The 45,770-nt window shown below is 73.8% G+C and carries 42 protein-coding genes and 1 pseudogene; 15 read left to right on the top strand and 28 right to left on the bottom strand.

Annotated features, from left to right (window positions below; genetic code table 11):
• Positions 1 to 345: pseudogene (locus tag MNZ29_RS12045) on the bottom strand (hypothetical protein); the annotation flags it as partial.
• 33 nt (positions 346 to 378) lie between these two features.
• On the opposite strand from MNZ29_RS12045, the gene trmB reads away from it, so the two are divergent.
• Positions 379 to 987 carry a tRNA (guanosine(46)-N7)-methyltransferase TrmB gene (gene trmB, locus MNZ29_RS12040; protein ID WP_242355378.1) on the top strand — a complete coding sequence of 203 codons (609 nt, stop codon included), beginning with the start codon at positions 379 to 381 and terminating at the stop codon, positions 985 to 987.
• Between the two features lie 98 nt (positions 988 to 1,085).
• Here trmB and MNZ29_RS12035 read toward each other — a convergent pair whose 3' ends face one another.
• A complete protein-coding gene (locus tag MNZ29_RS12035; RefSeq protein ID WP_242355375.1) occupies positions 1,086 to 1,787 on the bottom strand; it encodes a hypothetical protein in 702 nt (233 codons plus the stop codon).
• Positions 1,788 to 2,043: 256 nt separating this feature from the next.
• On the opposite strand from MNZ29_RS12035, the gene MNZ29_RS12030 reads away from it, so the two are divergent.
• From MNZ29_RS12030 to MNZ29_RS12000, 7 genes are all read left to right on the top strand, one after another.
• Positions 2,044 to 2,478, top strand: coding sequence for a hypothetical protein (locus MNZ29_RS12030; RefSeq protein ID WP_242341199.1), 435 nt, complete (start codon positions 2,044 to 2,046; stop codon positions 2,476 to 2,478).
• A 38-nt stretch (positions 2,479 to 2,516) separates the two neighbouring features.
• On the top strand, positions 2,517 to 5,234 hold the full coding sequence (gene alaS / locus MNZ29_RS12025) for an alanine--tRNA ligase (RefSeq protein ID WP_242355373.1): 2,718 nt from the start codon (positions 2,517 to 2,519) through the stop codon (positions 5,232 to 5,234).
• Between the two features lie 160 nt (positions 5,235 to 5,394).
• The gene (locus MNZ29_RS12020; protein WP_242341197.1) at positions 5,395 to 5,724 is read left to right on the top strand and encodes a hypothetical protein; all 330 of its coding nucleotides are present in this window, start codon (positions 5,395 to 5,397) and stop codon (positions 5,722 to 5,724) included.
• A 159-nt stretch (positions 5,725 to 5,883) separates the two neighbouring features.
• Positions 5,884 to 6,549 carry an outer membrane beta-barrel protein gene (locus MNZ29_RS12015; protein ID WP_242355372.1) on the top strand — a complete coding sequence of 222 codons (666 nt, stop codon included), beginning with the start codon at positions 5,884 to 5,886 and terminating at the stop codon, positions 6,547 to 6,549.
• Between the two features lie 135 nt (positions 6,550 to 6,684).
• Entirely contained in the window at positions 6,685 to 7,686 is a 1,002-nt protein-coding gene (locus MNZ29_RS12010) for an alpha/beta hydrolase family protein (RefSeq protein WP_242355370.1), read from the top strand.
• A 69-nt stretch (positions 7,687 to 7,755) separates the two neighbouring features.
• Positions 7,756 to 8,394, top strand: a complete 639-nt coding sequence (locus tag MNZ29_RS12005; RefSeq protein WP_242355368.1) for an HDIG domain-containing metalloprotein — start codon at positions 7,756 to 7,758, stop codon at positions 8,392 to 8,394.
• A gap of 104 nt (positions 8,395 to 8,498) precedes the next feature.
• On the top strand, positions 8,499 to 9,026 hold the full coding sequence (locus MNZ29_RS12000; protein ID WP_242355366.1) for a hypothetical protein: 528 nt from the start codon (positions 8,499 to 8,501) through the stop codon (positions 9,024 to 9,026).
• 440 nt (positions 9,027 to 9,466) lie between these two features.
• Here the strand turns inward: MNZ29_RS12000 and ftsZ are convergent, their stop codons facing one another.
• The 3 genes from ftsZ to MNZ29_RS11985 form a co-directional block, all read right to left on the bottom strand.
• A complete protein-coding gene (gene ftsZ, locus MNZ29_RS11995; protein ID WP_242339187.1) occupies positions 9,467 to 10,678 on the bottom strand; it encodes a cell division protein FtsZ in 1,212 nt (403 codons plus the stop codon).
• 17 nt (positions 10,679 to 10,695) lie between these two features.
• Positions 10,696 to 11,925, bottom strand: a complete 1,230-nt coding sequence (gene ftsA / locus MNZ29_RS11990) for a cell division protein FtsA (protein ID WP_242339185.1) — start codon at positions 11,923 to 11,925, stop codon at positions 10,696 to 10,698.
• Positions 11,926 to 12,055: 130 nt separating this feature from the next.
• Complete coding sequence (locus tag MNZ29_RS11985; RefSeq protein ID WP_242355364.1) at positions 12,056 to 12,865, bottom strand: FtsQ-type POTRA domain-containing protein; 810 nt, start codon at positions 12,863 to 12,865, stop codon at positions 12,056 to 12,058.
• 542 nt (positions 12,866 to 13,407) lie between these two features.
• Here MNZ29_RS11985 and MNZ29_RS24470 point away from each other — a divergent pair.
• From MNZ29_RS24470 to MNZ29_RS11965, 3 genes are all read left to right on the top strand, one after another.
• The gene (locus tag MNZ29_RS24470) at positions 13,408 to 15,855 is read left to right on the top strand and encodes a multicopper oxidase family protein (protein ID WP_277957272.1); all 2,448 of its coding nucleotides are present in this window, start codon (positions 13,408 to 13,410) and stop codon (positions 15,853 to 15,855) included.
• A 151-nt stretch (positions 15,856 to 16,006) separates the two neighbouring features.
• Positions 16,007 to 16,255 (top strand): hypothetical protein, encoded by a 249-nt coding sequence (locus tag MNZ29_RS11970; protein ID WP_242339181.1) that lies wholly within the window; start codon positions 16,007 to 16,009, stop codon positions 16,253 to 16,255.
• Between the two features lie 225 nt (positions 16,256 to 16,480).
• Positions 16,481 to 17,011, top strand: a complete 531-nt coding sequence (locus MNZ29_RS11965) for a gamma-glutamylcyclotransferase (RefSeq protein WP_242339178.1) — start codon at positions 16,481 to 16,483, stop codon at positions 17,009 to 17,011.
• 17 nt (positions 17,012 to 17,028) lie between these two features.
• Here MNZ29_RS11965 and MNZ29_RS11960 read toward each other — a convergent pair whose 3' ends face one another.
• Both MNZ29_RS11960 and MNZ29_RS11955 read right to left on the bottom strand, forming a co-directional pair.
• Complete coding sequence (locus MNZ29_RS11960) at positions 17,029 to 17,526, bottom strand: hypothetical protein (RefSeq protein WP_242339175.1); 498 nt, start codon at positions 17,524 to 17,526, stop codon at positions 17,029 to 17,031.
• A 60-nt stretch (positions 17,527 to 17,586) separates the two neighbouring features.
• Positions 17,587 to 17,940, bottom strand: coding sequence for a cupredoxin domain-containing protein (locus MNZ29_RS11955; protein ID WP_242355362.1), 354 nt, complete (start codon positions 17,938 to 17,940; stop codon positions 17,587 to 17,589).
• A gap of 184 nt (positions 17,941 to 18,124) precedes the next feature.
• On the opposite strand from MNZ29_RS11955, the gene MNZ29_RS11950 reads away from it, so the two are divergent.
• Entirely contained in the window at positions 18,125 to 19,003 is an 879-nt protein-coding gene (locus MNZ29_RS11950) for a hypothetical protein (protein ID WP_242339171.1), read from the top strand.
• Here MNZ29_RS11950 and MNZ29_RS11945 read toward each other — a convergent pair.
• The 14 genes from MNZ29_RS11945 to MNZ29_RS11880 all read right to left on the bottom strand — a co-directional run bounded on the left by MNZ29_RS11945 (position 18,993) and on the right by MNZ29_RS11880 (position 34,535).
• Positions 18,993 to 19,919, bottom strand: a complete 927-nt coding sequence (locus MNZ29_RS11945; protein WP_242339168.1) for a D-alanine--D-alanine ligase — start codon at positions 19,917 to 19,919, stop codon at positions 18,993 to 18,995. The two genes, MNZ29_RS11950 and MNZ29_RS11945, sit on opposite strands and share 11 nt — an antisense overlap.
• 67 nt (positions 19,920 to 19,986) lie before the next feature.
• Positions 19,987 to 20,946, bottom strand: coding sequence for a UDP-N-acetylmuramate dehydrogenase (gene murB, locus MNZ29_RS11940; protein ID WP_242339166.1), 960 nt, complete (start codon positions 20,944 to 20,946; stop codon positions 19,987 to 19,989).
• 1 nt (position 20,947) lies between these two features.
• Positions 20,948 to 22,324, bottom strand: coding sequence for a UDP-N-acetylmuramate--L-alanine ligase (murC, locus tag MNZ29_RS11935; RefSeq protein WP_242339163.1), 1,377 nt, complete (start codon positions 22,322 to 22,324; stop codon positions 20,948 to 20,950).
• 19 nt (positions 22,325 to 22,343) lie between these two features.
• A complete protein-coding gene (gene murG, locus MNZ29_RS11930) occupies positions 22,344 to 23,492 on the bottom strand; it encodes an undecaprenyldiphospho-muramoylpentapeptide beta-N-acetylglucosaminyltransferase (RefSeq protein ID WP_242339160.1) in 1,149 nt (382 codons plus the stop codon).
• A complete protein-coding gene (gene ftsW / locus MNZ29_RS11925) occupies positions 23,489 to 24,721 on the bottom strand; it encodes a putative lipid II flippase FtsW (RefSeq protein ID WP_242355360.1) in 1,233 nt (410 codons plus the stop codon). Before ftsW ends, murG begins: the two co-directional genes overlap by 4 nt.
• On the bottom strand, positions 24,718 to 26,109 hold the full coding sequence (gene murD / locus MNZ29_RS11920; RefSeq protein ID WP_242339155.1) for a UDP-N-acetylmuramoyl-L-alanine--D-glutamate ligase: 1,392 nt from the start codon (positions 26,107 to 26,109) through the stop codon (positions 24,718 to 24,720). Before murD ends, ftsW begins: the two co-directional genes overlap by 4 nt.
• Positions 26,110 to 26,114: 5 nt before the next feature.
• Complete coding sequence (mraY, locus tag MNZ29_RS11915) at positions 26,115 to 27,257, bottom strand: phospho-N-acetylmuramoyl-pentapeptide-transferase (protein ID WP_242339153.1); 1,143 nt, start codon at positions 27,255 to 27,257, stop codon at positions 26,115 to 26,117.
• Positions 27,258 to 28,643, bottom strand: a complete 1,386-nt coding sequence (murF, locus tag MNZ29_RS11910) for a UDP-N-acetylmuramoyl-tripeptide--D-alanyl-D-alanine ligase (protein ID WP_242339151.1) — start codon at positions 28,641 to 28,643, stop codon at positions 27,258 to 27,260.
• A 10-nt stretch (positions 28,644 to 28,653) separates the two neighbouring features.
• Positions 28,654 to 30,147 carry a UDP-N-acetylmuramoyl-L-alanyl-D-glutamate--2,6-diaminopimelate ligase gene (locus MNZ29_RS11905; protein ID WP_242339149.1) on the bottom strand — a complete coding sequence of 498 codons (1,494 nt, stop codon included), beginning with the start codon at positions 30,145 to 30,147 and terminating at the stop codon, positions 28,654 to 28,656.
• A gap of 175 nt (positions 30,148 to 30,322) precedes the next feature.
• Positions 30,323 to 32,335, bottom strand: coding sequence for a penicillin-binding protein (locus MNZ29_RS11900; RefSeq protein ID WP_242339146.1), 2,013 nt, complete (start codon positions 32,333 to 32,335; stop codon positions 30,323 to 30,325).
• Positions 32,336 to 32,339: 4 nt separating this feature from the next.
• On the bottom strand, positions 32,340 to 32,849 hold the full coding sequence (locus MNZ29_RS11895; RefSeq protein WP_242339144.1) for a cell division protein FtsL: 510 nt from the start codon (positions 32,847 to 32,849) through the stop codon (positions 32,340 to 32,342).
• Positions 32,846 to 33,778, bottom strand: coding sequence for a 16S rRNA (cytosine(1402)-N(4))-methyltransferase RsmH (rsmH, locus tag MNZ29_RS11890; RefSeq protein WP_242339141.1), 933 nt, complete (start codon positions 33,776 to 33,778; stop codon positions 32,846 to 32,848). The genes MNZ29_RS11895 and rsmH overlap by 4 nt, the downstream gene beginning before the upstream one ends.
• A complete protein-coding gene (locus tag MNZ29_RS11885; RefSeq protein WP_242339138.1) occupies positions 33,775 to 34,077 on the bottom strand; it encodes an anti-anti-sigma factor in 303 nt (100 codons plus the stop codon). Before MNZ29_RS11885 ends, rsmH begins: the two co-directional genes overlap by 4 nt.
• Before the next feature lie 20 nt (positions 34,078 to 34,097).
• Positions 34,098 to 34,535, bottom strand: a complete 438-nt coding sequence (locus MNZ29_RS11880; protein WP_242339135.1) for a division/cell wall cluster transcriptional repressor MraZ — start codon at positions 34,533 to 34,535, stop codon at positions 34,098 to 34,100.
• 490 nt (positions 34,536 to 35,025) lie between these two features.
• Here MNZ29_RS11880 and MNZ29_RS11875 point away from each other — a divergent pair, with 490 nt between their 5' ends.
• Positions 35,026 to 35,847 (top strand): NAD(P)-dependent oxidoreductase, encoded by an 822-nt coding sequence (locus MNZ29_RS11875; protein WP_242339132.1) that lies wholly within the window; start codon positions 35,026 to 35,028, stop codon positions 35,845 to 35,847.
• A gap of 43 nt (positions 35,848 to 35,890) precedes the next feature.
• Here the strand turns inward: MNZ29_RS11875 and MNZ29_RS11870 are convergent, their stop codons facing one another.
• From MNZ29_RS11870 to MNZ29_RS11840, 7 genes are all read right to left on the bottom strand, one after another.
• Positions 35,891 to 36,706: an ABC transporter ATP-binding protein gene (locus MNZ29_RS11870; protein ID WP_242339130.1), complete on the bottom strand. Its 816-nt coding sequence runs from the start codon at positions 36,704 to 36,706 to the stop codon at positions 35,891 to 35,893.
• Positions 36,706 to 37,533, bottom strand: coding sequence for an ABC transporter permease (locus MNZ29_RS24950; protein WP_242339128.1), 828 nt, complete (start codon positions 37,531 to 37,533; stop codon positions 36,706 to 36,708). The genes MNZ29_RS11870 and MNZ29_RS24950 overlap by 1 nt, the downstream gene beginning before the upstream one ends.
• Positions 37,530 to 38,489 (bottom strand): ABC transporter substrate-binding protein, encoded by a 960-nt coding sequence (locus MNZ29_RS11860; protein ID WP_242339126.1) that lies wholly within the window; start codon positions 38,487 to 38,489, stop codon positions 37,530 to 37,532. Before MNZ29_RS11860 ends, MNZ29_RS24950 begins: the two co-directional genes overlap by 4 nt.
• 154 nt (positions 38,490 to 38,643) lie before the next feature.
• A complete protein-coding gene (locus MNZ29_RS11855; RefSeq protein ID WP_242339124.1) occupies positions 38,644 to 39,969 on the bottom strand; it encodes a cation:proton antiporter in 1,326 nt (441 codons plus the stop codon).
• Complete coding sequence (locus MNZ29_RS11850) at positions 39,966 to 41,564, bottom strand: cation:proton antiporter (RefSeq protein WP_242355358.1); 1,599 nt, start codon at positions 41,562 to 41,564, stop codon at positions 39,966 to 39,968. The genes MNZ29_RS11855 and MNZ29_RS11850 overlap by 4 nt, the downstream gene beginning before the upstream one ends.
• 14 nt (positions 41,565 to 41,578) lie before the next feature.
• Entirely contained in the window at positions 41,579 to 42,937 is a 1,359-nt protein-coding gene (locus tag MNZ29_RS11845) for a TrpB-like pyridoxal phosphate-dependent enzyme (protein ID WP_242339120.1), read from the bottom strand.
• Between the two features lie 115 nt (positions 42,938 to 43,052).
• On the bottom strand, positions 43,053 to 43,826 hold the full coding sequence (locus tag MNZ29_RS11840) for an SDR family NAD(P)-dependent oxidoreductase (RefSeq protein ID WP_242339118.1): 774 nt from the start codon (positions 43,824 to 43,826) through the stop codon (positions 43,053 to 43,055).
• Between the two features lie 262 nt (positions 43,827 to 44,088).
• Here MNZ29_RS11840 and MNZ29_RS11835 point away from each other — a divergent pair, with 262 nt between their 5' ends.
• Positions 44,089 to 44,640, top strand: coding sequence for a response regulator (locus MNZ29_RS11835; protein ID WP_242339116.1), 552 nt, complete (start codon positions 44,089 to 44,091; stop codon positions 44,638 to 44,640).
• Positions 44,641 to 44,858: 218 nt separating this feature from the next.
• Positions 44,859 to 45,644, top strand: a complete 786-nt coding sequence (locus tag MNZ29_RS11830; protein ID WP_242339114.1) for an enoyl-CoA hydratase-related protein — start codon at positions 44,859 to 44,861, stop codon at positions 45,642 to 45,644.
• Positions 45,645 to 45,770: the final 126 nt, after the last annotated feature.

The raw sequence follows: 45,770 nt of genomic DNA, 5'->3' as shown, positions 1-45,770 counted from the left end.
CGCGCCGCCGGGGCCCGCGAGCGCGAGCGCTCCGGCGCGGCGCGGGTCGAGGCCGGCGCCGGCGAGGCTCGCGCCGTCGAGCGGATCGAAGCCGAGCTGGGAGGCGAGCGCTCCGCGCACGCCGGCGAGCTCACCCGCGCCGGGGAAGGACGCGGCGGTCGCGTGGAGGGCGGCGAGGTCGGAGGCGGCGCGGCCCAGCTCCGGCGCGAGGACCGCCGCACGCACGCCGGGTGGGAGGAACCGCTCCGCGGGGGCACCGCGGACCGCCTCCCGGCAGCCGCACCCCCGGCACCCGGCGGCGAGCGCGACGGCGACGAGCAGTGCCGGGGCCGCGCGGCGGAGCACGCGGGTTTCTTAGCATGCTAAACAGGCGCGCTCATGATCTTCTCGAACGACGACGACGCCCCCATCGCGCTCGACCTCGCGCCCGACTGGGCGGCCCGGCTCGGGCCCTCCGCGGCCCGCCTGGAGCTCGAGATCGGCTGCGGCCACGGCGGCTTCGCCCTCGGGTTCGCGGCGGCGTACCCCGACCGGGCGCTCGTCGCGATCGAGCAGCGGCGCGCCTTCGCCGAGGAGGTCGCGGAGAAGCGGGAGCGGCGCGGGCACGCGAACCTCGTCGTCATCCAGGGCGACGCCCGCATCCTCGCGCCGCGCCTCTTCCGCGCGGGATCGCTCGCCGCGATCCACGTCCACTTCCCGGACCCCTGGTGGAAGCGCCGGCACGTCCGGCGGCGGCTCGTCGACGACCGCATGTCGACCCTGCTCCTCGGGCTCCTCGCGCCCGGCGGGCTGCTCGACTTCCGCACCGACGTCGAGCGCTACGCGCGGGAGGCGGTGGTGCGGCTCGAGGAGGCGGGGTTCGAGAACGAGGCCGGGCCCGGCGCGTTCGCGGAGCGGCCGCCCGACGAGATCCCCTCCACGCGCGAGAAGCGCTACCTCGAGACCGGTCAGCCGGTGTGGCGCCTGCGGATGCGCAAGCCGGAGTGACGGCGAGCGGAGACGCGAGCGCCCCCGGCCGCGTGGCCGGGGGCGTCGTCTTCCGGGCCGCTCCGCGCGCTTCGCCGCGTCGAGGCCTTCACGCTGTGTTAACGGCGCGTGCCGGTGCCGGACGTGTCGTAGCCGCCGCCCGTGCCCGTCGAGCCGCTGCTCGTGCCGGTGTCTGACGGGGTGCTGGTGCCGGGGGTGCTGCTGCCGGAGGTGTCGCTGCCGGTGGTGCCCGTGCCGCTGCCCGTCCCGCTGCCCGTGCCCGGGGTCGCTGCGCCCGTGTCGCTGGTCGTGCCGCTGCTGGGCGTGCTGGTGTCGCCGCCCATGTGGCCACCCATGTCGCCGCCCATGTGACCGCTGGTCCCGCCGGCCATCGGGGCCGCCTCGATCTTCACCGCGACCTGCTTGCCGTCCTGCTCGTTGAAGCTGGCGCGGACGTCCTGGCCCTGCTGGATGTCGGAGATCTGGCCGGTGCGGCCGTCCACGGTGACGATCGTCTCGGGGACGACCTGGAGCGTCCTGCTGTCGCCCATGTCCGACTGGATCGAGACCGAGCTCGACGACACGCTCGCGACCTTGCCCATCAGCACCTTGTCGCTGTCGTGTCCCTTGATGTCAGGGCTCTGGGCGGTCGCGCTGCCCGAGGTGCCATAGGTGTCGCTCTGCGTTCCGGATCGCGCCGTCGTTTCGCTGGCGGTCGCGGGCGTGGTCCCCTCGGCCCGGGCCGTGCGGTTCGCGTGGGACGTCGAGCAGGCGATGCCGAACGCGAACGGCAACGCCAGCGCCATCTTGCGGATCTGCATTCTTCTCCCCCTCCTGATGCGCAAATGCTGTGCGCGGGTTCATCGGCCGGCGAGCCCCACCCGAAGGTGCGGGCGAGCGCGCGGGCTTCACCGCTGCGCCGCCGCCGGTGCCAAATATGTGGACTCTGGCCGAGCGAGGAGCGGCCGAGCCACACGACGCGCGTTTCTGCTCGCCCGCCGCCCCGCACGCCGGGCCCCCGCCCGGCACGGCGACCCGGGTGCCCGGAGAAGCACGGCCTGCGGCTATGCTGGCGAGATGACCGCTCGATTCACGAGGATGGCCCTCGGCGCCGCCCTGCTCGCGCTCCTCTCCATCGCCTGCCGGCGTCCCGAGGGGCCGGCCGACCGCTACCGCGTCTTCGCCGCCGCCGCGCGGGCGGGCGACGCCGACACCGTGTGGAGCATGCTCTCGGAGCGCTCTCGCGCCGAGCTCGACGAGCGGGCGAGGCAGGTGGCCGCGCGCGCCGCTCCCGGGGTCCTGCCCGCGACCGGCCGCGAGCTCGTGCTCGGGGACCTCTCGCCCACGGCCGGCCGGCTCGCCTCGGTGACGGTCCGGCGCGAGTCGCGCGACGCGGCGCTGCTCGCCGTGCAGGTCGAGGGCGCGGCCGGCCCGGCGGAGGTCGAGATGGTGCGCGAGGACGGGCGCTGGCGCGTCGTCCTCCCGGACGCGCAGCGCTCCTCCGGCCGGTAGCCAGGCGCCGAACCCTCTGTTAGAAAACGCTCTCCGCCATGAAGACTGCCGCCCAGATCCGCGAGCTGTTCCTCCGCTTCTTCGAGGAGAGGGGGCACCGCCGCGTCCCCAGCTCCTCGCTCGTCCCGCAGAACGACCCGACGCTCCTCTTCACGAACGCCGGGATGAACCAGTTCAAGGACGTCTTCACGGGACGTGAGAAGCGCGACTACTCCCGGGCCACCACCGCGCAGAAGTGCGTCCGCGCCGGCGGCAAGCACAACGACCTGGAGAACGTCGGGTTCACCGCCCGTCACCACACGTTCTTCGAGATGCTCGGGAACTTCTCGTTCGGCGACTACTTCAAGAAGGACGCGATCGCCTGGGCGTGGGAGCTCGTCACCTCCGAGCGCTGGCTCGCGATCCCGAAGGAGCGGCTCGCTGCCACCGTCTTCGCGGGCGAGGGGACCCTGCCCTGGGACGAGGAGGCCTACGACCTCTGGAAGGCGCAGGGCGTCCCGCCGGAGCGGATCCACAAGCTCGGCGCGAAGGACAACTTCTGGGCGATGGGCGACACCGGGCCCTGCGGCCCGTGCTCCGAGCTCCACTTCTTCCAGGGGAACGACATCCCCTGCGCGGAGGAGAAGGCCGGTCGCGCCTGCCAGGGCGTCGCCTGCGACTGCGACCGCTGGCTCGAGATCTGGAACCTCGTCTTCATGCAGTTCGAGCGCGGCGCCGACGGGGGCCTCACCCCGCTGCCCAAGCCCTCGATCGACACGGGCGCCGGCCTCGAGCGCATGGCGGCGGTCGCGCAGGGCAAGCGCTCGAACTACGACACCGACGTCTTCCAGAACATCATCCGCGCCATCGAGAAGCTCGCCGGGAAGCGCTACGGGGCGACCGACGCGGACGACGACGTGTCGATGCGGGTCATCGCCGACCACGCCCGCGCCACGACCTTCCTCGTGGGCGACGGCGTGCTCCCCGCCAACGAGGGGCGCGGCTACGTGCTCCGCCGCATCATGCGGCGCGCCATCCGCCACGGGAAGCGGCTCGGCCTCGAGAAGCCGTTCCTCGCGGACGTGTGCGAGGCGGTGATGCTGGAGATGGGCGACGCGTATCCGGAGACGCGCGAGAACCGCGCCTTCATCACCAAGGTGGCCGCGCAGGAGGAGGAGTCGTTCCGGCGCACGCTCGACAAGGGCCTCGCGATCCTCGAGGCCGAGATGCGCAAGCTCACGGCGCCCGAGACGCACCTCGGCAAGCCCGCCACGCCGCCGCCCGAGCGCCAGCGGCCGGTCATCGAGGGCAAGGTGGCGTTCCAGCTCTACGACACCTTCGGCTTCCCCCTCGACCTGACCCGCGTCATCGCGGCGGAGCGCGGCTTCGACGTGGACGAGCAGGGCTTCGACCGGCACATGGCCGAGCAGCGCGCCCGCTCCGAGTGGAAGGGCTCGGGGGAGCAGGCCACCGGCGATCTGCACAAGCAGATCGCGGGCGAGCTCGGCGAGATCCGCTTCCTCGGCTACGAGGCGCCCAGCGCGCGCGCCGAGGTGAAGGCGCTCGTCGCGAACGGCGCGCGCGTCGCGAGGGCGGCGAAGGGGGACCGGGTCGAGGTCGTGACCGCCGCGACACCGTTCTACGGCGAGTCGGGCGGCCAGGTCGGCGACCAGGGCACCATCACCGCGGCCGGCGTGCGCGTCCGGGTGGAGGACACGCACCGGCCCGTCCCCGGGCTCGTCGTCCACGCCGGCGTGGTCGAGGAGGGCGCGCTCGCGGTGGGCGACGTCGTGGAGCTCGCCGTCGACGATCGGCGCCGCGACCTCATCCGCGCGAACCACTCGGCGACGCACCTCCTCCAGCTCGCGCTGCGCGAGACGCTCGGGGAGCACGTGAAGCAGGCCGGCTCGATCGTGGCGCCGGACTACCTGCGCTTCGACTTCTCGCACTTCCAGCCGCTCTCCGACGAGGAGCTCTTCGCCGTCGAGCGGCGGGTGAACGAGCTCGTGCGCGAGAACGCCGAGACGGACACCTCGGTGCTGAGGCTCGAGGAGGCGCGCCAGTCCGGCGCGATGATGATCTTCGGCGAGAAGTACGGCGACGTCGTCCGCGTCGTCCGCATCGGGCCCTCCAAGGAGCTCTGCGGCGGGACTCACGTGCGCCGCGCCGGCGACATCGCGTTCTTCAAGATCGCGAGCGAGGAGTCGATCGCCGCCGGCGTGCGGCGCATCGTGGCGTACACGGGCCCGAAGGCGGTCGAGCTCTCCCAGCGCGAGGCCGACGAGCTCCGGCGCGCGGCGGCGCTCCTCAAGGCGGGCGCCTTCGAGGTCGCGCAGAAGATCGAGCAGAGCCAGCGGCGCGTGAAGGAGCTCGAGCGCGCCCTCGACGACGCGAAGGGCAAGATCGCCGCGGCGCAGTCGGGTGATCTCGTGGCCCAGGCGCGCGAGGTGAACGGCGGCGCGAAGGTCCTCGCCGTGCGCGTGCAGGGCGACGGCAAGAGCCTGCGCGAGCTCGCGGACAAGCTGCGCGATCGGATCGGCAAGGGCGTCGTCGCGCTCGGCGCGGAGCAGGACGGCAAGGCGATCCTGCTGGTCGCGGTCACGAAGGATCTCACCGCGAAGCTCAAGGCGGGCGACCTCGTGAAGGAGGCGGCGAAGCTCGTCGGGGGCTCCGGCGGCGGCAAGCCGGACCTGGCGCAGGCGGGCGGCTCGGACCCCGCCGGGCTCGAGCGGGCGCTCGCGAAGGTGCAGGAGCTCGTCGCCGCCGCGCTCGGGTGATTGGCGAGTCACCCGGGAAACGCCGGACCGCGTTCGGGTGGCGGGGCGGGTGTCAAGCGAGGCGCGGCGTTGACCGCGCCCGCGCCCCCCGCCTACGATCCTCCCCCGCACGATGGCTCCGGTCCCCCGCCCGCGTCCGCAGCGCCGACGTTCACGAATCGTGGACTTCGCGCGAGCGCGCGAGGCGCGGCGGCTCAGGGACTTCCAGGCCCGCTGCCGCACGGTCACCGACGTGAACCGCGGCGCGCTCGGGCGGCTCTTCCAGACCGGCCTCATCTTCACGCGCCAGGGCGCGCGGCTCGGCCGCGATCTCCTCCTCGCCCACCAGCACCTCCTGCGCGTCTCGGACCTGCTCGACAAGATCGGCGAGCTGCCGGATCCCGGCGCGGATGGGGACGCCGCCGCCCTCTACGAGGAGGCGCAGGCGCTCCTCGCGCGCACCACCGAGCTCGCCGCGCGCTGCAGCGTGGTGCTCGCGCGCGGCAGCTGACCGCGCGTCCCGCGCCCGAGGGACGCGCGGCCGCGCGGCCGTCGCCGCCCGTCGCCGTCGCCCCCCGCTCCACGTTCACTGTACGACAACCCCTTCCTTGCGGTCCGCCGCGGGGCAGGGCAGGCTCGCCCGGGTCTCCAACCGGGAGTCAATACCTCCATGCGCAAGCACGCCCTCCTCGCCGCGATCGCGGCCCTCCTCCTCCCCGCCGCCGCGTCCGCGCAGGTCTCCCTCGGCGCCCGGCTCGGCTTCGCCCCGGCGATGGGCAACGTCGGCGGCGACGCCGGGGGCTCCAGCGTCGACCTGAGCGACTTCACGAAGAGCCAGATCCCGCTGCAGCTCGACCTGATGGTCCGCGTGACCCCCCAGCTCGCCCTCGGCGGCTACGCGTCCTACGGCTGGTCGAAGGGGACGCTGGATCTCGACGGGACGAACCAGAACGTGTGCGACCTCGACGGCGTGGACTGCTCCGGCGGCGTGCTGCGGCTCGGCGTGCAGGCGACCTACGCGTTCTCGACCACCGGCCAGTTCCAGCCCTGGGCGGGCGTGGGCACCGGCTGGGAGCGGAACCGGGTGAAGGCGGAGGGCGGCGGCGAGGAGCTCGAGTTCACGTTCTCCGGCTGGGAGGTCCTGAACCTGCAGCTCGGCGGCGACTACTTCGCCTCTCCTCGGTTCGCCGTCGGTCCCTACCTGATGCTCAGCGTCGGCCGCTACGGCGAGATGAAGTACTCCGACAGCCTGGGGAACTCCGCGAGCGCCGACATCACCGACAAGGACGCCCACGAGTGGGTTCAGTTCGGCGTCCGCGGCCGCTTCGACCTGTAGCCGCCCGATCATCGAAGCGTCGAAGCCGCTGCGTCAACGGACGGCCGCCTCTCGGGGCGGCCGTCCTCGTTCGCGGGTTGCGGGACGGGCGGGCGCGGAGTACCCCTTCGGCCGCGATCGCGAGGGAGGGAAGGCATGCACGGGAAGCTCGTCGAGCTCGAGGTGGAGTCGCGCGCGCTGGCCGGGAACGCGCTCGGGGATCCGGACCGGCGGCTCGTGCTCGCCTACCTGCCGCCCGGCCACGGTGCGGCGCCGCTGCCCGCGGTCTACTTCCTCCACGGCTTCACCGGGAGCGCGCGCGGGTGGTCGAACACCTCGGTGTTCGCGCCGACGGTGCCCGAGCGGCTCGACGCGCTCGTCGCCTCGGGCGCCATCCCGCCGGTCGTGGGGGTGTTCCCGGACGGCATGACCGCGCTCGGCGGGACGCAGTGGACGAACGCGCCCGCCGTGGGCCGCTACCAGGACTACGTCGCGGAGGACGTGGTCGCCCACGTCGACGCCGCGCTCGGCACCCTCCCGCGCCGGGAGGGGCGCGCGATCGTCGGGAAGAGCTCGGGAGGCTACGGCGCGCTCGTCATGGGCCGCGACCGGCCCGACGTGTTCGCCCACCTCGCCTGCCACGCGGGGGACGCCTACTTCGAGTACTGCTACCTCCCCGACCTCCCGAAGGCGGCGGCGGCGCTCTCCGCCTCGGGCGACGCGGCGGCGTGGCTCGCGGAGGCGAAGCGGCGCGCGGCGGAGACCAAGCTCGGCGGGGCCGACCACCCCGTCCTGAACGTCCTCGCGATGGCGGCGCACTACGGCCCCGACCCGCGCGCGCCGCTCGGCCTCGCGCTACCCTTCGAGCTGCCCTCCGGTCGCGTCCGCGAGGACGTGTGGGCGCGCTGGCTCGAGCACGATCCCGTCCGCTTCGCGCCGCGGGCGCTCGAGGCCTACCGCCGGCTGGCGAGCGTGTTCGTCGACTGCGGGACGCGCGACGAGTACCACCTGCGCTGGGGCGCCCGCATGGTGGTCGAGACCCTGCGGGCGGGCGGCGTCGAGGTCGTGCACGAGGAGTTCGAGGACGGACACATGGGCATCAACTACCGGTTCGACGCCTCGCTGCGCTTCCTCGTCCCGCGCCTCGCGCGCGGGTAGGGCGTCGCGCGTCGGCGCGCGGCGCGCGGCGCGCGGGTGCGCGGCCCGGGGCTCCGCTATCATGCCGGGATGATCGTCCCCTCCCGCGCGGCCGCCTGGTCGCTCCTCTGCGAGTACACGAAGACGCAGCCCCTGCGCCGGCACGCGCTGGCCGTCGAGGCCTCGATGCGGGCGCTCGCGCGGCGCGCCGGCGTGACCGAGCCGGGCGAGCTCGAGACCTGGGGCGTCGTCGGCCTCCTGCACGACTTCGACTACGAGCGCTGGCCGACCGAGGCGGACCACGTCTTCCGCGGCATGGAGATCCTGCGCGCGCAGGGCTGGCCCGAGGCCATCGTGAAGGCGGTGGGGGCGCACGCGTTCTACACGGGCGTGCCGCGCGAGACGCCCATGGAGCGGGCCATCGTGGCCGCGGACGAGCTCACCGGGTTCGTCGGCGCCTGCGCGCTCGTGCGGCCGTCGCGGAGCGTCGTCGACCTGCCGCCCGAGTCGGTGGTGAAGAAGATGAAGGACAAGGCGTTCGCACGCTCGGTGGACCGCGAGTACATCCGGCGGGGCGCCGAGGAGATCGGGGCGCCGCTGCCCGAGGTCGTCGCGCTCGTCATCCGCGCTCAGATCCCCATCGCGGAGCGGCTGGGGCTCGCGGGGGCCCCCGCGCCGGACCTGCCGGACGCGCCCGTCCCGCCCGAGCCGGCCGAGCCCGCGGGGTAGCCCGCCGCCCTTGCCTCCCGGGTGGGGGCGAAGGTGCCCCGCGCGGAGATGGCGGGCCCCGCAGGACCGGGCCGCCCTTCATCTGCGCTCCCTAGCTTGGAGACATGGCCAGGACCACGCTCGCGCTCCTGCTCGCCGTGACCGCCTGTGGGCGCCTCGACGACGTGGACTTCACGCGCTCCGCGACGCTCACCATCCCGGGCACCCCCGGCGGCGGACCCTCGGGGGCGATCGGTGGATTCGCCCCGATCGACCTCGGCGGGCAGGAGGCGCTCCGCGCGCAGGGCATCGACCCGAACGACATCGACTCCGCGCACCTGCGCCGGCTGCACCTCGAGGTGCGGGAGGGCGCGAGCCTCGAGACGTGGCTCGACGACCTCGTCCTGCGCGCGCGGGCGGACGGCCTCCCCGCCGTCGTGGTCGCCGAGAAGCACGGCGTCCGCGCGCTGCCGGCCGGGACGCGCGCGCTCGACCTCGACGTCCACGGCGACGTCGACCTGAAGCCGTACCTCACCGGCCAGTCCCCGACGCTCGGCATCGAGGCGACCGGCGCGCCGCCCGCCTCGAACACCACCGTCGAGATCACCGCGACGATCCGCGTCGACGTGAACGTGACGGGGCTCCTTCGCTGAACGACAGCTCGTGGTCGCGCTCACCTTCGGTGACGCGAATCATGCTGTCGTTCAGCCATGTTCGAACGGGGGCTGCGCCCCGGCGGGCTCGCGTCGCTCGCCCGTCGCGAACCGTGATCGGACGTTCAGACCGGGGCGCCCGCGGATCGAAAGAGAACGGCCGCCCCGAGGGGCGGCCGCTCTCTTCCTGGCGTCACCGGGAGCCGGCGCCGCTCTACACGACAGTTCGTGATTCGCGATCACCTTCGGTGACGCGAATCACACTGTCGTTCAGCCATGTTCGAACTGGGGCTGCGCCCCCGCCCCGCCGAGCGACGCTCGTCGGGGCCCCACCCCGGCTCGCCGGGTCCCGTGCGCCGCCGCGAGCGGCTTCGCCGCATCCGCGGCGTCGCCCCGGCGGGCTCGCTTCGCTCGCCTGTTCGCGAATCATGATCGGCCGATTAGTCCCGCCCGCCGCGGCGCAGGAACGCCGGGATGTCGTACTGGTCCTCGTCGAGCGGCTTGTAGATGGCGGGCTCGCGACGGATCGAGACCGGCGTGCGCACGACGGCGGGCGCGGTCGCGGGGACGGTCTGGCTGGCGAGGCGGATCGGATCCTTCTTCGCCTCGGGAGGCAGCGGCGGCGGCATCGCCTTCGCGACCGGCGCGGTGATGGGCACCTGCACCTGCGTGGCGGGCCGGGCGGTGGGCTTCACCTCCCGCTGGTGGAACCCGGTGGCGATGACGGTGATCTTCACCTCGTCGCCGAGGTGGTCGTTGATCACCGAGCCGAAGATGATGTTCGCGTCCGGGTCCGCCGCGGCCTGCGCCATCGACACCGCCTCGTTCACCTCGAACAGGGTGAGGTCGGGGCCGCCGCTGATGTTCACGAGCAGGCCCGTGGCGCCGTCGAGCGTCACGTCCTCGAGGAGCGGCGAGTTGATGGCGGCCTGCATCGCCTCCACCGCGCGGCGGTCGCCGCCGGCGCGGCCGGTGCCCATGAGCGCGAGGCCCTGCTCGCTCATGATGGTGCGCACGTCGGCGAAGTCGACGTTCACGAGGCCGTGCACGGTGATGAGGTCGGAGATGCCCTGCACCGCGTTGAGCAGCACCTCGTCGGCGCGCTTGAACGCGTCGGCGAGCGACATGTTCTCACCCGCCACCGAGAGCAGCCGCTGGTTGGGGATGACGATGAGCGTGTCGACGGCCGCCTTGAGCTCGGCGAGCCCCTGCTCGGCCTGCTTGCGGCGCTTGTTCCCCTCGAAGAGGAACGGCTTCGTCACGACGCCGACGGTGAGGGCGCCCGTGGACTTGGCGATGTCGGCCACGACCGGGGCGCCGCCCGTCCCGGTGCCGCCGCCCATGCCGGCGGTGACGAACACCATGTCGGCGCCCTCGAGGGCCGACGCGATCTGATCGCGCTCCTCGAGCGCCGCGGTGCGTCCCACCTCCGGGTTGGCGCCCGCGCCGAGGCCGCGCGACGCGCTCCGCCCCAGCTGGATCTTCACGCTCGCCTTGTTGGCCGCGAGCGCCTGCACGTCCGTGTTCGCGGCGATGAACTCGACGCCGTCGAGGCGCCCCGCGACCATCGTGTTGATCGCGTTGCCGCCGCCGCCCCCGACGCCGATCACCTTGATTCGCGCGCCGTCCTGCTTGTCCGTGTACTCGATCATGGCAGGCTCCCCGCGGGCTAGAAGATCTCCCCGAGCCACTCCTTCATCCGGTTCTTCACCTTCCGGTACACGTTCTCCTCGCGGATCTTGAAGTACGGCGAGAGATCCTGCTGCTGGGCCCCGTAGATCACGAGGCCCACCGCGGTCGCGTACATCGGGCTCTTCACCACGTCGACCAGGCCGCCGATGCCGCGCGGCATCCCCTTGCGCACCGGCAGGCCCAGCACCTCCTCGGCCATCTCCGTCATGCCGGCGAGGAGCGTCGAGCCGCCGGTGATGACGATGCCCGAGGCGAGGATCTCCTCCATCCCGCACTTCTGCAGCTCGTGCTGGACGAGCATGAAGATCTCCTCGACCCGCGGCTCCACGATCTCGGCGAGGATGTGGCGGGAGAGGACGCGGGGCTGGCCGCCGCCCACGCTCGGCACCTCGATGGTCTCGGACTTGTCGACCATCGAGCCCATCGCGCAGCCGTACTGCTTCTTGATCCGCTCGGCCTCGTGCGTCGGGGTGCGGAGCCCGACCGCCACGTCGTTCGTGAGGTGGTTGCCGCCGAGGGAGATGACGGCGGTGTGCTGGATCGCGCCGTTGTGGAAGACCGCGATGTCGGTCGTGCCCCCGCCGATGTCCACGAGGCAGACGCCGAGCTCCTTCTCGTCGTCGGAGAGGGTCGCGAGCGAGGACGCGAGCGGCTGCAGGACGATGTCGGCGACGTTGAGGCCGGTGCGCTGCGCGCACTTCACGATGTTCTGCGCGGACGAGACCGCGCCCGTGACGATGAGCGCCTTCGCCTCCAGGCGCACGCCGCTCATCCCGACCGGCTCCTTCACGCCGTCCTGGTCGTCGACCACGTACTCCTGCGGCAGGACGTGGATCACCTCGCGGTCGAGCGGGATCGCGACCGCCTTCGCCTGGTCGATGACGCGGTCGACGTCCTGCTGGCGGACCTCCTTGTCCTTCACCGCCACCACGCCGTGCGAGGGGAAGGCCTTGATGTGGCCGCCGGCGATCCCGGTGTAGACGGTGCTGATCTCGCAGCCCGCCATGTGCTCCGCCTCCTCGATCGCGCGCTTGATCGAGGCGACCGTGGCGTCGATGTTGACGACCACGCCCTTGCGCAGCCCCTTCGACGGGTGCGAGCCGATGCCGATGATGTCGATGCCGTCGTCGGTCACCTCGCCGACGATGGCGCAGATCTTCGTCGTGCCGATGTCCAGGCCGACGAGGATGTCCCCGGTTTTCGCCATTGACCACCTCCGGGCGAGTTGGCGCCGTCGCGCTTCGCCCAACCTGCGGCCCTCTCGGACCGCCACCACCGCCACCACCTTCGCGCCGCGCCGACCACCGGCCGCGCCGCGAGCCGAAGCTCGACCCGCGCTAGGGGCTCGCCTGCTCAGGCGAGCCCTTCGCGCGCGACAGCCGCACGGCCACCCAGTCCGGGCGCCGCCGGTTGTCGAGATGCAGCACTTCCGCGCGCTGCCCCTCGGCGTCGACCGCCGCGAGCACGCGCTCCAGTCGCCAGAGCTTCTCGGGAAGCTCCCCCTGTCCCAGCCGGATCTCGACGCCCTCTTCGCCGGCCCAGAGCGTCGTCCCGTAATCCGCGTCGAGGTGGATCTCGGAGATGGGCGCGCGCCTGTCGAGGCCGCGCTCCGTCCAGCGGTCGACGAGCGCGAGCGCACCCGCGAGGCGCGGCTCGACGTCGTCCCGGTGCTCGACCCACTCCTCGCGCCCGATGCCCGTCACCACCGGCAGGTCCAGCCCGTCTCCGGGCGTCGCCCGCTTGAAGACCTCGCCCCGCTCGTCGACGAGGTAGAGCGCGCCCAGATCGACGAGGGCGCGCGCGCGCCGCTCCACCACCGCCACCTCGAGCGCCGCGGGAAACCGCCGGCGGACCTCCACCGAGGCGATCCACGGGTGCCGCCGCAGCGCCGCCGCCACCGCGTCGGGATCGACCGCGAGCAGGTGGTCCCCCACCGCCACCGGAGAGAGCTCGAGCAGCTCCTGCGCGGTCGCGCGCGAGAGGCCCTCGAAGCGGATCTCGTCGATGCGCAGCAGGCTGCCCACCACCGCCACGCGCCAGACGCCGAACCCGGCGCCGGCCAGGCAGAGGGCGAGCACGGCGAACGGGAACGCGAAGCGGAGGGCCGCCGCGGCCTTGCGCCGCCGCTCCCCCGGAACCCTGTCCACGCGCCGCCGGTTCGGACCCCGCGCCACCGCCGCTCCCCAGCGCCCGGTCACGGGGCCGCCGCACACGGCCGCCGCGCTTCCGGGCGGTATCGCCCGATGTTGGAGGATGGCAGAGGGCCGGGGGGCCGCAAGTTTTCGACCTACACGCGACCCAGGGGCGAGTCCGATCAGCGGGTTGGCCGGCCTCGATGCGGGGGAGGGCCGAGCCGGTGTGGGGCATGACGGTCGAGGTCGAGGTCGAGGTCACCCACAGTGAACTGACCGATCTTCGGGCACACGCCCGCCGCCACCTCCACCTGCCGCCGTCCCCTTCTTTCGCCCCTGCCGGCGCTCGTGCTCTCGTGGGTCGCTCTACCGCTCGGCGGTGCCCCTCTTCGAGCGGACCTCGATCGACCGATTCTCCAAACGCCCGCGAAAGCCCTGGTGCATCGCCCGGCCGGTACCTCGACTCCTGGGCTAGGGGTCTCCTCGTAGCGTCCTCGGGCGGCATACGTCGTGCCACACGAGCACCTAGCGTCGTGGGAGTCGGCAGGGGGGGAAACATGAAGACGACGAGGCGGACGGGCAGGTGGCTGCGCGGTGTGGCGGCGTTGCTGGCGGCGGGGTGGGCGAGCGCTGGAGCGGGTCAAGTGCCGCCGACGGTGCTGGCCGGTAGCGCCATCCCGAAGTGGATGGAGGAGCTACCGCGGATCAACCTCCAGGGCGGGCAGGCCGCGGACACGCCGCCCTGGACCATCGACACGCACTACGGGTACGACTCCGCTACGAGGACGCCCGGGAAGCTCTCGCTGCACATGTGCGAGGTGAAGGCGCAGATGCTGCCGGGGAAGCTCTACGGCCCCACGACGACGTGGGCGTACCGGGCCGGAGGCTGTCCGACGTCGGGCGAGACTCTCGACACGTACCTCGGTCCCGTCGTCGTCGCGCAGCGCGGCATCCCGACCGAGATCACGTACGTGAACGAGCTCGGCACGGTCGCCACCACGAAGCTCGACGCGTACCGGACGAGCACAGACCAGACGCTGCACTGGGCGGATCCCCTCAGCCTCGGCTGCATGATGAAGGCCGCGATGAACGAGTGGACGGACGCGAACGGCGCCTTCGTCATGTACCCGCCCCCCGGGGATCCGTGCGCCTTCGACTACGACGGACCGATCCCGGCGGTGGCGCACCTCCACGGCGGCGAGGTGCCGGCCGAGGTCGACGGCTCCCCGGACTCGTGGTTCACCCCGGACCTGGGCGAGGACTCGCGGTTCGGCCCGAAGTACTACACCAAGGGTTACGAAGGGCCCGAGGACGCCGCGCCGGGCAAGGCCGTCTACACGTACCCCAACGTCCAGGAGGCCGCGCCGCTCTGGTTCCACGATCACACGCTCGGCGCGACGCGTCTCAACGTCTACGCGGGGCTCGCCGGCGCGTACCCGCTGAAGGACGATCCGGCGAAGCTCGCGGACTTCCTGCCGGCCGTCGAGGAGACGATCCCCATCATCATCCAGGACCGGAGGTTCTACACGAACGGTGAGCTCTGGTTCACCGCAGGCCTGAACGGCGGCTTCACCGCGCCGAGCCCGGGCTGGGCGCTCAACCCCGAGCACCCGTACTGGAACCCGGAGTTCCTCGGCGACGCGATCGCGGTGAACGGGAAGGTGTGGCCGCGCCTCACGATCCCGGCGAAGCGGCACCGCTTCCTCTTCGTGAACGGCTCGAACGCGCGCACCTACGAGCTCTTCCTCACGAACCCGAAGACGAAGGTGAACGGCCCGGCGCTGTGGGTGATCGGGACCGACGGCGGCTACCTCGACGCGCCCGCGAAGATCGATCCCAGCGGGACGAAGACGATCCCGCAGAAGCTCGTGATCATGCCGGGCGAGCGGTACGAGATCATCGTCGACTTCACGAACTACGCCGGCCAGACCCTGCTGCTGCGGAACACGGCGCGGGCCCCCCCACCCCCGGGCCCCCCCCCCCCCCCCCCCCCCCCCCCCCCCACCCCCCCCCCCCACGGCTCCACTACCGGCCAGATCCTCCAGCTCCAGATCGGCCCGGCGGAGCAGGGAACCCCCTACGATCCGGCCGCGCCCGGCGCGATCGTCCGCAAGCAGCCCATGCAGCGGCTCGTCCAGCCCGGCGCGGTGACGCCGAGCGTCGCCCCCGATCTCGTCCGGCAGCTCACGCTCAACGAGGTGATGGGCATGCCGATGACCGCGGTGAACCCCATCAACGGCGCGCTCACCGCGTATCCGGGTGGCCCGCTCGAGATCCTCGTCAACAACACGAAGTGGACCGGCGTCGCGGCGATGGGCGAGCCGAGGACGGACTTCACGCCTCGGGACGGTGACGACCTCGCCTACTCCGAGGTCCCGGTGGAGGGCGACGTCGAGGTCTGGGAGATCGTGAACACGACCGCCGACGCGCACCCGATCCACCTCCACCTCGTGCAGTTCCAGATCCTCAGCCGGCAGAGGTTCGACGCCGCGAAGTACGCGGCCGCGTACGCCCTGGCCTTCCCGAAGGGCTGCACGCCCGTCGACCCCATGGGCACGACCTACTGTCCGGGCTACGGCCCGCCGCTCGCGTACGGGACGAAGGACACGCCGCAGGACACCTCGGAGAAGATCGCGACCGCCCTGCGCCGCGATTACCCGGTCCGGACGGGCGTCCCGGTCGTGGGCGGAAACCCCGACGTCACGCCCTACCTGCAGGGGCCGGTGCTGCCCGCGGTCACCTACGAGCGCGGCTGGAAGGACACCGTCCAGGCGCCGCCCGGGATGGTGACGCGCATCCTCGTGCGGTGGGGGCCCACCGACACGGCCACCACCGCGGCGGCGAGGTTCGCGTTCGACCCATCGGGCGACGATACGTACAACTACGTCTGGCACTGCCACATCATCGACCACGAGGACAACGAGATGATGCGGCCGGACTTCGTCACGCCGGCTTCCGGCGTGACGCGGGAGTTCACCCGGGGGACGGAAGTCACGAGCTACTGATCATCTCGGCGGCACCCCGGCGCCCCGGTCGCGAGCTCGCGGCCGGGGCGCCGTCGCGAGCTGCGAGCGAGCGCTCGGGAGGGCGCGCCGCGGGAAGCGGAGGCTGCCCCGCGCCCTTGGCCCGCCGGTCACTCCGTGCTCTCATCCCCCCGTGTTCCTCCCCGACGAAGCCGCCGCCGCGCTCGAGGCGCTGCGGCGCACCGGCCACGAGGTGCGGTTCGAGATCAAGAAGGCCTGCGAGCAGGAGCGCTGGCGGCTCAAGGCGCTCTACGACGTCGCGGACGACGACGGGGTGCCGCCCCGCACGATCCACCTCGGGCTCCTCTGGTCCGACGACCGCCAGGGCGTGCGCGATCTCAGGGAGCGGCTCGAGCGGGGCGAGAGCGGCCGGGCGCCGTAGCGCAGTCGCCGCCGCCCGAGGGTCCGCGGTTCGGCCGATGGGCTTTCACGCTCCGCACGGGTACTCGCCGTGAAGGGCCGTCTGGGCGATCGTCGCCCTCCGGAGAACGGAGGCGTCACGATGGATGGCGAGGTGGGGTGCCGGCGCACGTGGAAGCCGCCGCGCGGCGCGCGCCTCTCCCGGGCACGAGCGCCCCGCGACGTTCCGCGGTAGATCGCCGACTGCATGAAGCTCCCCCTCTTCGGCAAGGCGCACGAGGCGACCGCGGGGCCGGACTTCGTCTGGTTCGTGTACGGCTCGTCGCTCGACGGCGAGGCGTTCGCCGCGTGGGCCCAGGAGCACGGCTACGCGGCGCCGTCGTTCGAGGGCGCCCGGCGCGTGCGGCTCGTCGGCTACCGCCTCGCGTTCGACGTGCTCTCCCGCGCGTGGGGAGGCGCGGTGGCGAACCTCGCCCGCTCTCCGGGCGACGTCGTCGAGGGGATCGCGCTGCCCATGCCCGGCGCGTCGCGCGGCCTCGCCGATCACAGGGAGGGGGCGGTCTCAGGGCTGTACGAGGCGTTCGAGGTGGAGCTCTCGCCGGTCGACGGCGGCCCGCACGTCCCCGCCATCGCCTACCGCGCCACCAACTCGCGCCGCCTGGCGAGTGACGCGCCGCCGTCACCCGCCTACCTGGAGGTGCTGCTTCGCGGCGCCCGCGCGCGCGGCCTCTCGGACGAGTGGATCCGGCGCCTCGAGGCGCTCGCGCCGAAGCGCTGAGCCGAGCGCGCTCCCGGTCAGGCGAGCGCGCCCCGCGGCGGCGCCGGGCGCCGGCGGGCGACGGCGAGGTACGACAGCGCCGCGAGCTTCCCGGCGCTCATGGTCAGGTAGCTCGCCCAGCTCCAGGGGATGCCGAGGGCGAAGGCGATCCCCACGAGGAACGCGCCAGTGTCGAGCGCCACGCCGGCGAGCTGCGACCAGAGCACGCGCGCGCGGAACGAGCCGCGCACCTTCGTGAACACGAGCTGGTCGAGGAGCTCGGCCGCGAAGAAGGCGCCGCCGGACACGAGCGCGAGCCGCGGGTTGAACGCGGCGGTGATGAGCGCGCCCGCGAGCGAGGCGAGCCACACCTTGCCGCCGATCTCCTGCTGGGCGTAGTCGCGCAGGATGAACGTCGCGCCCACGAGCAGCGTCGCGAACGAGAACACGCCGCCCCAGGGCGGCCGGACGGGCGGGAACACGACGAAGGCCGCGTTCACCGCGATGATGGAGAGGACGTAGAGGAGCGTGCGCAAGGGGACCTTCGGAGAGCGGCAGAGAGGTATACCCGGAGCGCGGCGCGGCGCACGCCGGCGTCACCGCACCTCGATGACGCCCTGGAACATGTTCATCGCGCAGGCGTACCTGAGCTCGCCGGCGCGCGCCGGCGTGAAGGAGACGGTGACCGGCTCGTTCAGCGGCAGCGGCTGGTGGATGCCGAGCTCGGGGAGCACGAGCTCCTTCGCGCAGGTCTCGTCGGTGGTGCGCGTGACCACGAGGGTGAGGGGGACGTCCTTCCTCGCCTGCACCTTCCAGGGCTCGAAGCCGCGCTTCGTCACCGTGATCCTCACCGGCTCACCGGGTCCGGGGCGGCGATCGCAGGCGGCGAGGCCGGCGAGGGCGCCGAGCAGGGCGACGAGGGCGAGGGTGTGGGGGTGCGCATCGGGCATTCTCCTTGCGTCGCGCGCCCGCGTCCCGGGCGCGGCGGCGCAGTCTCGCATGCATGCGCGTCGCGCGCGACACCATCGGGGGAAGGGCGCGCGGGCTGCGCCCGCGGTCGATGGGCCGACGCGGCGCGTCCGGCGCGACCGGGGAGTCGCGCGCGGGCAGCGCCCGCACCTAGCGTCAGCCAACGTGCTGAGCGCGTCCCTGCTGCTCGCGTCCCTCGCCGCCGCTGCGACCGCGGCGTGGCCCGGCTCGCCCGACTGGCCGCTCGTCCCCGGCATGATGGGCTACAACGCGCTCCCGGTCCTGCCCAACGTCGACCCCGTGATCGGGACGCGCGTGGAGGTGGAGCTGTCCGCCGCGGCACAGGTCTCCGGCCTCGCGCTCCGGGATCACGCCGCCACCCCCTACCTCCGGCTGCTGTTTCCGTTCCGCGAGACCGCCGCGCTGGAGGTGGACGGGACGCCCATCGAGATCTGGCGCACCTCCACGGCGACGCAGCACCGGCTCGGAGCGCGCTACCGTGCGGACGGCACCCCGGGAGACGCCCGGTTCGGCGCACGCTTCCTCCTCCTCCGGGAGCGCGCGGCGCCCGCGATCGGCCTCCGGCTCAGCGTGAAGTCGGCCACGGGCAAGGGGCTCGCCTCGCGCCGGTTCACGAACGCGCCGGGCTACGCGATCGACCTCCTCGCGGGCAAGGACGTCGGCGCGCTCGGCGCGGCGCGCCTGCGCGCGCTCGGGCGGGTCGGCTTCGTCTCCTGGCAGTTCGCGCAGAACCGGCAGGACGACGCGTTCGCCTACGGCGGGACCCTGCGCGCGAGCGGCCCGTCGGGCGCGGCGGTCGAGCTCGAGTGGCGCGGGTACGCCGGGTGGCGGTTCGCCGATCGCCCGAGCGTGCTCGGGCTCGGAGCGATCGTGCCGGTGCGCGGCGGCGAGCTCAGGGCGGCGCTGAACGCCGGGGTCACCGCGGACGCCCCGCCGCTCGAGCTGCGGGTCGGCTACGTGTGGCGCTTCGAGGTCCCGGCGCTGCTGCGGGCGGAGGGGCCGGCGGCGCGGCCTACGCCTTGAGCGCGGCGCCGTCGAGGATGCGCTCGCACAGATCGGGGAAGGCGAGCCCCAGGCCGGCGGCGATCTTCGGCACGAGAGAGGTCGCCGTCATGCCGGGGAGGGTGTTCACCTCGAGGATGAACGGCGTGCCGTCGGGCGCCACGATGAAGTCCACGCGGCTCACCCCGCTGCAGCCGAGCCCGCGGTGCGCGACCTCCGCGGCGGCCATCACGCGCGCCACGTGCGCCTCGGGGATGCGGGCCGGGTAGTAGTACTTGGTGGTCCCGGCGGTGTACTTGGCGGCGTAGTCGTAGAACTCGTTCGCGGGGGCGATCTCGATCGCGCCGAGCGCCTTGCCCTCGAGCACGGCCACGTTCACCTCGGTGCCCTTCACGTAGCGCTCGACGATGACGTCGCCCTTGTAGCGGGCCGCCTCGCGGCACGCGTCGGCGAGCCGGGCCGCGTCCTTCACGATCTGCACGCCCACCGAGGAGCCCTCGCCGGCGGGCTTCACGACGCAGGGCACGCCGAAGGGGAGGTCCGAGGCGCGGATCTCGGCGGCGCGCCCGGGCGGGAACGCGCGGTACTCGATGACGTCGAGGCCGAGCGCCTTGAAGATCGCCTTCGAGACCGTCTTGTCCATGCCCATCGCGGACGCGGTGACGCCGGAGCCGGTGTACGGGATCTCCATGCACTCGAGGAGCCCCTGCACGCAGCCGTCCTCGCCCCAGCGGCCGTGCAGCGCGACGAACGCGACGTCGATCCGGAGCTCGCGCAGCCGCGCGGCGAGCTCGGTGTCCACGTCCACGAGCGTGACGTCGTGGCCCTTCGTGCGGAGCGCGTCGGCGCAGGCGGCGCCGGTGCGGAGCGAGACCTCGCGCTCCGAGGAGCGACCGCCGTACAGCACCGCGACCTTCTTGCCCGTCCACTTGCCCATTGTCCGTCTCCCGATCCTCAGACAGCGACCTCGAACCCTACCGCGACCTCGCTCACCATTCCGCGGCTCACTCCCCGCGCAGCGCCTCGAGCTCCTCTGCAAGGAACTCGCCCACGAGCCGGACCTCGGTCTCGAGCGCGAGGCCGAACCGCTCCTTCACCTTGCGCCGCGCGAGCGCCATGAGCGCGAGGACGTCGCGCGCGGTGGCCCCGCCGAGGTTCGAGATGAAGTTCGCGTGGACGTCCGACCACGTGGCGTTCCCGACACGGTACCCCTTGAGGCCGACGGCCTCGATGAGCCGGCCGGCGAAGTCGCCCGGGGGGTTCGTGAACGTCGAGCCGAAGGTGGGACGGTCGAGCGGCTGCGTCCGCCGGCGCCGATCGCGGTCCTCCTGCATGACGCGCGCGCTCTCGGCCACGTCGCCCGGCCGCAGGGTCACCGCGAGCCGCGTGACGACGGCGCCCGCGGGGAGGAGGCAGGTGCGGTAGGCGAAGCCGAGCGCCGCGGCGGGGACGAACCCCGCGCCGTCGGCGGTCGCGAGCTCGACCTCGGTGACGACGTCCTTCATCTCGCCGAGGGTCGTCCCGGCGTTCATCGCCACCGCGCCGCCGAGCGTGCCGGGGATGCCCGCCACGAACTCCACCCCGACGAGGCCCGCTGCGTGGGCCTGGATCCACAGCCGGGTGGTGGGCGCGCCGGCGCCGAGCACGAGCCGGGAGCCCTCCCGGCGCTCCTCCCCGAACCCCTGCGGCAGCCGGAGGACGACGCCGCGCACGCCCGCGTCGGCGACGAGGGTGTTCGCGCCGCCGCCCAGGATCGTGAGCGGCACCCCGAGCTCGCGGACCGCGCGGAGCAGCGCCGCGAGCGCGTCGGGATCCTCCGGGCGGACGAGGAGGTCGGCCGGACCGCCGACCCGCACGGCCGTGCGCGGCGCGAGGGGCGCGTCGCGCACGAGCTCCCCGCGCACCCGCCGCGCGAGCTCCGCGCGCCAGTCGGCGGCGCCCGCCCCGAAGACCGCGCCCGGCACGCTAGCCCTCGAGCAGCCCGAGCAGCTCGGGGCCGACCGCGGTGATGTCGCCCGCGCCGAGGGTGAGGACGATGTCGCCGGGCCGCACCCGCGCGCGCGCCGCGCGGGCGAGCTCGGCGCGGGGCGCGAGCGAGACGTCGCGGTGGCCGCAGGCGCGGATCGCCTCGGCGAGCGCCTCGGAGGTCGCGCCGGGGATGGGCTCCTCGCCGGCGGCGTAGATGTCGGTGAGGACGAGCACGTCCGCGTCGTTGAAGGCGGTCGCGAACTCCGGGAGCAGGTCGCGCGTGCGCGTGTAGCGGTGCGGCTGGAACAGGCACACCACCCGCCGGCGGAAGGCCTCGCGCGCGCCGAGCAGGGTCGCCTTCACCTCCGCCGGGTGGTGGCCGTAGTCGTCGACCACCGTCACGCCGCCCGCCTCCCCGCGCACCGTGAAGCGGCGCTGCACGCCGCCGAACGAGGCGAGCGCCGCGCGGGTGACGTCGGGCGGCACGCCCATCTCGTCGGCGAGCGCCACGACCGCGAGGGCGTTGAGCGCGTTGTGGCGCCCGACGAGCTTCACCTCGAAGCGGCCCAGCGGCTCCTCGCGCCGGAAGGCGTCGAAGCGGACCGCGTGGCCGGAGACCTCGATCGCCTCGGCGCGGTAGTCGGCCTGGTGGCCCTCGCCGTAGGTGACGTAGCGGCTCTCCACCTCGGGCAGGAGCGACTGCACGGTGGGGTGGTCGATGCACAGGATCGCGCGGCCGTAGAACGGGACGCGGTTCACGAAGTCGAGGAAGCCCCGCCGCAGCGCCTCCTCGGTCTTCCAGTGATCGAGGTGCTCCGGGTCGATGTTCGTGACGATCGCGATGGTCGGCGGGATGTGGAGGAACGAGCCGTCCGACTCGTCCGCCTCGACGACCATGTAGTCACCCCGGCCGAGCTTCGCGTTCGAGCCGAAGGTGTTCACCTTGCCGCCCACCACCGCCGTCGGGTCGAGGCCCGCGTGGGCGAGGAGGTGCGCCGCGAGCGAGGTGGTCGTGGTCTTCCCGTGCGAGCCGGCGATGGCCACCCCGTACTTGAGCCGCATGAGCTCGGCGAGCATCTCCGCGCGGGGGATGATCGGGATCTTGCGGCGGCGCGCCTCGACGACCTCCGGGTTGTCCCGGCGGACCGCCGAGGAGGTGACGACCACGTCGACCTGCTCGACGTGCTGCGCCGCGTGGCCCCGCTCGATCCGGCCGCCGAGGCCGGCGAGGCGGCGGGTGATCTCCGACTCCTTCAGGTCGGAGCCGGAGACGGCGTAGCCGAGGTTCAGCAGCACCTCGGCGATGCCGCTCATGCCGATGCCGCCGATGCCGACGAAGTGGATCTTGGCGGGTCTGGAACGGAAGAGGCTCATCGCGTGGGGGTCCGGGCGGTCAGGCGAGGTCGGGTGGGCGGACGGGGCCGTGGCCGGGGGCGCGCTCCTGGCCGGCGGGGGAGCCCCAGCGGCGGCGCACGAGCTCGGCGCACACGTCGCCGATCTCCTTCGCCGCCTGCGGGCTGCCGAGCCGCCCCGCGGCGCGCACCATCCGCTCGCGCCGCTCGGGGTGGGTGAGGACGGAGCGGATCTCCGCGGCGAGCAGCTCGCCGGTGAGGTCGCGCTCCTCGATCATGACCGCCGCGCCCGCGTCCACGAGGCTGCGCGCGTTCAGCACCTGGTGGTTGTCGGCGGCGGCGGGGAAGGGGACCAGGATCGACGGCTTCTTGCAGACGGTGAGCTCGGCGAGCGTGGTCGCGCCGGCGCGGCACACGACGAGGTCGGCCCCGGCGTACGCCGCGCTCATGTCGTGGATGAACTCTCGCACGTCCGGCTCGAACCCGCAGGCGCGGTAGCCCTTCTCGACCTGCTCGCGGTCGCGCGCGCCGGTCTGGTGGGTGACGCGGAGCCCGTCGCGCAGGTCGGCGAGGTGCGGGAGCGCCTCGACGACGCGCATGTTGAGCGCGTGCGCGCCCTGCGATCCGCCGAAGACGAGGAGCCGCAGCCGGTCGTGCTCGACGTCCGGCCGCATGTAGTTCTCCATGAGCTTGCGGCGGATGGGGTTGCCGAGCTGGTACACCTTGCGGCCGGGGAAGTGCCGCGCGGCCTCCGGGAAGGCGGTGAAGACCGCCTCGACGAACCGCCCGAGCACCCGGTTGGTGAACCCGGCGATCGCGTTCTGCTCCTGGACCGCCGTCGGGATCCTGAGCAGCGAGGCCACGAGCACCACGGGCCCGCTCGCGTAGCCGCCCACCCCGATCACCACGTCCGGCCGCCACTTGCGCAGGATCCGGTAGGACTGGAGGAGCGCGCGCGGGATGAGGAGCAGGTTCACGAGGAGCGAGAGGAGCCCCTTGCCCTTCAGCCCCTTCACGTCGATGAGCTCGATCGGGAACCCCGCCGCGGGGACGACCTTCGCCTCGAGCCCGCGCCCGGTGCCGACGAAGACGACGTCGTTCGCCGGGTGGCGCCCGACCACCTCCTCCGCGAGGGCGATGCCGGGGAAGACGTGGCCCCCGGTGCCGCCGCCGGCGATGAGCATCCTCATGACGTCGTCCCTTCCACACCCGTGTCGAGCCGTGCGTCCCCGGCCGCCCGCGACCGCTCGGCGCTCGGGCGCACGATCACCGCCGAGGGCGCGCGGCGCAAGAACCCGCCGCGCTCGCCGCTCACCGTGAGCAGGACGCCCGCCGCCCCGAGGAGCGTCATGAGCGAGGAGCCGCCGTAGGAGACGAAGGGCAGGGTGAGCCCCTTCGTCGGCAACAGGCCGAACACCACCGCCAGGTTCACGAGCGCCTGCGCGCCGACGAGCGAGGTCACGCCGAGCGCCGCGTAGCAGCCGAACGGCTCGGACGCGTGCAGCGCGGCGCGCACGCCGCGCCAGACCACCACCGCGTACAGCGAGACGAGCAGCAGGATCCCGAGCAGCCCCGTCTCCTCCGCGATCACCGCCGCGATGAAGTCCGTGTGCGCCGCCGGCAGGTAGAAGAGCTTGCCCTTGCCCTGGCCGAGCCCCTGGCCGAGCCAGCCGCCGTGCGCGGTGCCGAGGAGCGACTCCCAGAGCTGGAACCCGGGCCCGTAGCGGTAGCGCTCCGGATCGAGGAACGCCATGACGCGCTCGTACCGGTAGGGCGTGGACTTCACGAGGTGCCAGGCGACGGGCAGGGCGAGCAGCCCCGCGCCGAGCAGGTAGGAGACGCGCGCGCCCGCCGCGAAGAGCATCGCGAAGAGGACGAGGAAGAGGATGACCCCCGTCCCCATGTCGCTCTGCCACAGGCAGAGGGCGACGAGCGCGCCCGTCACGAGGAGGTGGGGGAGGAGCCCGATGGAGAAGATCCGGACCTTCTCCTGCTTCCGCGCGAGCGAGCGCGCGAGGTAGAGGACGAGCGCCACCTTCGCCGCCTCGGCGGGCTGGAACTGCAGGGGGCCGAGCGGGATCCAGCGCTGCGCGCCGCCGGCGGTCTTCCCGAGCACCGGGACGAGGAGGAGGGTGAAGAAGGTGACGGCGAGGAGCGGGTAGGCGAGCGCCGAGATCCTCCGGGCGCCGAGGCGGAGCGCGGCCACGAGCAGCCCGACGCCCACCCCGGCCGCGAGGAGCTGCCGCTTCAGGTAGTAGAACTCGTCGTGCCCGAGCCGCGCGCTCTGTGACGCCGGGATCGCGCTCGCCGAGTACACCATCACCGCGCCGAGCGCGGTGAGCGCGAGCAGCGCGCCGAGGAGGAGCCCGTCGATGTGGGCCCCGGCGCGCGGCGCGGACGTGTCCTCGGCTCGGCTCATGAGAGCTCCGCGACGTGGCGGCGGAACGCGGCGCCACGCTCCTCGTAGCTGCGGAACTGATCGTAGCTCGCGCAGGCCGGAGAGAGGAGGACCGCGTCCCCCGGACGGGCGAGGGCCGCCGCCCGACGCACCGCGGCCTCGAGCGTGCCGCAGGGCTCGGTGGGGCAGAGATCGCCGAGCTCGCGCTCGACGGCGGGCGCGTCCTCGCCGACGGTGAGGAGCGCCTTCACGCGGCCGGGGAAGAGCGGACGGAGGGGGGCGTACGGCGCTCCCTTGCCGCGGCCGCCCATGACGAGCACGACGCGCGGCGCGCCGGCCGGGAAGGCGGAGAGGCCGACGTAGGTGGAGTCGACGTTGGTCGCCTTCGAGTCGTTCACCCACTCCACCCCGCCCCGCTCGGAGACGAGCTCGAGCCGGTGCGGCAGGCCGGGGAACGCGTCGAGCCCCGCCTGCACCGCGTCGCCCGGCACGCCGAGGAGCCGCGCCGAGAGCACGGCGGCCATCGCGTTCTCGCGGTTGTGCCGTCCGCGGAGCGCCCGGTTGGCCAGGCGGAACCGCTCGGGCGCGCCGCCGCCGCGCCGGACCCACAGCTCGGTCGCGCCGCCCGCCCCCGGCTCGCCGCCCGGATCGCGCGCGCCGTCGGGCGCGGGGGGGCCGAAGCCGAAGGTGTGCAGCGCGGCGCGCGAGCTCTCGGCCATGGCGAGCGCGCGCGGGTCGCGGGCGTTCGCGACGGCGTGGTTGTCCGCCTGCTGGAGCGCGAAGAGCCGCGCCTTCGCGGCGGCGTAGTCGTCCACGTCGCGGTAGCGGTCGAGGTGATCCGGGGTGACGTTCAGGATGGCCGCCACGCGCGGGCGGAGCGAGAGGAGCCCCTCGATCTGGAAGGACGAGAGCTCGAGGACGACCACCTCCGCGCCGCCGCCCTCGAGGACGTGCTCGCAGAGGGGGGTGCCGAGGTTCCCGCCGGTGAACGTCCGCCGGTGGCGCGCGAAGAGGGCGCCGGCGAGCGCGGTCGTCGTGCTCTTCCCGTTCGTCCCGGTGATCGCGACGATCGGCACCGCGGGGAGGAAGCGGGCGGCGAGCTCCGCCTCGCCCCACACGGGCACGCCTGCCGCGCGGGCCGCGCGGAGCTCGGGGATCGCCATGGGGACGCCGGGCGAGACCACGACGAGGTCGGCGTGCTCGAAGTCGGCGGGATCGTGGCCGCCGAGCGCGCGGCGCACGCTCGCGCCGGCGAGCGCGGCGAGCGGGGCGGAGAGGTGCTCCTCGCCGCGCCGGTCGGTGACGGTGACGCGCGCGCCCTCGCGCGCGCAGAGGCGCGCCGCCGCCACGCCGCTCTTGGCGAGGCCGACGACGGTGACGCGCTTGCCCTTCAGATCGGGGGTGCTCAAGGCCGCTACCTCAGCTTGAGCGACATGAGCGCCACGAGGGCGAGCATGATCGACATGATCCAGAAGCGCACGATGATCTTCGGCTCCGCCCAGCCCTTGAGCTCGTAGTGGTGGTGGATGGGCGCCATGCGGAAGATGCGCTTGCCGGTGGTCCGGAAGGACCAGACCTGCAGGATGACGCTGACCGTCTCGGCGAGGAACACGCCGTGGAGGATCGCGCTCGCCACCTCGTTCTTGGTGAGCACGGCGAGCATGCCGAGGCCGCCGCCGAGCGCCAGCGAGCCGACGTCGCCCATGAACACCGACGCAGGGTACGTGTTGTACCAGAGGAAGGCGATGCTGGCGCCGAAGATGGCCGAGCAGAAGACGCCCAGCTCCTCGGCCCCCGGGATGTACGCGATGCGCAGGTACTCGGCGAGGCTGAAGCCCGCGATGGTCGCGCCCGCGACGTACGAGAGCGCGAGGAACGTCATCGACGAGACGATCGTCGGGCCGATGGCCAGGCCGTCGAGGCCGTCGGTGAGGTTCACCGCGTTCGACGTGGCGACCACGACGAAGATCATGAACGGCAGGTAGAGCGCGCCGAGCGACGGCGCGAAGAGGTGCGTCGGCACGAACGGCAGCGTGAGGTGCAGGTCGACGAGGCTGCCCACCGTGACGAACGGGAACCCGTCCACCCGGCGGAGCTGCCCGTCGGTGAGGAACCCGTAGTAGACGACGAGCACCACGAGCACCTGGAGGAGGAGCTTCTTCTTCCCGGCGAGCCCCTTCGAGTTCTTCTTGGAGATCTTGAGCCAGTCGTCCCAGAAGCCGATGGCGCCGTAGCCGAGCGTCACGAGGAGCGCCGCCCAGACGAGCCGGTTCGCGAGGTCGGCGAAGAGCAGCGTCGACACGGTGACGGCGAAGAGGATGAGCGCGCCGCCCATCGACGGCGTGCCGGCCTTCTTCTTGTGCCGCTCCGGCGTGTCCTCGCGGACGTTCGTGTGCCCGTACTGGAGCACGCGCATCCGCTCGATGAACAGCGGCCCGAAGAGGAGCCCGATGAGGAGCGCGACGAGGCCCGCCGCCACGATGCGGAACGACGGGTAGCGCAGGACGTTGAAGAGCCCGAACTGCCCGGAGAGCGGGTAGAGGAGGTGGTAGAGCATCTAGCGGAGGGCCTCGACGAGCCGCTCGAGCTTCATGCCGCGGCTGCCCTTGACGAGGAGGACGTCGTTCGACGGCGCGATCGCGGCCCGGGCCCAGCGGACGAGCGCGTCCATGTCGTCGGTGTGGAAGGTCTCGAGGCCGGCGGCGCGCGCCGCCTCGGCGGTGGCGCGGGCCCTCGGCCCGAACGCGGCGAGGAGGGAGACGCCCGCGCGGGCGGCCTCCGCGCCGAGGGCGCGGTGGGCCTCCTCCTCGAACGCGCCGAGCTCGAGCATGTCGCCGAGCACCGCCACCGGCCGGGCGTCGGGCCGCGCGAGATCGACGAGCGTGCGGAGCGCCGCGGACATCGAGGAGGGGTTCGCGTTGTAGCAGTCGTCGACGAGCCGGAGGCCCGAGGCGAGCCGGTCGAGGCGCAGGCGGCGCCCCACCGGGCGGACCGCCGCGAGCCCCTGCGCGATCTCGCGATCGCTGCAGCCGAGGGCGACGCCGGTCGCCGCGGCCGCCGCCGCGTTCGCGGCGTTGTGCGCGCCCACCAGCGCCGGGATGTGCACCTCCACCTCGCGGTTGCCGATGCCGAGCACGAAGCGGAGCCCGTCGTCCCCCTGCGAGGCGATCTCGAGCACGACGACGTCGCCGCGCCGGCCCGCCGCCGCGGCGAAGGTGAGCATCCGGTGGCCGCTCGCCTGGGCGCGCCGCAGCATGCGGGGATCGTCCGCGTTGGCGATGACGATGCCGGTCTCCGGCAGCCCCCGGTACAGCTCGGCCTTCGCGTCGGCGACCGCGTCCAGGGTGCCGAGCCCCTCGAGGTGGGCGGGCGCGGCGAGCGTCACGACCCCCACGTACGGCTCGGCGATGGCGGCGAGGCGCGTGATCTCCCCGGGGTGGCTCATCCCCATCTCGACGACTGCCGAGCGGTGCTCCGGCCCGAGGCCGAGGAGCGTCAGCGGGACGCCCACCTCGTTGTTGAGGTTGCCCTCGGTCTTCAGGGCGGGGCCGCGCGTCGCCAGGATCGCCGCGATCATCTCGCGGGTCGTGGTCTTGCCGTTCGAGCCGGTGACGCCGACGACGGGGATCTGGAACCGGCGGCGGTGGTGGCGCGCGATGGCGCCGAGCGCGGGGAGGGTGTCCGGGACCGAGAGGAGCGGCAGCGGCGCCCCGGCCGGCGCGCGGCCGTCGGCCACGACCGCGGCGACGGCGCCCTTCGCGGCCGCCTCGGCGAGGTAGGCGTGCGCGTCGAAGCGCTCGCCCACGAGGGCGACGAACAGCGCGCCCGGCGCGAGCGTGCGGGTGTCGGTCGAGACGCCGGCGACCTCCGCGGGCGGGGCGCCGATCCAGCGCCCGCCGGTCGCGGCGGCGAGCTCGTCGGAGGAGAAGTGGGGGACGGTCATTGCGTCGCCATCATGCGGTGCGGAGGGCCCTCTGGGCCTCCTCGCGGTCGGAGAAGGGGTGCTTCGTCGTGCCGACGATCTGGTAGTCCTCGTGCCCCTTGCCGGCGATGAGCACGGCGTCGCCCGCGCGCGCGAGGGACAGGGCGAGCGCGATCGCCGCGCGGCGCTCCGGCTCGACGAGGAAGCCGCGCCCGCCGCCCTGCGCCGCCGCGGTCGTGAGCCGCGGCGCGCCCGCCCGCTCGAGGCCGGGCAGCACGTCCGAGATGATCGCGTCCGGCGCCTCGGTGCGCGGGTTGTCGCTCGTGACGACGACGAGATCGGCCCCGCGGGCGGCGACCTCGCCCATGAGCGGGCGCTTGCCGCGATCGCGGTCGCCGCCGCAGCCGAAGACGCAGAGGAGCCGGCGGGGTCCGGTGGCGCGGAGCGCCTCGAGGGCGCGCGCGAGCGCGTCGTCGGTGTGGGCGTAGTCCACGAACGCCGAGATGCCGCGGCCGTCGATCCGCTCGAGCCGTCCGGGGGCGCCGGGGGAGGCGGAGAGCCCGCGCGCGATCGCCTCCGGCGGGATGCCGAGGGCGAGCGCGAGCCCGGCCGCGCAGAGGAGGTTCTCGAGGTTGTGCGCGCCGACGAGCGGGGAGCGGATCGCGATCTCCCCCTTCGGCGTCACGAAGGTCGCCGCGATGCCGGCGAGCCCCAGGGCGACGCCCTCGGCGCGGAGGGCGTCCTCGGCGCGGGTGCCGTAGCGCCAGACGCGACGCCCGGGGCCGAGCTGGTCTGCGAGCCGGGCGCCGTACGGATCGCGCGCGTTCACCACGGCCACGCCGTCGGGTGCGAGGTGCTCCGTGAAGAGCCGGCGCTTGGCGGCGAAGTACGCCTCCATGTCGCCGTGGTAGTCGAGGTGATCGCGGGTGAGGTTCGTGAAGCCGGCGGCGGCGAAGCGCATGCCGGCGACCCGCTCCTGCGCGAGCGCGTGCGAGGAGACCTCGAGCACCACCGCCCGCGCGCCGGCGTCGCGCATCTCCGCGAGCACCGCCTGGATGGCCGTCGACTCGGGGGTCGTGTGCGTCGCCGTCCGCTCGACGCCGGGGAAGCGCTGCGTGACGGTGCCGAGCAGGCCGATGGGCAGGTCCGCCGCGCGCGCGCAGGCCTCGACGAGGTAGGTGATCGTCGTCTTGCCGTTCGTGCCGGTGACGCCCGCCACGCGGAGCGCGTCGGCGGGCCGGCCGTGGAAGTTCGCGGCGGCGATGGCCATCGCGCGGCGCGACGACGGGGCGAGGAGGAGCGTGGCCGGAGCGCACGCGATCTTCCGCTCGGCGACGACGGCCACCGCCCCGCGTTCCGCCGCCTGCGCGGCGAAGTCGTGGCCGTCGTGCACCGCCCCGGGGAGGGCGAAGAACACCGCGCCCGGGACGACCTCGCGAGAGTCCCCCGTGACGCGGGCGATCTCGGGATCGCCAGCCACCTCGCCTCGCGCGCCCGTTCCCTGGATGACTGCCGAGAGCTTCATCTCACCACACCGGAATGCAAGCCGCCCTCCGGAATCTCTTCCCCTGTGCGCTCGCCCGGTTACGCGCCGGCGTGTCACCTGGGACACGCGCCACGGCGCGGCGCGGCACATCTTACAGCAACGGGCTCCGGCGCTAGTGCCCGCCCGCAAGGCTTCCGGCCATGTGGGCGCCAGGTCACCCGGTCGGCGCGAGCCGCATCCGCACCCGGGTCCCGCGCTCGACCACCTTCCCCGCCGCCGGCCACTGCTGCACGACCCTGCCGGAGCCGTCTACCTCGGCGGCGAGGTCCGCCTGCTCGAGCGACCGGATCGCCGAGCGAGCGGGCAGGCCGGCGAGCGAGGGCACGGCCACGCTCGCGCCGTCCACGGGGGCGGCCGCGCGCGCCGCCAGCTCGACGGGGGGCGGCCCCTCCGGCTCCTCCTCGACGGGAGGCGCCGCCGCGAGCGCGAGCCGCTCGGCCTCCGGTCCGCTCGCGGGCACGCCCATGAGCCGCATGGCGTCCTCCACGATCTCGCGGAACGCGGGCGCCGCGACCTCGCCGCCGTGCACGTCGCCCTTCGGCTCGTCGAGGAACACGCCCACCACCACGCGCGGCGCCTCGGCGGGAGCGAACCCGACGAAGGAGCTGAAGTGCCGGTCCGAGGCGTAGCCGCCGGAGACCGGATCGACCTTGCGCGCGGTGCCGGTCTTGCCGGCGACGCGCCACCCGGCGAGCCGCGCGCGCTTCCCGGTCCCCTTCGGATCCTCCACCACCCCCACGAGGAAGCGCGTCATCGTCTCCGCGACGTCCGGCGGCACGGCCTGCCGGACCACCTCCGGCGACGCCGCCTGGAGCACCTCGCCCGTCGCCGGATCGACGACCCGGCGCACGGCGATGGGGCGCATGAGCTTGCCGCCGTTCGCGATGGCCGCCATGCCGGCGGTGATCTGGAGGGCGTTCGCCGTCAGGCCGTGGCCGAAGCTCTGGGTCGCGAGGGCGACCTCGGAGCGCGGCGGCGGGAGCTGGCCGCGGATCTCGCCGGGGAGCCCGACGCCGGTTCGCTCGCCCAGCCCGAACGCGGCGAGCGACTCGTGGAGCCCCGCGCGCCCCAGGCGCGCGCCGATCTTGGCGGCGCCGATGTTCGAGCTCACCGCCAGGATCTTCGACGCGCCCGCCCAGCCGAGCGCCTCGTGATCGTGGATGACGTGGGCCCCGATGGCGTAGCGGCCGTTGCCGCAGTCGATGGGGTCGAGCGGGTGGAGCGCGCCGCGCGCGAGGGCGCCGGCGATGGTGAAGGTCTTCACCGTCGAGCCGGGCTCGAAGGAGTCGGTGACGACGCGATTGCGGAGCTCCGCGCCGCGCTTGGGCGCGTTCGGGTTGGAGGGGGGATAGCTCGCCATGGCGAGCACCTCGCCCGTGCGCGGGTCCATGGCGACCGCCATGCCGGAGAGCGCCTGCGAGCGCCTCACCGCCGCGCCGAGCGAACGCTCCGCGGAGAGCTGGATGCCCTGGTCGAGCGTGAGCTCGACGCGCGCGCCCTCGCGGGCCTGCCCGGCGGTGGGCGCCTGGGCGAGGACGGTCTTGCCGGCGCCGTCGCGCAGGGACGGCACCTTCGCGGGCTCGCCGCGCAGCACCTCGTCGAGCCCGAGCTCAACCCCCTCGAGCCCCTCGCCGTCGTCGCCGACGAGGCCGAGGACCTGGCTCGCGAGCTCGAGCTTCGGGTAGTAGCGGCGCGTCTCCGGGACGAGCGCGACCCCGCGCACGCGGCTCGCCTTCAGGATCGCCTCGACCTGCGCGGCCTGCGACGGCGAGATCCGCCGCGCGATCCAGACGAAGCGGCTGCCCTTGGCGAGCTTCCTGCGGACGGCGCCCGGGTCGAGCTTCAGCGCCTGGCAGACCTTCCGGAGCGCCTCGCCGCGGCCGTCCTCCTTCTCGAGGACCACGGGATCGGCGAACACCGAGCGCGCGTCGGCGCTGCCCGCGAGGAGCACGCCGGAGCGGTCGGTGATGACGCCGCGCCGCGGCTTCAGCACGAGCTGGCGCCGGTACTGGTCGACCATCTCCTCGACGAGCGCGTCCCGGCGCAGCACCTGGAGCTGGAACGCGCGGCCGGCGACGATCGCGAAGCCGGCGGCCAAGAGGGCGGCCAGAGCGCCGATCCGGACGGCGATCCAGCGGGTCGCGCGCGGATCGGGCCCCGTGCGCAACGCGCTACCTCTCGCGCGGCACGGAGCGGCCCGCCCGCAGCGGGCCCCGGAGCGCGACGCGCTCGGAGTCCGCCGCGGGCCCCGCCGCCGCCCGCCCAGCCTTCGTGGAGAGGGATGGCTCCGCCGGCCCGGATCGGTGATCCACACCGTCCACGCCCGCCCCGCCCGCGCCCGCCGAAGCGGGGCGCGGGCCTGCCGCCCACACCGGACCGGAGTCCGGCGGAGCCATGCCCAGCTTGTTCCGAGCGAACTCCTCGAGCGCGCGCGGCGCGCGGAGGGTCTCCACCTCGATGCGGAGGCGGTCGTGCTCGGAGGTGAGCTTCGTGTGCTCGGCCTGCAGCGCGCCGAGCCGGTATCCCGCCGCGACCACGCGCGTGCGGGACCAGATGTGGAAGACGCCGAGGACCACGACGAGGAGCGCCGCCGTCGCCGCCCGGGCGACGGGCAGGGCGCTCGCGCGCGCCGCGGCGCGGGGAGGGGCCGCCGGGCGGCCGCGTGCGGGGGCGCGCCTCACCGGAGCTTCTCCACGGCGCGCAGCTTCGCGCTCCTGGCGCGGGCGTTCCCCAGGACCTCGTCGTCGGACGGTACGATCGCCTTGCGCGTCACCGCCGCGAACGCCGCGCGCGCGCCGCAGGCGCACACGGGCAGGTCGGGCGGGCAGGTGCAGGCCTGGGTGAGCGCGCGGAAGCGCTCCTTCACCATCCGGTCCTCGAGCGAGTGGAAGGAGATCGCCGCGGCCCGGCCGCCGACGTTCAGCATGGCGGGGAGCCCGTCGAGCCACGCCGCGAGGGCGCCGAGCTCGTCGTTCACCGCGATGCGGAGCGCCTGGAACGTGCGGGTCGCCGGGTGGATGCGCCGCGGCCATGCCTTGCGGGGGATCGCCTTCGCGACGATCTCGGCGAGGCGCCCGGTGTCGAGCCGCTCGTCGGACTCCACGGCGCGCTTCACCGCGCGCGCGATGGGGCGGGCGAACGGCTCCTCGCCGTACTCGCGGAGGATGCGCGCGAGCTCGCGCTCGTCGATGCGCCGGAGCAGGTCCTCGAGGCGCTCGCCCTCCTCGCCCATGCGCATGTCGAGCGGGCCGGGGCGCGAGAACGAGAAGCCTCGCTCCGCCTGGTCGAGCTGGGGGGAGGAGACGCCGAGGTCCACGAGCGCGCCGTCGACGCCGGCCAGGCCCAGCGCGGAGAGCACGTTCTTCGCGTCGCGGAAGTCGGCGCGCACCGCCCGGAACGCCTCGCCCCAGCGCGCGAGGCGCGCGGTGGCGGCCGCGAGGGCGCGCGGGTCCTTGTCGAGGCCGATCACGCGCGCACCCCGCTCGAGCAGGAGCTCCGAGTGGCCGCCGCCGCCGAGCGTCCCGTCGAGCAGGAGCTTGCCCGGCTCGGGGCGCAGGATCTCGACGATCTCTCTCGGAAGTACCGAAGCATGGACGAATTCCCCGCTCACGCCGCCCGGAAGGCCGCCTCCACGTCCTCGAACAGCTCGAGGTGCCCGCCCGCGCCGCCGGCGTGGACGAGATCACGGACGTAACGGCTCGCCCCCGCCGCGCGCAGCCCGGGGATCGCCTTGAGGAGCGCCGCGCCCGCGTAGTGGAGGTGCGTCACGTTCTTGAGGTCGATGACCACGCGGCGCCCGTCGTCGCGGGCGCGCCGCGCGATCGCGGCGATCGCCGACAGCTCGTCCTTCGTGAGCTCGTCCACGCCGCGGATGATCGTCACGTCGTCCTGGTGTCTCGCCTCGAACATCGCCCGTCTCCCTTCGCCCGCTAGACCTTCCCGAAGAAGTCGACCACCTGGTCGCTCGGGATCTCCTCAGCCACCTGCTGCTCGTACGCGGCCTTGTCGTAGAGGTGGATGGTCCGGCCCATCCCCACCCAGACGACGTCCTTCGCGAGCCCCGCCCACTCGCGGAGCGCCGGCGGGACGAGGACGCGGCCGTTCGCGTCGAGGTCCACCTCGTGCGCGGAGGACACGAACTTGAGGACGCTCCGCTGCGTCCTGGCGTCGAGCGGGGAGGCGTCCATCACCTTCTTCACGAGCTCGTTCCAGACGGACTGCGGGAGCGCCTGCACCGCGCGCCAGTGCGGGTACTGCATGAGCACGATCCGCGGCTCGCCCGCCGCGGCCAGCGCCTCGCGGAACTTCACCGGGAGGCTCGTTCGCCCCTTCGCGTCGATCGCGTGGTTGAAGGTTCCGAAGAACACGGGCTGGCCGATCCTGCCGCTCTGATCCGCTGCTTGCCACTTTTTCCCACTGAATGGTCCCGATCTACGGACAACGGCCGTCGAAGTCAACGGGCGCCCGGATCGGCCGTTTCACGGGCTGGCAATGCGTTCAGCGCGCGATCGCGGCCGGTTGGTGTAGGTGTTAGCGCACACGCGACCGGCAGGCGCTCGGGTCCCGTGGGGTCGCACGAAGGCTTGCTCGGGAGGCTGGCTGCCCGGGAGTGGGAGGGCGGCGCGAGGGGCTCGGGAGGGGCCGATCTGGATCACCCGGGAGGCTCGAGCGGGGGTCGCCGGCGGCTCGTCAGGGTCGGATCGGGGGTCGAAGTCGGGGTTGGGGGTCGAGGTCGGCGGTCGCAGCCGCCAGTCGAGGTCGGGATCGGGATCGGGAATCGTCCCCGCCCCGTCCGTCCCATTGCTCCCCGCCGGGTCCCTCCGTCATCCTGCCCGACCAACCCAGCGCGAGGTCTCCATGCCTTCACTCAAAGGGAAGACGCTCTTCATCACCGGCGCGAGCCGGGGCATCGGCAAGGCGATCGGGATCGCCGCCGGGCGCGAGGGCGCGAACGTGATCGTCGCCGCGAAGTCGAGCGTCCCGAACCCGAAGCTGCCGGGGACCATCCAGGGGACCGCAAAGGAGATCGAGGCGGCCGGCGGCAAGGCGCTCGCGGTCCACTGCGACGTGCGCGACGAGGCGGAGATCGCGGCGGCGGTGAAGGCCGCGCAGGAGCGGTTCGGGGGGATCGACGTGCTCGTGAACAACGCGAGCGCGATCTTCCTCGCCGGCACGGTCGAGACGCCGATGAAGCGCTACGACCTCATGCACCAGGTGAACGCGCGCGGGACCTTCGCCTGCTCCCAGGCGTGCATCCCGCTGCTCGAGAAGAGCGCGAACCCGCACATCCTGAACCTCTCGCCGCCGCTGTCCCTGAACCCGCGCTGGTTCGCGCCGCACGTCGCCTACACGATGGCGAAGTACGGCATGAGCCTGTGCGTGCTCGGCATGGCGGAGGAGCTGCGCGAGAAGGGGATCGCCGTGAACGCGCTCTGGCCGCGCACCGTCATCGCGACCGCGGCGCTGAACCTGCTCGGCGGCGAGGACACCGCGCGCCACGGCCGCACGCCCGAGATCGTCGCCGACGCGGCGATCGCGATCCTGAAGCGCGAGAGCCGGAGCTGCACCGGCAACTTCTTCATCGACGAGGACGTGCTCCGCGAGGACGGCGTGACCGACCTCGGCAAGTACGCGGTCGAGCCGGGGCAAGAGCTGATGCCGGACCTCTTCCTGGATTGATCGGCGACCGGGCGCCGTCGCCGCCCGGCGGGCTCGGCCCGGCTCAGTCCGCCGTCGCCCCGCCCACCTCGGCCTGCGCGTGCCGCGCCTGCTCCTCCATCACCATCTGCGAGATCTCGCGCTTCAGCGCGTTGAACTCCGGCGCGGCGGGATCGCGGGGGCGGGGGAGCGTCACCGGGACGATCCGCTTCACCGTGCCGGGGCGGTAGGTCATCACCACCACCCGGTCGGCGAGGTAGATCGACTCCTCGATCCCGTGCGTCACGAAGACGATGGTCTTGCGGAGCTTCGCCCAGATGCGCAGCAGCTCGTCCTGGAGGTTCCGGCGGGTGAGCGCGTCGAGCGCGCCGAACGGCTCGTCCATGAGGAGCATGGGCGAGTCGATGGCGAGCACGCGGGCGATGGCGACGCGCTGGCGCATGCCGCCGGAGAGGTCCTTCGGGAAGCGGTCGCGGAACTCGCGCAGGTTGAGCATGCCGAGGAGCGCGTCCACCCGCTCGCGCCGCTCGCGCGCCGGCACCCTCGCCATCTCGAGCCCGAAGGCCACGTTCTTCTCGACCGTCATCCAGGGGAAGAGCGCGTACTCCTGGAACACCATCGCCCGGTCCGGGCCCGGGGCGGTGACGGCCCGGCCGTTCGCGACGATGGTCCCGGAGGTCGGCGGCGAGAAGCCGGCGATGGCGTTCAGGAGGGTGGACTTCCCGCAGCCGGACGGGCCGAGGAGGCAGACGAGCTCACCCGGCTCCACGTCGAGGTCGATGCCGTCGAGGGCCACGACCTCGCCCTCGGATCCGCTGAAGACCTTGCGGACTCCGCGCACCTGGATGGCGGGCGCGGCGCCCGCGACGGACGCGGCCATCACCCCTCCACCCCCCGGTGCCAGCGCAGCAGCCACGCGTTGAGGCTGTTCATGCCGACGTCGATGCCGAGGCCCGCGAGCCCGATGCTGATCATCCCCGCGATCACCTTGTCGGACCAGAAGTACTCGCGCGCCTCGAGGATGCGGTACCCGAGGCCGGAGTTCACCGCGATCATCTCCGCGACGATCACCACGATGAAGGCGACGCCGAACCCGATGCGGACGCCGGCGAGGATGTACGGCATCGCCGCCGGCACCATGACGCGCCAGAACAGCGTCCACTCCGAGGCGCCGAGGTTCCGCGCGGCGCGCACGTAGATGGCGTCCACGTTCCGGACCCCGGCGATGGTGTTCATGAGGATGGGGAAGAAGGCGCCGAGCGAGATGAGGAAGAAGGCGGGCGGGTTGCCGAGGCCGAACCAGAGGATCGCGAGCGGGATGTAGGCGATGGGCGGGATCGGCCGGAGGATCTGCACGAGCGGGTTCATGAGCTCGTACACGATGGGCTTCGCGCCCATGAGCAGGCCGAGCGGGAGCGCCAGCACGGCGCCCACGGCGAACCCGCCCGCGACTCGGATGAGGCTCGCGAGCGCGTCGTGCGGCAGCTCGCCGGAGAAGAGCCAGCGGAGCCGGCTCCCCTCCGCCGGGTCGTAGGGCGCGAGCGGGCGGGCGTAGTCGATCCAGCGGACGAGCACCTGCGACGGCGCGGGGAGGATGATGGGCGAGACCCAGCCCGCGCGCGAGATGCCCTCCCACGCGACGAGCACGATCGCGGGGACGAGGAGCTGGCGCGCGAGCCGGGCCGCGTGGGAGCGGGCGGTCTTCACTTTTCGGACTTGGCCTTCGCCTTCTGGAGCAGATCGAGCTTCACCCAGTCCTTCGCGCTCGGCGGGCGCTGCAGCTTGCCGACCCCGTACTTCACCATCAGGTCGGTCGTCGTCTGCACGTGCTCCACCGTGATGTCGTGCGTGAAGGGCGAGTTCGCGATCGCGTCCTTGTAGTCCTGGCTCGTGATCTGCCCCTTGAACATCTGCTCCACGACGTACTTCTCGGCGAGCTTGGGATCGGCGAGGAACTTGTTCGTCGCGTCCACGAAGCAATCGAGCACGCGCTGCGCGACGTCCGGCTTCTCCTTGTAGAGCTTCTCGGTCATCACGAGCGCGCGCACCGGCTCGCCGAGCGGCGTGTCGTACGGCTTCAGGAGCTCGCGCCCGAACCCCTTGTTGATGGCCTGCGACGACTGCGGCTCGGACTGGCACATGGCGTCGATCTGCTTCTGCATGAGCGCCTGGTTCAGGTCGGCGAACGGCAGGTAGACGAGCTGGACGTCCTTGCCCGGGCGGTCGGACCACGTGAGCCCGTGCTTCGAGAGCTCGGCGAGGAGCAGGAGCTCCTGCGCCCCGCCGCGCGCGACGCCGACCTTCTTGCCCTTCAGATCGGCCACGGACTTGATGGGCGCGTCGGTCGCGGCGACGAGCCTGGCGCCGCCCTTCGCGAAGCCGGCGACGATGTAGATCTGGCCGCCGCCGGCTCGGTTCGCGATGGCGGCGTCCGCGGCGCTCGCGGCGAGGTCCACCTCGCCCTTCACGATGGCGGGGAAGATGTCGATGCCCTTCGGAAAGACGATCTCCTCGACCTTGAGGCCGAACTTCCCGCAGTGATCCTTCATGTACGAGACCGCGCCGTAGTGCGCGAACTTGAGGTTGCCGAGGCGGACGACGTCCTCCGCGCGGGCTGACCCGGCGAGGGCGAGCGCGAGCGCGGCGAGGGCGAGACGGGGCATGGGGGATTCCTCCGGTGGGCGTATCGGGCGCAGCTCCGCAGGCACCGACGTGGGGCGTACATGCTGGCTTACGCCGCGAGCGAGGCCCTCGCCGGTCCCCCATGGGGCGCCCGGGCGGGCGGCGGCTCCGCGCCGGGCACGACGCGCCGCGCAATCAGCCCTGCTCGGCTCGCGCGGTCGTGGGCGCCGGCGTCGGGCGCGCCTCGACGCGCCCGGCCTCCCCGCTCCGGAGGAGCGCGAGCCGGTACACGGCGGGCGCCACGATCTCGTTCATCGCCACGACCCCGAGCGCCACCGCCGAGGCCTCGCCCCCGAACTCCGGGAACGCCCGCGCGAAGAGGAGCGCGAGCGCGAGCGCGACCCCGGCCTGCGGCAAGAGCCCGAACGGCGCCCAGCGGGCCACCTCCGGCGGCGCGCCCGCCGCGCGCGCGCCCATCCGTCCGGCGATGAGCAGCGAGGCCGCCCGCACCGCCACGATCGCGAGCACCGGCAGCGCGACCGGCGGGACCGCCGAGAGGTGCAGCTTCGCGCCGGTGACGGCGAAGAAGATGACGTACACCGGCAGGGACGCCCCCGAGACGAGCTCGTGCAGCTCGTCCCCGTGCCGCGTGAGGTTGCGCACGAGGACGCCCGCGGTGAGGGAGACGAGGAGCGGGTCGAACCCGATGCGCTGGCCCACCTCGGCGACCACGAAGGCGGCGGCGAGCACGAAGAGCGTCGCGCCCCGCCGGACCCAGCGCAGGTAGGCGGCGAGGAGCGCCGCGAGGACGAACCCCGCCACGATCGAGCCGAGGAGCTCCCAGGCGATGTGCCCGACCGCGGCGCTCGCCCCGCCCGCGACCCCGAGCGCCGCCTTCGCGGCCGCGGAGGCGAGGGCGAAGAGCACGATGACGAACAGGTCCGCGAGGACCACCACCCCGAGCACGACGCGCGTCACGGGGCCGTCCGCGCGGAGCTCGTCCGAGAGCGCGACCACCACCGCCGGGGACTGGGCGACGAGCACCACGCCGAGCACGAGCGCGACCGCGGCGGCCTGGAGGGCCGGCAGCGCGGAGAGGAACGGGAGCTGACCGCGCAGGAGGAGCAGGGTCGCGGCGATGGCGAGCGCGCCCCCGACGACGCCCATCGCGGTGGTGATCCCGATGGTGCGCGCGAGCGGCCGGATGCGGGCGAGGCGCAGCTCCGTCCCGGCGGTGAGGGCGATGAGCGACACCGCCACCCCGTTCACGATCTGGAGGTTCTCGACGACGGCCGAGTCGAGGAACCCGAGCACGGACGGGCCGACCACGACGCCCGCCGCGATGTAGCCGGTGAGCTTCGGGAGCCGCACCGCGGCGAAGATCCGGCCGGAGAGGAAGGCGGTGAGGAGCAGGTAGCCGAAGCCGAGGGAGGTCCCCGCGGGCGGGGCGCCGCCCGTCGAGAACGTGCGCGCCGCGTGCATGAGGCCGGCGAGGAGGGCGAGGAGGACCGCGTCGATCACGGCGTCGGCTCCCCGCGCGGCTCGGGGGCGGGCGCGATCCGGCCCCGCCCGAACGTGTGGACGAGCGCCTCGGTGGCGAGCGCGCCGCCCACGACCGCCACCACCGCGTCGGCGATGGAGCCGCCGGGATAGAGGAGCTGCGCGTTCACGACGATGGCGATCGCGAGCGACCCGACCGGCGCCACGATGACGACGCGGCGGGCACCCGCGTCGAGGTCGAGCGCGCCCATGCGCACCGCCACCCTCGCGCCGGCCCAGCGCCCCAGCAAGCGCGCGCCGACGAACACCGGGATGAGGAGCCAGCCGGTGACCGACCGGGTGGGCCAGAGCGCGCCGAGGATGACGAGGAGCACGAGGTAGACCGGGCGCTCGAGCAGGTCGAGCACGGCGCGGAAGCGCGCCTGGTGCTTCCCCGGGAAGTTCGCGAGGATCACGCCGGCCACGAAGCAGACCACCACCGACGAGAGGTGCAGGTAGCCCGCGAGGCCCGACGAGAAGGCGACCGAGCCGAGCGTCAGCACGGAGAACTCGGGCCCGCTCCGCGCCCGGCGCAGCAGGACGAGGACGACGAGGCCGAGCAGCGTGCCCGCGCCGGCGGTGAGCATGAGCCACGCCGTCCCGGGGAGCCGCCAGGTCACGGCGTCCCCCTGCGGGCGGAAGTACGCCGCGACGAGGGCGAGCCCGAGGATGCCGGCGATCTCCTCGAGCCGGACGATCCGGCCGAGGACCGCGACGGCGGCCGGCGGCGTGCGAGCAGGCAGGAGGTGCGGGACCGTCGCGGCCGTCATCGAGGCGGCCGTGCCGAGGACGAGCGCGTCGCGCAGGAACACCGGGTCGCGGAGCCGCTCCGCGAGCGGGCCGGCCGGCAGGAGCACCGCGGCTGCGCCGGCGACGACCGCGGCGAACGGCAGCGAGCTGAGCAGCGCGGCCGACGCGACCGCTCGCTCGTCGGTGCCAGAGAGCTCCCGCGCGTCGAGCCGGAACCCCACGATGAAGCCGATCCAGCCGAGGCCGAGCCGCAGCACCGGGGCGAGCTGGGCGAGCACGTCGTCCGACAGCACGGCGAACGGCGGCGCGCGGGCGATCATCCCGAGCGCGATGAAGGGGAGCCCGGCGGCCACGAGCTGCGAGACGCGGATGCGCCGCTCCCAGCGCACCACGGCCGGGTGCGCCGCCGCGTAGGCGAGGGCGACGAGCAGCGCGAGCCCGATGATGGTGCGGATGACCACCGCCGGCCGCTGCGGCGGCGTGACCGCCTCGGGTCGCTCGGGCGACTCGAGCACCGGCGCGAGCGACGGGTTCGGCGCCGCGGGCGGGAGGGCCCGCGGCGGGGGACGGTCGGGCGTCGGCTCGTGGGGAGCGAAGTCGAGGCGCGGGAAGGCCGGATCGGCGGGGGCGTCCGCGGGGGCGGGGAGCGGGGTCGGAGTCGCGGTCGCGTCCTGGGCCTGCGTCGGGGCCGGGGCCGGGGCCGGCGTCGCCGTCGATACGGAGCCTGGTTGCGCGCGCGGCTCCGCGGCCACGGCCGGAGCGGCCGAGGCGACGAGGAGGCAGGCGGCGAGCGTGGCCGCGGCGAGGCGCGCGCCGCCCGGGAGCATGCGGCCGGGCAAAGCTAGAGCTTCACCTTCGGGAGGTTCGCGAGCGAGGCCGCGACCTTCTCGGCGGGGTACTCGGCGTCCTCGAGCCGCCCCGCGAAGTAGTCGTCGTAGGCCGCCATGTCGACGTGCCCGTGGCCGGAGAGGTTGAAGAGGATCACCCGCTCCTTGCCCTCCTCCTTCGCCCGGAGCGCCTCGTCCACGGCGCCCCGGATCGCGTGCGACGACTCGGGCGCCGGGATGATCGCCTCGGTCCGCGCGAAGAGGGTGGCGGCCTCGAAGCAGCCGAGCTGGCCGACCGCGCGCGCCTCGACGATCCCGTGGTGGACGAGCTGCGACACGAGGGGCGACGCGCCGTGGTAGCGCAGGCCGCCGGCGTGGATGCCGGGCGGCATGAAGTCGTGACCCAGGGTGTACATCTTGGTGATGGGCGCCATCCGGGCGGTGTCGCCGTAGTCGAAGGCGTAGACGCCCTTCGTGAGCGTCGGGCAGGACGACGGCTCGACCGCGACGATGCGGACCTGCTTGCCGGCGGCCTTGTCGGCGACGAAGGGGAACCCCACGCCGGCGAAGTTCGAGCCGCCGCCGTGCGCGGCGACGATGACGTCGGGGTAGTCGCCGGCGAGGGCGAGCTGCTCCTTCGCCTCGAGCCCGATCACCGTCTGGTGCAGGCAGACGTGGTTCAGCACGCTGCCGAGCGCGTAGCGGGTGTCCTCCCGCGAGACGGCGTCCTCGACCGCCTCCGAGATGGCGATCCCGAGCGACCCGGGGCTCTCCGGGTCCTGCGCGAGGATGGCGCGCCCGGCGGCGGTGCGGGGGGAGGGCGAGGGCACCACCTCCGCGCCCCAGAGCTGCATCATGCTCTTCCGGTAGGGCTTCTGCTGGAACGAAACCTTCACCATGTAGACGGTGCACTCGAGCCCGAACATCCGGCACGCGAGCGCCATCGAGCTGCCCCACTGGCCGGCGCCGGTCTCGGTGGCGATCCGCTTCGTGCCCGCGAGCTTGTTGTAGTAGGCCTGCGGCACGGCGGTGTTCGGCTTGTGCGAGCCCGCCGGTGAGACGCCCTCGTACTTGTAGTAGATGCGCGCGGGGGTCCCGAGCGCCGCCTCGAGCCGGTGGGCGCGGAAGAGCGGCGAGGGGCGCCACAGCGCGTAGATCCGCCGGACCTCCTCGGGGATGGGGATCCACCGCTCGCCCGACATCTCCTGCTCGAGGACCGCCGGCGGGAAGAGCGGGAGCATGTCCGCGGGCGTCACGGGCGCGCCGGTGCCGGGGTGGAGCACGGGCGCCGGGGGCGCGGGGAGGTCCGCCACCACGTTGTACCAGTGGGTGGGGATGCGGTCCTCGCCGAGCAGGTACTTGGTCTGCTGCATGGGTCTCCTCGAGGAAAAAAAGAGGCCGATTAGCGCAGGTGGAGGCGCAGCGCGTCAAGAGCCCGGGCTCCGGGGCGGCGGGAGAGCGCCCGGTCGTTCGCGCGAGCGGGGCCGGTCAGGCCATCACCTCGCCGCCGTCCACGTGGATCGCCTGCCCGGTGATGGCGCCGTTCGACGCGAGGAGCACGGCGACGTCCGCGACCTCCTCCGGCAGGGCGGCGCGGCCGAGCGGGTTCTCGCGCAGCATCGCCTCGCGTGCCTCCGCCTCGCTCCGCCCGGTGGCGATCGCCACGTCGTGCGCCGCCTCCTGCATCATCCGCGTCTCGGTCCAGCTCGGGCAGATCGCGTTCGCCGTGACGCCCTTGCGCGCGCCCTCGAGCGCGAGGCTGCGGGTGAGCCCGATGAGCCCGTGCTTCGCCGCCGCGTAGGCCGCTCCGTACTTGAGGCCGATCTTGCCGGCGACCGAGGCGACGTTGATCACGCGGCCGAAGCGGCGCTCGTACATGCCGGGCAGGCAGGCGCGGGTGAGCACGAAGGGCGCGGTGAGGTCCACGGCGAGGATGCCGTCCCACTGCGCGTCGTCGAGCCGCTGCAGCGGCGCGCTGCCGTGGATGCCGGCGTTGTTCACGAGCAGGTCGACCGGCCCGAGCTGCGCCTCGACCTCCCGCGGCGCCGCCGCCACGCGCGCGCGGTCGGACACGTCGAGGGGGAAGAAGTGCGTCCGCCGGCCCAGCGCGGCGATCTCCGCCGCGACCGCCTCGATCTCGGGCACGGTCCGGGCGGCCACCGCGACGTCTGCGCCCGCGCGCGCGAGCGCGATCGCGATCGCCCGCCCGATGCCCCGTCCGCCGCCGGTCACGAGCGCGACCCGTCCTTGCAGGGACTGCATGCTGCCTCCTCGGTGTGAGGTGTGAGGGAACCTTCGGACGATATCGGCGGGCGGGCGCCGCTCGCAACGAGCCGGCTCGAACTTCGCGGCCCAGAGGGCTCCCGTGACCGGCGCGCACGTCGCACCCGGTGCGAGCATCGCCCACCCCTCCCGCCCGGCCGAAGAGCGTCCCGAGACCCCATGACGCCCGAGAAGGGTTCACCCGTAGCGCGTGCCACGTTCGCCCTATCGAGCGATGATGCCTCGACAGTCCGGAGGCACCGTGAACGACGACATCCGCTCCCGCTCGATCCCCCTCGCCGCCGCCAGCTCCGGGGAGTCCGCCGCCGTGGCCGTCCCGCGGGTGCTCGTCGTCGAGGACAACACGCTCGTCGCGTCGATGTACGAGGCCGCGCTGCGGCGGCTCTCGAGCGCCGACCGGCGACCGCTCGCCATCGAGCGCGCGCGCGACGGCGGCGAGGCGCTCGCGCGCCTCCTGCGCGCGCCGACGGTGGACCTCGTCGTCACCGACGTCTTCATGCCGACGATGTCCGGCGTGGCGCTCGTCGAGCGGATCCGCGCCGCGCCGTTGCTCGCCGCGCTCCCCGTCATCGCGGCCTCGAGCGGTGGCGCGAGCGAGGAGGCGCGGCTCGCCGCGCTCGGCGTGGCGCGCTTCCTGCGAAAGCCCGTGAGCTACGAGGCGCTCGCCGACGCGGTGCGCGAGGCGCTGCGCGCGCCCGCTTCCCCCGCGGGGGCCACGAGCTCCGCGGGGTTGACGTCGCGCGAGCCGATGGCCATCCATCGACTACACGCGATACCGGTCTCACGCCGGTAAACCGAGGAGTGGTCGCCCCCGGTACCATCGCTGCAAGGGTCCGCCTTCGCGCGGACCCTTTTCATTTGCGGCGAGCGCGCCGAGCACCTCGCCGCCCGCCTCGACCTCCGCGCGGGTTGCCGGATGCGTGCCTCCGGGCTAACGTCGCGCGTCCCTCACGGCTGGCGAGCGGAGAGCGCATGACGTCACGGATTCACACCGCTGTGATGGAGTAGCCGATGGCGCCTCGCGTACGCGCCGAGGATCACGGCCCGGTCCGCGTCCTCGTCCTCGACAACGCGGCGAAGCGGAACGCGCTCGACTTCCAGGCGCTGGAGGAGCTCGAGGCCGCGTGCGTCGCGGCGTCGGACGGCGGCGTGCGCTGCCTCGTCTTGCGCGGCGCCGGCGAGGAGGCCTTCTCCTCCGGCTTCGACCTCGCCGAGATCTCGCTCACCTCGGCGCGCGGCGAGCGGCCCGACGAGGCGGTCGAGCGCACCGCCGCGGCGCTCGACGCGGTGCCGTGCCCGACGGTGGCGTTCCTGAACGGCGGCGCGTTCGGCGGCGGGTTCGAGCTCGCGGTCACCTGCGACCTGCGCGTCGCGCGCGCGGGGGTGAAGCTCGGGATGCCGCCCGCGAAGCTGGGCGTCGTGTACCCGGAGGGCGGCCTGCGGCGCTTCGCCGATCTCGTCGGGGCGGCGCGCACGCGCGAGCTGTTCTTCACGGGGCGCCCGATCGACGCCGAGACCGCGCTCGCCTGGGGGATCGTGAACCGCGTCGCGTCGGCGGAGGCGGCCGAGGGGGACGCGCTCGCGCTCGCCGCCGACATCGCGGCCAACGCGCCGCTGGCGGTGCGGGGCATGAAGCGGATCCTCCGGCTCCTCGAGGGCGCGCACGAGCGCGGGCTCTCGGACCCGGAGCGCGGGGAGATCGCGGACCTCAGGCGGCGCGCCTTCGAGAGCGCGGACATGCGCGAGGGGCGGGCCGCCTGGCAGGAGCGGCGCCGGCCGCGCTTCAGGGGCGAGTGAGCGCCGCGGGCGGCGCGGGGGGAGCGGTCGCGGTCCCGATGGCGTACCCCGCGGCCGCACCGAGCAGGAGCGCGGCGAGGCCCGCGACGAGGGCGCGCCGGGCGATCGCGCCCGCGCCGTCTCCCG

The sequence above is a fragment of the Anaeromyxobacter sp. SG64 genome (assembly GCF_022690745.1).
Taxonomy (GTDB): Bacteria; Myxococcota; Myxococcia; order Myxococcales; family Anaeromyxobacteraceae; genus Anaeromyxobacter; species Anaeromyxobacter soli.
This window is presented reverse-complemented; position numbering and strand designations above follow the sequence as displayed.

What these genes read in the sequence shown, in the direction of transcription:
- trmB (WP_242355378.1), top strand. Translation starts at nt 379, where the DNA reads ATGATCTTCTCGAACGACGACGACGCCCCCATCGCGCTCGACCTCGCG.
- MNZ29_RS12035 (WP_242355375.1), bottom strand. Translation starts at nt 1,787, where the DNA reads ATGCAGATCCGCAAGATGGCGCTGGCGTTGCCGTTCGCGTTCGGCATC.
- MNZ29_RS12030 (WP_242341199.1), top strand. Translation starts at nt 2,044, where the DNA reads ATGACCGCTCGATTCACGAGGATGGCCCTCGGCGCCGCCCTGCTCGCG.
- alaS (WP_242355373.1), top strand. Translation starts at nt 2,517, where the DNA reads ATGAAGACTGCCGCCCAGATCCGCGAGCTGTTCCTCCGCTTCTTCGAG.
- MNZ29_RS12015 (WP_242355372.1), top strand. Translation starts at nt 5,884, where the DNA reads ATGCGCAAGCACGCCCTCCTCGCCGCGATCGCGGCCCTCCTCCTCCCC.
- MNZ29_RS12010 (WP_242355370.1), top strand. Translation starts at nt 6,685, where the DNA reads ATGCACGGGAAGCTCGTCGAGCTCGAGGTGGAGTCGCGCGCGCTGGCC.
- MNZ29_RS12005 (WP_242355368.1), top strand. Translation starts at nt 7,756, where the DNA reads ATGATCGTCCCCTCCCGCGCGGCCGCCTGGTCGCTCCTCTGCGAGTAC.
- MNZ29_RS12000 (WP_242355366.1), top strand. Translation starts at nt 8,499, where the DNA reads ATGGCCAGGACCACGCTCGCGCTCCTGCTCGCCGTGACCGCCTGTGGG.
- ftsZ (WP_242339187.1), bottom strand. Translation starts at nt 10,678, where the DNA reads ATGATCGAGTACACGGACAAGCAGGACGGCGCGCGAATCAAGGTGATC.
- ftsA (WP_242339185.1), bottom strand. Translation starts at nt 11,925, where the DNA reads ATGGCGAAAACCGGGGACATCCTCGTCGGCCTGGACATCGGCACGACG.
- MNZ29_RS24470 (WP_277957272.1), top strand. Translation starts at nt 13,408, where the DNA reads ATGAAGACGACGAGGCGGACGGGCAGGTGGCTGCGCGGTGTGGCGGCG.
- MNZ29_RS11965 (WP_242339178.1), top strand. Translation starts at nt 16,481, where the DNA reads ATGAAGCTCCCCCTCTTCGGCAAGGCGCACGAGGCGACCGCGGGGCCG.
- MNZ29_RS11955 (WP_242355362.1), bottom strand. Translation starts at nt 17,940, where the DNA reads ATGCCCGATGCGCACCCCCACACCCTCGCCCTCGTCGCCCTGCTCGGC.
- MNZ29_RS11945 (WP_242339168.1), bottom strand. Translation starts at nt 19,919, where the DNA reads ATGGGCAAGTGGACGGGCAAGAAGGTCGCGGTGCTGTACGGCGGTCGC.
- murC (WP_242339163.1), bottom strand. Translation starts at nt 22,324, where the DNA reads ATGAGCCTCTTCCGTTCCAGACCCGCCAAGATCCACTTCGTCGGCATC.
- murG (WP_242339160.1), bottom strand. Translation starts at nt 23,492, where the DNA reads ATGAGGATGCTCATCGCCGGCGGCGGCACCGGGGGCCACGTCTTCCCC.
- ftsW (WP_242355360.1), bottom strand. Translation starts at nt 24,721, where the DNA reads ATGAGCCGAGCCGAGGACACGTCCGCGCCGCGCGCCGGGGCCCACATC.
- mraY (WP_242339153.1), bottom strand. Translation starts at nt 27,257, where the DNA reads ATGCTCTACCACCTCCTCTACCCGCTCTCCGGGCAGTTCGGGCTCTTC.
- murF (WP_242339151.1), bottom strand. Translation starts at nt 28,643, where the DNA reads ATGACCGTCCCCCACTTCTCCTCCGACGAGCTCGCCGCCGCGACCGGC.
- MNZ29_RS11905 (WP_242339149.1), bottom strand. Translation starts at nt 30,147, where the DNA reads ATGAAGCTCTCGGCAGTCATCCAGGGAACGGGCGCGCGAGGCGAGGTG.
- MNZ29_RS11885 (WP_242339138.1), bottom strand. Translation starts at nt 34,077, where the DNA reads ATGTTCGAGGCGAGACACCAGGACGACGTGACGATCATCCGCGGCGTG.
- MNZ29_RS11875 (WP_242339132.1), top strand. Translation starts at nt 35,026, where the DNA reads ATGCCTTCACTCAAAGGGAAGACGCTCTTCATCACCGGCGCGAGCCGG.
- MNZ29_RS11870 (WP_242339130.1), bottom strand. Translation starts at nt 36,706, where the DNA reads ATGGCCGCGTCCGTCGCGGGCGCCGCGCCCGCCATCCAGGTGCGCGGA.
- MNZ29_RS11860 (WP_242339126.1), bottom strand. Translation starts at nt 38,489, where the DNA reads ATGCCCCGTCTCGCCCTCGCCGCGCTCGCGCTCGCCCTCGCCGGGTCA.
- MNZ29_RS11850 (WP_242355358.1), bottom strand. Translation starts at nt 41,564, where the DNA reads ATGCTCCCGGGCGGCGCGCGCCTCGCCGCGGCCACGCTCGCCGCCTGC.
- MNZ29_RS11845 (WP_242339120.1), bottom strand. Translation starts at nt 42,937, where the DNA reads ATGCAGCAGACCAAGTACCTGCTCGGCGAGGACCGCATCCCCACCCAC.
- MNZ29_RS11840 (WP_242339118.1), bottom strand. Translation starts at nt 43,826, where the DNA reads ATGCAGTCCCTGCAAGGACGGGTCGCGCTCGTGACCGGCGGCGGACGG.
- MNZ29_RS11830 (WP_242339114.1), top strand. Translation starts at nt 44,859, where the DNA reads ATGGCGCCTCGCGTACGCGCCGAGGATCACGGCCCGGTCCGCGTCCTC.